This is a genomic window from Lysinibacillus sp. NPDC093692, assembly GCF_050280125.1.
Classification (GTDB): Bacteria; Bacillota; Bacilli; order Bacillales_A; family Planococcaceae; genus Lysinibacillus.
On record NZ_JBNNUW010000012.1, the window covers coordinates 1 to 57,671 of the forward strand.

55 protein-coding genes and 1 tRNA gene (1 of these 56 running past the window's edge) are annotated in these 57,671 nt (G+C 38.5%); 11 read left to right on the forward strand and 45 right to left on the reverse strand.

Annotation, left to right across the window (positions count from 1 at the left end; genetic code table 11):
* Positions 1-566: 566 nt before the first annotated feature.
* From ACQKN4_RS13985 to ACQKN4_RS14005, 5 genes are all read right to left on the reverse strand, one after another.
* On the reverse strand, positions 567-803 hold the full coding sequence (locus tag ACQKN4_RS13985; RefSeq protein ID WP_079563759.1) for a glutaredoxin family protein: 237 nt from the start codon (positions 801-803) through the stop codon (positions 567-569).
* Positions 804-1,011: 208 nt separating this feature from the next.
* The gene (locus ACQKN4_RS13990; protein ID WP_427483976.1) at positions 1,012-3,285 is read right to left on the reverse strand and encodes a prolyl oligopeptidase family serine peptidase; all 2,274 of its coding nucleotides are present in this window, start codon (positions 3,283-3,285) and stop codon (positions 1,012-1,014) included.
* Positions 3,286-3,508: 223 nt separating this feature from the next.
* The gene (locus ACQKN4_RS13995; RefSeq protein WP_427483977.1) at positions 3,509-3,643 is read right to left on the reverse strand and encodes a hypothetical protein; all 135 of its coding nucleotides are present in this window, start codon (positions 3,641-3,643) and stop codon (positions 3,509-3,511) included.
* A 136-nt stretch (positions 3,644-3,779) separates the two neighbouring features.
* The gene (locus ACQKN4_RS14000; protein ID WP_427483978.1) at positions 3,780-4,532 is read right to left on the reverse strand and encodes a TPM domain-containing protein; all 753 of its coding nucleotides are present in this window, start codon (positions 4,530-4,532) and stop codon (positions 3,780-3,782) included.
* Positions 4,532-5,113, reverse strand: coding sequence for a LemA family protein (locus tag ACQKN4_RS14005; protein ID WP_079563762.1), 582 nt, complete (start codon positions 5,111-5,113; stop codon positions 4,532-4,534). The genes ACQKN4_RS14000 and ACQKN4_RS14005 overlap by 1 nt, the downstream gene beginning before the upstream one ends.
* A 212-nt stretch (positions 5,114-5,325) precedes the next feature.
* Here ACQKN4_RS14005 and ACQKN4_RS14010 point away from each other — a divergent pair, with 212 nt between their 5' ends.
* Positions 5,326-5,940, forward strand: a complete 615-nt coding sequence (locus tag ACQKN4_RS14010) for a spore coat protein (protein ID WP_079563763.1) — start codon at positions 5,326-5,328, stop codon at positions 5,938-5,940.
* A 432-nt stretch (positions 5,941-6,372) separates the two neighbouring features.
* Here ACQKN4_RS14010 and ACQKN4_RS14015 read toward each other — a convergent pair.
* Positions 6,373-6,447, reverse strand: a tRNA-Arg gene (locus ACQKN4_RS14015).
* 463 nt (positions 6,448-6,910) lie between these two features.
* On the opposite strand from ACQKN4_RS14015, the gene clpP reads away from it, so the two are divergent.
* A complete protein-coding gene (gene clpP, locus ACQKN4_RS14020; RefSeq protein WP_079563765.1) occupies positions 6,911-7,501 on the forward strand; it encodes an ATP-dependent Clp endopeptidase proteolytic subunit ClpP in 591 nt (196 codons plus the stop codon).
* 228 nt (positions 7,502-7,729) lie between these two features.
* Here the strand turns inward: clpP and ACQKN4_RS14025 are convergent, their stop codons facing one another.
* The 22 genes from ACQKN4_RS14025 to ACQKN4_RS14130 all read right to left on the reverse strand — a co-directional run bounded on the left by ACQKN4_RS14025 (position 7,730) and on the right by ACQKN4_RS14130 (position 28,040).
* Positions 7,730-8,149, reverse strand: a complete 420-nt coding sequence (locus ACQKN4_RS14025) for a hypothetical protein (RefSeq protein WP_427483979.1) — start codon at positions 8,147-8,149, stop codon at positions 7,730-7,732.
* Positions 8,150-8,412: 263 nt separating this feature from the next.
* Entirely contained in the window at positions 8,413-8,670 is a 258-nt protein-coding gene (locus tag ACQKN4_RS14030) for an HPr family phosphocarrier protein (protein WP_053485816.1), read from the reverse strand.
* A 95-nt stretch (positions 8,671-8,765) separates the two neighbouring features.
* The gene (gene whiA / locus ACQKN4_RS14035; protein ID WP_079563766.1) at positions 8,766-9,713 is read right to left on the reverse strand and encodes a DNA-binding protein WhiA; all 948 of its coding nucleotides are present in this window, start codon (positions 9,711-9,713) and stop codon (positions 8,766-8,768) included.
* Positions 9,714-9,787: 74 nt separating this feature from the next.
* Positions 9,788-10,762 (reverse strand): gluconeogenesis factor YvcK family protein, encoded by a 975-nt coding sequence (locus ACQKN4_RS14040; protein ID WP_079563767.1) that lies wholly within the window; start codon positions 10,760-10,762, stop codon positions 9,788-9,790.
* A 4-nt stretch (positions 10,763-10,766) separates the two neighbouring features.
* On the reverse strand, positions 10,767-11,660 hold the full coding sequence (gene rapZ, locus ACQKN4_RS14045) for an RNase adapter RapZ (protein ID WP_079563768.1): 894 nt from the start codon (positions 11,658-11,660) through the stop codon (positions 10,767-10,769).
* A 9-nt stretch (positions 11,661-11,669) separates the two neighbouring features.
* On the reverse strand, positions 11,670-12,137 hold the full coding sequence (locus tag ACQKN4_RS14050; protein ID WP_079563803.1) for an 8-oxo-dGTP diphosphatase: 468 nt from the start codon (positions 12,135-12,137) through the stop codon (positions 11,670-11,672).
* A 520-nt stretch (positions 12,138-12,657) separates the two neighbouring features.
* A complete protein-coding gene (trxB, locus tag ACQKN4_RS14055) occupies positions 12,658-13,602 on the reverse strand; it encodes a thioredoxin-disulfide reductase (RefSeq protein ID WP_427483980.1) in 945 nt (314 codons plus the stop codon).
* 167 nt (positions 13,603-13,769) lie between these two features.
* Entirely contained in the window at positions 13,770-15,293 is a 1,524-nt protein-coding gene (locus ACQKN4_RS14060; RefSeq protein WP_079563770.1) for a tetratricopeptide repeat protein, read from the reverse strand.
* Between the two features lie 90 nt (positions 15,294-15,383).
* Positions 15,384-16,001, reverse strand: a complete 618-nt coding sequence (hisIE, locus tag ACQKN4_RS14065) for a bifunctional phosphoribosyl-AMP cyclohydrolase/phosphoribosyl-ATP diphosphatase HisIE (RefSeq protein WP_079563771.1) — start codon at positions 15,999-16,001, stop codon at positions 15,384-15,386.
* Positions 15,998-16,759: an imidazole glycerol phosphate synthase subunit HisF gene (gene hisF, locus ACQKN4_RS14070; protein WP_427483981.1), complete on the reverse strand. Its 762-nt coding sequence runs from the start codon at positions 16,757-16,759 to the stop codon at positions 15,998-16,000. Before hisF ends, hisIE begins: the two co-directional genes overlap by 4 nt.
* Positions 16,753-17,385 (reverse strand): imidazole glycerol phosphate synthase subunit HisH, encoded by a 633-nt coding sequence (hisH, locus tag ACQKN4_RS14075; protein ID WP_427483982.1) that lies wholly within the window; start codon positions 17,383-17,385, stop codon positions 16,753-16,755. Before hisH ends, hisF begins: the two co-directional genes overlap by 7 nt.
* On the reverse strand, positions 17,382-17,981 hold the full coding sequence (gene hisB, locus ACQKN4_RS14080) for an imidazoleglycerol-phosphate dehydratase HisB (protein ID WP_427483983.1): 600 nt from the start codon (positions 17,979-17,981) through the stop codon (positions 17,382-17,384). Before hisB ends, hisH begins: the two co-directional genes overlap by 4 nt.
* Before the next feature lie 4 nt (positions 17,982-17,985).
* Positions 17,986-19,260 (reverse strand): histidinol dehydrogenase, encoded by a 1,275-nt coding sequence (hisD, locus tag ACQKN4_RS14085; protein WP_427483984.1) that lies wholly within the window; start codon positions 19,258-19,260, stop codon positions 17,986-17,988.
* Positions 19,261-19,322: 62 nt separating this feature from the next.
* The gene (gene hisG / locus ACQKN4_RS14090; protein ID WP_427483985.1) at positions 19,323-19,946 is read right to left on the reverse strand and encodes an ATP phosphoribosyltransferase; all 624 of its coding nucleotides are present in this window, start codon (positions 19,944-19,946) and stop codon (positions 19,323-19,325) included.
* Positions 19,939-21,111, reverse strand: coding sequence for an ATP phosphoribosyltransferase regulatory subunit (locus tag ACQKN4_RS14095; protein WP_427483986.1), 1,173 nt, complete (start codon positions 21,109-21,111; stop codon positions 19,939-19,941). Before ACQKN4_RS14095 ends, hisG begins: the two co-directional genes overlap by 8 nt.
* Positions 21,112-21,680: 569 nt before the next feature.
* Entirely contained in the window at positions 21,681-22,223 is a 543-nt protein-coding gene (locus tag ACQKN4_RS14100; protein ID WP_079563778.1) for an acyltransferase, read from the reverse strand.
* A 4-nt stretch (positions 22,224-22,227) separates the two neighbouring features.
* The gene (gene ppaX / locus ACQKN4_RS14105) at positions 22,228-22,869 is read right to left on the reverse strand and encodes a pyrophosphatase PpaX (RefSeq protein ID WP_079563779.1); all 642 of its coding nucleotides are present in this window, start codon (positions 22,867-22,869) and stop codon (positions 22,228-22,230) included.
* Positions 22,870-22,881: 12 nt separating this feature from the next.
* Complete coding sequence (gene lgt / locus ACQKN4_RS14110) at positions 22,882-23,703, reverse strand: prolipoprotein diacylglyceryl transferase (protein WP_079563780.1); 822 nt, start codon at positions 23,701-23,703, stop codon at positions 22,882-22,884.
* Between the two features lie 52 nt (positions 23,704-23,755).
* The gene (hprK, locus tag ACQKN4_RS14115) at positions 23,756-24,691 is read right to left on the reverse strand and encodes an HPr(Ser) kinase/phosphatase (RefSeq protein ID WP_349661884.1); all 936 of its coding nucleotides are present in this window, start codon (positions 24,689-24,691) and stop codon (positions 23,756-23,758) included.
* Positions 24,692-24,951: 260 nt separating this feature from the next.
* Positions 24,952-25,269 (reverse strand): cytochrome c551, encoded by a 318-nt coding sequence (cccB, locus tag ACQKN4_RS14120; RefSeq protein ID WP_427483987.1) that lies wholly within the window; start codon positions 25,267-25,269, stop codon positions 24,952-24,954.
* A gap of 52 nt (positions 25,270-25,321) precedes the next feature.
* A complete protein-coding gene (locus ACQKN4_RS14125) occupies positions 25,322-26,170 on the reverse strand; it encodes a YitT family protein (RefSeq protein WP_079563783.1) in 849 nt (282 codons plus the stop codon).
* 640 nt (positions 26,171-26,810) lie between these two features.
* Complete coding sequence (locus ACQKN4_RS14130; RefSeq protein WP_079563784.1) at positions 26,811-28,040, reverse strand: EAL and HDOD domain-containing protein; 1,230 nt, start codon at positions 28,038-28,040, stop codon at positions 26,811-26,813.
* Between the two features lie 458 nt (positions 28,041-28,498).
* Between ACQKN4_RS14130 and ACQKN4_RS14135 the strand changes: the two genes are divergently transcribed.
* From ACQKN4_RS14135 to ACQKN4_RS14150, 4 genes are read left to right on the forward strand one after another with little or no spacing between them, the layout of a single operon-like run.
* Positions 28,499-28,873: a GntR family transcriptional regulator gene (locus ACQKN4_RS14135; protein ID WP_079563785.1), complete on the forward strand. Its 375-nt coding sequence runs from the start codon at positions 28,499-28,501 to the stop codon at positions 28,871-28,873.
* Positions 28,870-29,763: an ATP-binding cassette domain-containing protein gene (locus ACQKN4_RS14140; RefSeq protein WP_079563786.1), complete on the forward strand. Its 894-nt coding sequence runs from the start codon at positions 28,870-28,872 to the stop codon at positions 29,761-29,763. The genes ACQKN4_RS14135 and ACQKN4_RS14140 overlap by 4 nt, the downstream gene beginning before the upstream one ends.
* Complete coding sequence (locus ACQKN4_RS14145) at positions 29,747-30,466, forward strand: hypothetical protein (protein WP_427483988.1); 720 nt, start codon at positions 29,747-29,749, stop codon at positions 30,464-30,466. The genes ACQKN4_RS14140 and ACQKN4_RS14145 overlap by 17 nt, the downstream gene beginning before the upstream one ends.
* Positions 30,463-31,167, forward strand: a complete 705-nt coding sequence (locus ACQKN4_RS14150) for a hypothetical protein (protein WP_079563788.1) — start codon at positions 30,463-30,465, stop codon at positions 31,165-31,167. Before ACQKN4_RS14145 ends, ACQKN4_RS14150 begins: the two co-directional genes overlap by 4 nt.
* 241 nt (positions 31,168-31,408) lie before the next feature.
* Here the strand turns inward: ACQKN4_RS14150 and ACQKN4_RS14155 are convergent, their stop codons facing one another.
* The 8 genes from ACQKN4_RS14155 to ACQKN4_RS14190 form a co-directional block, all read right to left on the reverse strand.
* The gene (locus ACQKN4_RS14155) at positions 31,409-32,056 is read right to left on the reverse strand and encodes a VTT domain-containing protein (RefSeq protein ID WP_240518380.1); all 648 of its coding nucleotides are present in this window, start codon (positions 32,054-32,056) and stop codon (positions 31,409-31,411) included.
* A 389-nt stretch (positions 32,057-32,445) separates the two neighbouring features.
* Positions 32,446-33,993 carry a fatty acid--CoA ligase family protein gene (locus ACQKN4_RS14160; protein WP_427483989.1) on the reverse strand — a complete coding sequence of 516 codons (1,548 nt, stop codon included), beginning with the start codon at positions 33,991-33,993 and terminating at the stop codon, positions 32,446-32,448.
* Positions 33,994-34,297: 304 nt separating this feature from the next.
* Positions 34,298-36,232, reverse strand: coding sequence for an FtsX-like permease family protein (locus ACQKN4_RS14165; protein WP_079563791.1), 1,935 nt, complete (start codon positions 36,230-36,232; stop codon positions 34,298-34,300).
* Positions 36,204-36,980, reverse strand: a complete 777-nt coding sequence (locus tag ACQKN4_RS14170) for an ABC transporter ATP-binding protein (RefSeq protein WP_079563792.1) — start codon at positions 36,978-36,980, stop codon at positions 36,204-36,206. Before ACQKN4_RS14170 ends, ACQKN4_RS14165 begins: the two co-directional genes overlap by 29 nt.
* Positions 36,981-36,992: 12 nt before the next feature.
* Positions 36,993-37,427, reverse strand: a complete 435-nt coding sequence (locus ACQKN4_RS14175) for a hypothetical protein (RefSeq protein WP_079563793.1) — start codon at positions 37,425-37,427, stop codon at positions 36,993-36,995.
* A gap of 11 nt (positions 37,428-37,438) precedes the next feature.
* Positions 37,439-38,422, reverse strand: coding sequence for a sensor histidine kinase (locus ACQKN4_RS14180; protein WP_079563794.1), 984 nt, complete (start codon positions 38,420-38,422; stop codon positions 37,439-37,441).
* Positions 38,422-39,126 carry a response regulator transcription factor gene (locus ACQKN4_RS14185; protein WP_079563795.1) on the reverse strand — a complete coding sequence of 235 codons (705 nt, stop codon included), beginning with the start codon at positions 39,124-39,126 and terminating at the stop codon, positions 38,422-38,424. The genes ACQKN4_RS14180 and ACQKN4_RS14185 overlap by 1 nt, the downstream gene beginning before the upstream one ends.
* A gap of 320 nt (positions 39,127-39,446) precedes the next feature.
* Complete coding sequence (locus ACQKN4_RS14190; RefSeq protein ID WP_427483990.1) at positions 39,447-40,439, reverse strand: lipoate--protein ligase; 993 nt, start codon at positions 40,437-40,439, stop codon at positions 39,447-39,449.
* A gap of 144 nt (positions 40,440-40,583) precedes the next feature.
* Here ACQKN4_RS14190 and yhfH point away from each other — a divergent pair, with 144 nt between their 5' ends.
* Complete coding sequence (yhfH, locus tag ACQKN4_RS14195) at positions 40,584-40,709, forward strand: protein YhfH (protein ID WP_012292204.1); 126 nt, start codon at positions 40,584-40,586, stop codon at positions 40,707-40,709.
* Positions 40,710-41,036: 327 nt separating this feature from the next.
* On the opposite strand, the gene ACQKN4_RS14200 is transcribed toward yhfH, so the two are convergent.
* The 6 genes from ACQKN4_RS14200 to ACQKN4_RS14225 all read right to left on the reverse strand — a co-directional run bounded on the left by ACQKN4_RS14200 (position 41,037) and on the right by ACQKN4_RS14225 (position 47,620).
* Entirely contained in the window at positions 41,037-43,226 is a 2,190-nt protein-coding gene (locus ACQKN4_RS14200; RefSeq protein WP_079563797.1) for a YhgE/Pip domain-containing protein, read from the reverse strand.
* Positions 43,227-43,351: 125 nt separating this feature from the next.
* Complete coding sequence (locus ACQKN4_RS14205; RefSeq protein ID WP_079563798.1) at positions 43,352-43,924, reverse strand: TetR/AcrR family transcriptional regulator; 573 nt, start codon at positions 43,922-43,924, stop codon at positions 43,352-43,354.
* A gap of 122 nt (positions 43,925-44,046) precedes the next feature.
* Positions 44,047-44,583, reverse strand: a complete 537-nt coding sequence (locus tag ACQKN4_RS14210) for a FixH family protein (protein ID WP_079563799.1) — start codon at positions 44,581-44,583, stop codon at positions 44,047-44,049.
* 3 nt (positions 44,584-44,586) lie between these two features.
* Complete coding sequence (locus ACQKN4_RS14215; RefSeq protein ID WP_079563800.1) at positions 44,587-45,975, reverse strand: sensor histidine kinase; 1,389 nt, start codon at positions 45,973-45,975, stop codon at positions 44,587-44,589.
* Entirely contained in the window at positions 45,972-46,655 is a 684-nt protein-coding gene (locus ACQKN4_RS14220) for a response regulator transcription factor (protein WP_079563801.1), read from the reverse strand. The genes ACQKN4_RS14215 and ACQKN4_RS14220 overlap by 4 nt, the downstream gene beginning before the upstream one ends.
* Entirely contained in the window at positions 46,652-47,620 is a 969-nt protein-coding gene (locus tag ACQKN4_RS14225; RefSeq protein ID WP_427483992.1) for a YncE family protein, read from the reverse strand. The genes ACQKN4_RS14220 and ACQKN4_RS14225 overlap by 4 nt, the downstream gene beginning before the upstream one ends.
* Before the next feature lie 182 nt (positions 47,621-47,802).
* Here ACQKN4_RS14225 and ACQKN4_RS14230 point away from each other — a divergent pair, with 182 nt between their 5' ends.
* Positions 47,803-48,888, forward strand: a complete 1,086-nt coding sequence (locus tag ACQKN4_RS14230) for a glycosyltransferase family 2 protein (RefSeq protein ID WP_079563802.1) — start codon at positions 47,803-47,805, stop codon at positions 48,886-48,888.
* Positions 48,889-49,033: 145 nt separating this feature from the next.
* Positions 49,034-52,567, forward strand: coding sequence for a beta strand repeat-containing protein (locus tag ACQKN4_RS14235; RefSeq protein WP_427483993.1), 3,534 nt, complete (start codon positions 49,034-49,036; stop codon positions 52,565-52,567).
* A gap of 247 nt (positions 52,568-52,814) precedes the next feature.
* Here the strand turns inward: ACQKN4_RS14235 and hemY are convergent, their stop codons facing one another.
* The 3 genes from hemY to hemE form a co-directional block, all read right to left on the reverse strand.
* A complete protein-coding gene (gene hemY / locus ACQKN4_RS14240) occupies positions 52,815-54,239 on the reverse strand; it encodes a protoporphyrinogen oxidase (RefSeq protein ID WP_079563343.1) in 1,425 nt (474 codons plus the stop codon).
* Between the two features lie 14 nt (positions 54,240-54,253).
* Positions 54,254-55,174 carry a ferrochelatase gene (gene hemH, locus ACQKN4_RS14245; protein WP_427483994.1) on the reverse strand — a complete coding sequence of 307 codons (921 nt, stop codon included), beginning with the start codon at positions 55,172-55,174 and terminating at the stop codon, positions 54,254-54,256.
* Between the two features lie 164 nt (positions 55,175-55,338).
* The gene (gene hemE, locus ACQKN4_RS14250; RefSeq protein WP_427483996.1) at positions 55,339-56,388 is read right to left on the reverse strand and encodes a uroporphyrinogen decarboxylase; all 1,050 of its coding nucleotides are present in this window, start codon (positions 56,386-56,388) and stop codon (positions 55,339-55,341) included.
* Between the two features lie 323 nt (positions 56,389-56,711).
* Between hemE and ACQKN4_RS14255 the strand changes: the two genes are divergently transcribed.
* The gene (locus ACQKN4_RS14255) at positions 56,712-57,230 is read left to right on the forward strand and encodes an antibiotic biosynthesis monooxygenase family protein (protein ID WP_079563340.1); all 519 of its coding nucleotides are present in this window, start codon (positions 56,712-56,714) and stop codon (positions 57,228-57,230) included.
* Between the two features lie 299 nt (positions 57,231-57,529).
* Positions 57,530-57,671, forward strand: partial view of an amidohydrolase gene (locus ACQKN4_RS14260; RefSeq protein ID WP_427483997.1) — the beginning only. The gene runs 1,019 nt beyond the window's last position; the window shows 142 of its 1,161 coding nt (coding positions 1-142); it begins with the start codon at positions 57,530-57,532; its stop codon lies beyond the right edge, outside the window.

The window sequence follows — 57,671 nt, forward strand, 5'->3', positions numbered from 1 at the left end:
TCCATAAAAGAAATTTGATTAGCTCAAATTGTTTTGCTGGCATCATGTTTGATGTCCAAAATTTTGTTTCGTTCACTAACTCAAGGTTAGCTACTGAAAACTTTATTGATTACGTTTTGCTTGTTCAGTTTTCAAGGTTCATGTTTCATGTTTCATTGTCGACTAGCGACAAAAATAATTATATCAAAATATCAATATGTTTGTCAACAACTATTTTGAAGTGTTTTTTCACTGTCAATGTGACAGGACTTTATTCTATCAAAATATCAATATGTTTGTCAAACCTATTTTGAAATGTTTTTTACTGTCGAAGTGACAGGAATAATAATATATCACGATTACTTTTCACCTGTCAACACGTTTAAACAATTTTTCAATACAGTAGATTTAACAACAGCTAAATCATACTATTAAATAGAATCAACCCTTTCAATTAAAGGAACACATCATAAGGGTACTATAATTAGGTCTACATAAATAATTAACCTCTTAGAAGGAAGCGAATTTTTTAAGCATATTCGTTTCCACGCTCTGTGTATGTTGATTTATACAAGGTTCCTCCTTTGTTATTCGCTACATAAATGCTCCATAAGTGTTGGGTAATCCAAATTGCCGTATTGTATTACTTGCCCATCTTTTTCTACTACCGGAATCATGAGCATATACTTTTCATGTATGCTCTCATCTTCTTCAATATCGATAATTTCTAAATCGAAATCTATATCTTCCTGTACAAGCTTTAATGTATGCAGTCCCTCTACACATAGTCCACAATTCGCTCGACTAAAAAATTTCACGTTCAATTACAGCACCTCCCTTATGAGCTATTATAAAACGAAACAGCTATCTATAAACAATTTTTCGGGAAATAGCACCCATTATTAAAATGGTTCTGACTTTTCCTATCCCTAAAATAACAAAATTATCGGATATATGGATTATTCTATTAAGGTTCTAACTATAAAAGACTGTGCAAGGTCATACTTCCTGCACAGTCTTCTTTCATACATATTATTTTTTCAGATGGCTATCTAAGAATTTCAGCATTGCATTGTAGAATTCGATTCTATTTTCTTCATTATGGAAACCATGGCCTTCATTATCCTTCACCATGTATTCTACATCGACGCCTCTTGCACGTAACGCTTCAACAATTTGATCAGATTCAGCTTTGTTTACACGTGGATCATTTGCACCTTGAGCGACGAATAATGGTGTTTTAATTTTATCCACGTGGAAGACAGGTGAAACTGCTGTTAATAGCTCTTTATCCTTCACTGGATGCCCTACTCGCTCATATAACATTTCACGCATTGTTTCCCAGTATGGAGGAATTGTATTTAATAGCGTAAAGATATTCGATACACCCACATAATCAACTGCCGCTGCATATAGATCTGGTGTGAAAGTGATACCTGCTAAAGTTGCATAACCCCCAAAGGATGCACCGTAAATTCCGATTCGTTTTGGATCTGCAATACCTTGGTTGATTGCCCATTGTACACCATCCGTAATATCATCTTGAATTTTGAGACCCCACTGCTTATTACCAGCCTCAAGGAACTTTTTACCGTATCCAGTCGAAGAACGGAAATTCATTTGTAGTACTGCGTAACCGCGATTTGCTAGTAGTTGCACCTCAGGATTAAAGCCCCACATATCACGTCCCCATGGTCCACCATGTGGATTGACGATAAGCGGCAGATTTTTAGCCTCTTTGTTTTTTGGTAATGTTAAATAACCGTTAATTGTTAGACCGTCTCGACTTTTATATGAAATTGGATGCATTTCTGCAAGCTCTTCTTGTTTTAACCAAGGGCTTAATGTTCCCATTTCTGTCATTTTATCTATTGTTGAATCGTAATAATAATATTTTCCGTAAACAGTGTCACTAGAAACACTAACAATAAATTTTGTCATTTCTTTATTGTAATCATTAATACTTAATTCACTTTCATGAACTCCTAATTTGTTTTGAATTTTACGGAATAGTTTTTCAAAGTCCTTGTCAAAGAATTGATAGTGTACTTTATCCGTTATATATCCACCGTATAATAATTTATCTTTCTCAGGACTATATAATACACCTATTACATCCACTTCTGAGTTGGACATAATTACTTCTTCATTACCTTTCAAATCATATTTAACCACTTCTACTTTATCTCTTCCTTTATTAGAAGTTGCAAAAATATGTTTATTGTCTTTAGAGAAAGCAATTGGCATTACTTCATCTCCTGCTTTCATTTCAATAAATGGCTTGAATTCGTCTTTCTCTGAGTCACGGTAAAGGATAGTTCCTTCTACACCATCTGAGGTAACTGCCATACGTACTTTTCCATCATGATCAGCTAACCAACTCGAAATATTACCTGGGTTTTTAGCAACTTGTGTAGTTTTTCCAGTCTTCACATTAAGCTTGTATACATCAAAGACCTTTGCATCTTCTTTATTCATCGTAATAAGGATTTCGTCTTTAACGCCCTGTAAATCACTTAAGAACCTAACTGTTACATTTGGATAAGGAGTTAAATCTTTTTCCTTATTACCATTAAATTTCGTTGAATAAATGTGGAAGTTTTCATCGCCACCTTTATCCTTTAAATATAGTAAATTATTATCTTTCCAGAATGACCCGGCAATATCACGGTCCTTTGAGCTAGATACACGTACTGGCTCACTATCATCATTCATTTTCTTTACGTACACATTTGAACGATTTTTCCACGCAGAGTTATAAGTAATGTAATTTCCGTCTGGTGAAAGTTGATAGCCGACGCTTCCAGGGTTTTTCATGAAATCTTCTACAGAAATTTCTTTCACGCCTTTATTACTGACAGCGTTTTTCACATTTTTAGCATTGTTTAAAATTTTGACCGCATCTTGTTTAGTAATCGTTTCACTATTCGAAAGACCGTTAAATAAACCAAGCTTATTTGCTTTTTCTTGATACTCGGCAAGTGTTGCTTCTTTTTCTTCTTTATTTAAAGCTCTTACTAAAACACGTGCCACTTCATCACGTTTAATATTGACACTTAAATCTTTTAATTCTGCGCCTTTTACCCACGTATCAATGATTTGCTGACGCATTGTTTCAGATCCATGCTGGAACGTAAGAGCTGTTACCGTTAAATCTAAAAACTCCTTAGCTGATAGACGTTCCTCTCTTACTTCTACTTGACTACTAGTTTCATTGGCCGCGCGCACTTCCTGCATAGATACAGGAATGACAGCAGATGTCGTTAAAATAACCGCTAATGATGCTGATAAAAATCTTTTCTTCAAAACGATTCCCTCCTATTATCAGTTCGCGTCATACATTTTTTGTCAATACAACAAATTTAAACCAACTTCTGTATGTTTGTCAATTTTCTGGTTCACTAGATTAAAAGGTATGAAATCAACTGAATACATGAGTAGATAAACAGTCTGTATGTATTCGTCATCAAAGGTGCAAACAACTGATGACTGAACGAACTCCCCATTACTTCTTGTAGCATAAAACTTTTCATAAGGCGTATTCATGTGTTTTTACTTTCAATAATAAAAGGACTGTGCAATAAACTTCCTTCATAGTTACAGGAATAACAGCTGATGTTGTTAAACTAACTGCTAATGATGCTGATAAAAGTCTTTTATTCAAAGTGGTTACTCCATATCAATACACGTTAGATCGTTAGAACTTTTAAACCAGTAAAAAAGTGAACTCATTTGTAGTTCACTTTTTTGAATATAATAATCAATCGCCTCAGCATAATTCGTCTAGATTCGGAAAGAAGTTAAAATTTCCGACTTGCTCCACCACCAGCAGATGAGCCTCCTCCGAATCCACCAAAGCCACTTCCTCCAGAGCCGCCACTGCCAAAGCCGCCACCAAAACCACCTGGATAACCGCCACGTCGACCTGAACGAGGCCCTCCCCCTCTACCATTTGATACAACAATTACTATGATAACGATTAAAATAATTATCCACGTTGGCATTCCTTCACTGTCTGCTGTATTTTCAGGCACCTCTCCATCCCAATCGTACTCTTGCGCGACATTTTGAAATACTTCCGCATACGTTGCTTTAAATGCCTTATCCATATTTTCAGCACCTACATTTGGATAAAACGCATCATCTAAAATGCGCCCCAGTTTGCCATCAGGTAATGCCCCTTCAAGGCCTTGACCCACTGCAATAACAACATCATTATTGCCTTTCCCCTGCCCAAACGTTGCTAAGATTAACACACCATTATTTTTTTTGGCATCACCAATACCCCAAGAGCGAATCATTTTTGTTGCATACATTTTTGGCTCTTGGCCATTAATATTATCTACTGTTACGACCATAATTTCAGCACTTGTACCTTTATCTAGCTGCTCTGAGTAACGATTGAGTTCTTCCTCTACAGAGGCAGATATAACATTAGCAAAATCATGAATATACGTATTTTTCATCGGTGTTGGCATTGTGGCATCTGCTGTTCTAATAGATAAAATAAATAGGAAGCCAACAATAGCAAGTTGGGTCATCAACCGTTTCATTATTGTTTACCTGAACCGCTAAAATCTATAGATGGTGCCTTTTCAGCACCGGCAGCAGCTTTAAAATATTCCTTCTGTTCAAAGCCAAACATCCCCGCGATTAAATTACCTGGGAAACGTTTGACTGTTTTATTAAAAGCCTGCACTTCATTGTTATAATCTTCTCGGGCAACAGCTAAACGGTTTTCTGTCCCCGCTAATTCATCCATTAATTGACGGAAGTTTGCATCTGCCTTTAAATTCGGATAATTTTCTACAACTACTAGCAATCGACTAAGTGCTCCATTCAATGCATCATTGGCAACCGCTTGCTCCTTTGGACTTTGAGCACTTCCCATTTGTGCACGTGCGTCTGTAATGCTAGCGATAACTTCTTTTTCATGGTTGGCATATCCTTTTACAGATTCTACTAAGTTCGGAATCAAATCGTAGCGACGTTGTAGCTGATTTTCAACCTGAGCCCATTTCGAATCTACGCCCTCCTCAGCCGTTACAAGGCTATTGTATTTTGGTATAAATAGTAAGGACAATACAACTAAAATAATAACGATAATTCCGATAGGTCCAAATATTTTTTTCAACTTTAAAACCACCTTCGCTTTCTTTTAGCTATCACTCAAAATCAGAAATACTATTTATTTTGACGATGAGCCATTCTTTTCATTACCACTAATATGCAACAAAAAAACATCACTATTCTACTTATATGCAAACGCATCAATACCGTATGAAATTTGTCTAACGTGCCATACTTAATATGTAACAAAACTATGATATATAGGAGGCGCTTTTTTTGACACAATCGTTTCAAAATGAATCATCAAACCAAACATCATTCAACCAACAACAAAGCCTAAATCATGGTGGACATGAACTAATGGACATGCATGAAACAATTGGCGAAATTATTGCTGGAATGAATCAATCGATCTTTTTACGTCAACATGTTAAGGATCCTGAGTTACTTAGCATTTTGGATCGCCAATATAATTTCACATTAGGTATGTATAACACAATTGTGGAATCATTTAATACAGGGCATGATCCTTCCGTACCTACAGGACGCTATCAAATGGAGACAGGCAATGATTTCAAATACGGATTAAATCCTGGCCAACCTAAAAAGCCTATGCAAAATGCAAGCGAGCTCAACGACGAAGCAATTTCTGGCTTCCTATTAGGTGCTCAAAAAGGAGCAGCAAAATGTATGACTGCTGCCGCAACTGAAACTACAAACCCTGTAGTTCGACGTGTTGTTGCTGATAGTATTCCCAACTGCATTGAAATGGCATACGAATTATCTATTTACCAAAATATGCACGGCTACTATCAAGTACCACAATATTCTCAACAAGATATGAACACGATGCTTAATTCGTTCGGCACTACAACAAATCCCCTACATTAATAATAAAAAAACAAGAGCAGTCCCATATGTGATGCATCATCACAGGGGCTGCTCTTATTTAATGAACTATAAATTTTCCTCGCTCGTTTTGCGGATTACAAAAAGCTTCTCTCTTCGACAAATAGCCAACACAATCTCTAACTCCACAGTCAAAACCCATTGTATATGTTACTTTTTTTGCAAAAAAAAAAGAATCCCCTCAGATAGGATTCTTTTTTTTCGACTAGTATAACTAGTCTTCACGTACAGTATGTTCACTAAAAAATAATTTGGAGTTGTTGCTCTTTTGAAGGTTTGAAAGGAACAGATACGGGAATAATGCCTATTGGGTAATATTCCCATTAATTTCCCTCTCTTTCTCCACTAAGCAGGCTGCTAAACTACTTATTAGGAGAATTCGAGTTATAAAAATATATCAAATAATCAGTAAAATGGCGCCCTCGGAGGGAATCGAACCCCCAGTGCAAGAACCGGAATCTTACGTGTTATCCATTACACCACGAGGGCAATTGAACAAAAAAAAAGTACCCACTAGGCTTTACGAAAAGCATGATGTAGATAATCCTCATTTGAAGCATACCTGACAAAATAGTGTACTGTACTTTAACTTATGACCTTATTCATTATACAAACGTATTGCTCAAAATTCAACTATAGAATGTAAAACATTTAAACTTTTTTTATCTTCATTCAGTAAGTTCAAAATACCTAGTAAATAAAACGCAGCTACAGTGTATGTCACGCATTAGAAAGGAAGTTAATGTACGGGCTTCAGGCGCATTGTTTATCTACGTAAAAGCGAAGCGCCTGCTTCAATTAACACAAGGCGAAATTATTTTAATTTATTTCACTTTAACAGGGTTAATATTTGACCTTCCCTGACTATAATGTGTATGATAAGGTTACAGCTGAATACGATGGAAGTTTTCAGCAAAAGTATTCGAATTTAGTTTTCTAAGGAGGATTTAACATGAATTTAATTCCTACAGTTATTGAACAAACAAGTCGTGGTGAACGTGCGTACGACATCTATTCACGACTACTAAAAGACCGTATTATCCTATTAGGAAGTGCAATTGATGACAACGTTGCTAACTCAATTGTTGCTCAACTTCTATTCCTACAAGCAGAAGATCCAGATAAAGATATCTTTCTTTATATTAACTCACCAGGTGGATCAATCACTGCCGGTATGGCAATTTATGACACAATGCAAATTATCAAGCCACAAGTACAAACAATTTGTATTGGTATGGCAGCATCTATGGGTGCTTTTCTACTTGCAGCTGGTGAACCAGGTAAACGTTTCGCATTACCGAATGCTGAAGTAATGATTCACCAACCACTTGGCGGTGCACAAGGTCAGGCAACTGAAATCGAAATCGCTGCAAAACGCATTTTATTCTTACGTGAAAAATTAAACGGTATTTTATCAGAACGCACAGGTCAACCACTTGAAGTCATTGCAAGAGATACAGACCGCGATAACTTCATGACTGCTGAGCGCGCAAAAGAGTACGGCTTAATCGACCAAATTATGGATCGCAACGACCGTAAATAAAAAAACGAATGACATCTCAGGTTTATTCCTGAGATGTCTTTTTTTGTTTGCTTTGATGGGTCCACCCTTGATTCGGCTCTTCTATCCGTCGCTTTGGATCTTCTATCCACGTTTTTGCCGTTTCTATCCATGTTTTTGGCGTTTCTATCCATGTTTTTGGCGTTTCTATTCGCGTTTTCTGCGTTTCTATCCACGTTTTTGGCGTTTCTATCCGCGACTTCAGTATTTCTATCTGTCGCGGCCTTTTCTTCCGTCGCTTTGGCCTTTCTTTCCATCGCTTCCACTCTTCTTTCCGTCACTCCGCCCTTTCCATCCGTCGCGGCCTTTTCTTTCCGTCGCTTCGCCATTTCCATCCGTCGCAGCCTTTTCTTCCGTCGCTCTACTCTTTCTTTCCGTCGCCTTGCCTCTTCTTTCCGTCGCTTTACTCTTTCTTTCCGTCACTTCGGCATTTCCATCCGTCGCTTTACCCTTTCTTTCCGTCGCTTCGGCCCTTCTTTCCGTCGCAGCCTTTTCTTCCGTCGCTTTGCCTTTTCTTTCCGCCACTCTACTCTTTCCTTCCGTCGCTTTGACTCTTCTTTCCGCCACTCTACTCTTTCCTTCCGTCACTTTACCCTTTCTTTCTGTCACTTTACCCTTTCTTTCCGTCACCTCGGCTTTTCCATCCGTCATCTTAACTTTTCTTTCCGCCACTTCACCCTTTCTCCCATCGCTTCGACTCTGACTCTACTCCCTATCACTTCAATCTTCCTATCCCTCACGTCGACGATCGGTATAGGATAACATTGACCTTCATCTCAAGTTGTACAAATATCCAACAAAAAATAGGACCTGCTTTTTCAATGTGAAAACGCAAAAAAACTGCCCAATATGTAAGTGTGACCTCTTGGACAGTTTCTGCATTATACGTTTTATTAATCTTCTTTTTCGATTAGGGCTGCTAATGCTGTAACCGCTTGCTCAGCATCGTTACCATCACCGCTAAGGACAACTTCTGTTCCTTTTGCAATGGCTAAGCTCATAACACCCATAATGGATTTAGCATTTACTTTTTTCTCGTCTTTCTCAAGAAAGATATCTGCGCTAAAGCGATTTGCTTCTTGTACAAATAGCGCTGCTTGTCTAGCTTGTAGTCCTAATTTTAATTTTACATGGACTCTTCTCTCGGTCATTCTTAAAACTCCCCTTTACTACCGTTCATCTTATTATTTTTATCTTACCTTACTTACTAGCAAAAGAACAACACGTACCTGAAAAGTATGAAAATTTAGCCACCAATTTTTTCGCCACTTCTTAATGCATCAGCAATCTCATCAATTTTACGTAATCGATGATTGACACCTGATTTACTAACCGTTCCACTTGATACCATTTCACCAAGTTCTTTCAGTGTTACATCTTGATATTCTACTCGTAATCGCGCTATTTCACGAAGTTTTTCTGGTAATTGATCGAGACCTATTGAATTTTCAATAAATCGGATATTCTCTACCTGACGTAATGCGGCACCTATTGTTTTATTTAAGTTCGCTGTTTCACAGTTAACAATGCGATTAACACTATTTCTCATATCTCGTAATATGCGGACATCTTCGAACTTCATCATTGCTTGATGAGCTCCAACGATATTAAGGAAATCGGAAATTTTTTCAGCTTCTTTTAAATAAGTTACAAAGCCTTTTTTTCGTTCAATTGTTTTTGCATTTAGCTCAAATTCATTCATCAAATCCATTAAAGCCTCGCCATGTTCTTTATATAATGAATAAATTTCTAAATGGTAGGCTGATGTTTCTGGATTGTTGACAGAGCCTCCAGCTAAAAATGCTCCTCGTAAATATGCTCTTTTTTGGCCACCCTTTTTAATGAGCTCTCGAGAAATAGTATGATTAAATTGAAAGTCGTCTGAGATGATTTCTAAATCAATTAGTAGCTCACGCGCACCTTCTCTAACACGGCAAATGTATACGTTATTTTTTTTCAAACGCATTTTTTTTCTAACAAGCAACTCTACATTATATGGATATAGTTTTTTCATAATCGTATAAAGCCTTCTTGCGATTGCAGCGTTTTCAGTTTGTACGTCTAAGCTTAACTGCTTATTAGCGAAAGATAATGAACCATTCATACGAATTAGGGCAGATACTTCTGCTTTCATACAATGATTGTCCGCTTCTATTTGAGTTAATTCCTTTTTCGTTTCAGAAGCAAAAGACATATCACGCCCTCCTTTCAACCTTTTGTTCTATGTATATGCCATCTTATCATATACAATAAGCGCTTTATAATTCACTAACTTTTTGCCTCATAGATTTTTGCATAATCTACAAGCCATTCCGCAACGTTTGCCGCATTATGACGAACCGTTCCATCAGGACGAATCGTGGCAATATCTCGTTGAATAACCTCTAATCGCATACTTTCGAGCTTGGCAACGTCGAACGTTACTGGCTCAGCACACTCTTCCTTATAAAGTTCTTTTACAGGATGAGGAAGCTTTACATCATTTACTAAAATAGAATCAATGAATGCGTCTCCAACATGGTCATATAAAGCTTTTACATGATCACCAGCTGTATAGGAAATGGTTTCACCTTTTTGAGTCATTAAATTACAAACGTAAATTTTTCTTCCTTTTGCCTTTACAACAGCTTCTCCAATTTCTTTTACAAGAAGGTTTGGAATTATACTCGTATATAAACTTCCCGGACCAATTAAAATATAGTCAGCACGATTGATTGCTCGAATAGCCTCTGGTAGCGGTTGCACGTTTTCAGGTACTAAAAAAACTCGACTAATTCGTTTTTTAGCAAAGGGAATTTTAGATTCACCTTCAATGATAGAACCATCCTCAAGTTCGGCATGTAAATATATCTTTTTATTAGCAGCTGGTATGACGCGGCCATGCACCTTTAAAACCTTTCCCATTTCACTAATAGCATGGTTAAAGTCACCGGTAATATCTGTTAAAGCCGTCAGCATTAAATTACCTAATGAATGACCACGTAAATCTTCCGATGCTAAAAATCGATATTGAAACATTTGCTCTACAAGCGGCTCGACATCAGATAACGCTGCGATAACATTACGGACATCACCAGGTGGTGGGATATCATAGTCATCTCGTAAGCGTCCTGAAGAACCACCATCATCTGCTACTGTAACAATTGCAGTAATATCAAATGGGTGGTGCTTGAGGCCTCGCAGCAGGGTAGAAAGCCCTGTGCCACCACCTATTACAACAAGCTTTGTTCGCTTCTTTCCCATTCACTCAATCCTTTCTACGATTGATGTCACGATGCGCAATAACGGTATTTTCCTTCCCAGCTAAATATGCCCCGAAATATTCCGCTAATGTTACTGAGCGATGCTGTCCTCCAGTACATCCAAAAGCAATGACAAGTTGCGATTTACCCTCTTGTCTATAAAGTGGAATCATAAATTCAAACAAATCCGTCAATTTTTGAATGAGTGTTTGCGTATCCTCAAGTGCCAGCACATAAGAAGATACCTCTGTTTGTAATCCTGTTTTATGACGTAACTCTTCTACATAATATGGATTTTTTAAAAAACGGACATCAAACACTAAGTCGGCATCGATCGGCATACCATGTTTAAATCCAAAAGACATAATATTTACTGAGAATATATTATTGGCATCATTTGCAAATTCTTTTGCAATTTTTTCACGTAGCTCTTTTGGCTTCATATTAGATGTATTATAAACAAATTTAGCGCGCCCTTTTACTTCCGATAAAAGATTACGTTCTCGTTTAATGCCATTTAATAGCAACCCATTTGCAGCCAAAGGATGTGCACGTCTTGTTTCCTTATAACGTCTAACTAGCGTTGCATCATCTGCATCTAAAAATAAAATTCGTGCAACTATATCTCCTTCTTTAAGCATATGGTCGAGGGCGCCAATAAGAGAATCAAAAAAGTCGCCGCCACGCATATCCATGACAGCTGCTATACGTGTAATATTTTTACCCGAATCCCTTAGTAGGGTTAAAAATGTTGTGAGTAACGCTGGTGGTAAATTATCAATACAGTAATACCCTAAATCTTCAAAGCTTTGAATAGCTACTGTTTTCCCAGCTCCAGACATTCCTGTAATAATAACTAATTCATGTTTACCTTTTAGGTCTTCAACCACCACTGTCATGCAGCTCCTTTATTGTTCTATTGATATTTGTATTTTCTCATGAAGTAATTCAAAATCGGTCGTATATTCAAATGTACCGTACTGAACGCCTGATTGTGAGATAGCAAATTGTAAGTTTGTACGATCACCTTCAGCCATTGGCAAATGTTTCAAGTCCTCTACTGGGTGCCATGCGAGTTTGCCTTCTCTAGTTTCTTTAAACGGTATGCCTTCTATATCCTTTGCAACAAACGTATAAAGCATCCATTCGTCCACTACCTCATTGTTTTCTTTAATAATCATCGTATAAACACCCTTTAAATGAGCATTTATAGGTGTGACATTTGTTTCTTCTTTAAATTCACGTACAGCAGCCTCATAAATCGACTCACCGCTCTCCATTTTACCGCCAGGAGCTACGTACCAACCACGTCTCGGCTTCTGAAGTAATAATACTTGATCGTCTTTAATGGCTATTAAATTTGCAATTCTTTGCATAGGCACACCTCTAATCACTTTTACGTTCTTCCTTTTATTATAGCAAGACTAAACAAGGTTTGTCCTCAATTCTAAACTTTAGGGGCATTGCAATTTTAACTTCACCGATACATGTGTGGCTACCTATTTTTAACCTCTATTCAAGCATATGAAACTTCACCATAAAAAAATTCAAAATTTCCGTTTACAACAAAAATAGGTTGCTCCACCTTATTTGGCGGAAACAACCTACTCAACAAAATAAAAGGGGGATTGCTAATTACACTTTTTATCTTACACCTTTTATATGTCATTCAAGTTACAACTATATTAAGACCGTATTAAAATTGTATATTTTTCCTTAAAAACTAATCAAGAGGATCATACCCATAACCTGGGGTTGATTTCCGTTTCAGCTGGGCGCTTTCTGTCCAGCCTCCGCTCCAATCAACTTGTTTATATAGTATACGTTTTAACAAATGTCATCCACACAACTTTTGGTGATGATCCATTCAAAAACAGATTTTAGGAGTGCTCCACTTTAAGCATTAATTTTTTCTAATAATTCTTCCACATAATGCTGTACGGCTTGTGCTGCAATACTTCCGTCACCTGTTGCTGTAACGATTTGACGAAGTGATTTTTCGCGTACATCACCAGCTGCAAAGATACCTGGTACTGTTGTTTCCATATTATCATTTGTCAAAATATAACCGGCATCATTTAATATACCTAGTGATTCAAATGGTTTTGTTAATGGTAGCATTCCAATGTAAATAAATACGCCATTAGTAGCAAAATCTGATTCCGTACCATCTACAGTTGATTGTAATGTTACACTTCCAACTTTACCATCAGCTTCATTGATTTCTTTGACTGTTGCATTCCAAATGAAATCAATTTTTTCGTTAGCAAAGGCACGATCTTGGAGAATTTTTTGTGCGCGTAATTTATCACGACGGTGCACAATTGTTACTTTATCAGCAAAGCGAGTTAAATAAACGCCTTCTTCAACAGCAGAATCTCCGCCACCTACGACAACAAGATTTTTTTGCTTGAAGAATGCACCATCACATACTGCACAATAGCTGACACCACGGCCACCAAGTTCTTTTTCGCCAGGTACGCCCATTTTTTTATACTCCGCACCTGTAGAAATAATAATTGCTCGTGTTTTATATTCTTTAGCACCTGATTTTATTGTTTTATATTCTTCACCATCAATAATTTCAGTTACATCGCCATACGCATATTCTGCACCAAATTTCTTAGCATGGTCGAACATTTTTGTTGATAGCTCAGGCCCTAAAATTGTATCAAATCCAGGATAGTTTTCTACTTCTTCTGTATTTGCCATTTGTCCGCCAGGGATCCCACGTTCAATCATTAAAGTTGAAAGGTTGGCACGTGATGTATAAACAGCCGCAGTCATACCAGCCGGACCTGCACCAATTATTACAACATCATAAATTTTTTCTTCTGACATAAATACTTCCCCCTAAACAAATACTTTTTTACCTTCATTCAGTAGGTGCGCAAACACCTACTGAATGAAGATAATGCCTCGGACGTAACCAAGACTCCATTGATAATAACTTCAGTATGTTCATCGTATGTGAAAGTAAAAAGTTATTCAACTATGTTGCTCACAGTCTAATTATTCGTACTTGGTAAAAACGTTAAAATTTCATCAATATACTTCGATAAAGTTGACACGGATACTCCGTATTGCTGAGCTATTTCTTTTTTTGTCACCTTGAGATTACGAGAAGAGCGGAATAAATAGTCATTTGCTCCTGCAATAGCCGCTGGATTTGTAAAACGATAATTGTTTATCAATGCTTGCTCACAAAGTACAAACCACATTTGGAACATTGGTGCAATTAATGTCGTCAGCTTACCATACTGTTCTAGTAAAATTTCTGACACACTTACTGCTCGTATAAAGCTAGCCTCTACTTTGTTTTTCATATCAAATTGATGTCCTAGTGCATAAGCTAGGAACAGCTTTTCATACGCATTACATTGGTCAACATCTATCCATTTGGGATGAGCGATAATTTCCTGTTTATGTGCTGTACAACTTAGTAAAAATAAACCAAATATGCGTTCACTTGTATAATCGCTCTCCAGCTTCTCCACAATATAATCACGGTCATGCTCTAATGCATCCAGTGAAAACGTGTTTTCTTCTTGGCGCCAAGGTTCAAAGCCTTCTTTTTCAGGATCTAGCTCAAGTAGCTGCTCCCATGCACTCTTTGATATTTCTTCATGTCCTGAGAAATAAGCTGCATGAGATAACCAAAAGTAAAAGCCAGCATCGCCTACATAGCCTCTTTTTTGCATGCTACGCAACCATTTAAATGCTAATTCATATTGTCCAACGAGCGCTAATGTTGCACCTAACTTATAGCGATGTTCCCATAAGTATGGCTGAATTTTCACAAGTACTTCTAAAAGATCTTTTAAATCCTCTTCATTTTTTTCATAGTACGCGATCACCGTTAAATTACATAGTGCATGTAAATTTCCCTTATTTTCACGTAATACATTATTTAGAAGAGCCTTCGCCTGCTCTGCTTCACCAACATAAAAATAGGCAAGAGCTAAGTTATTATAGGCAGACCAAAAATCTGGTCTATCCTCAATTAACTCTTCTAGCATATTAATAGCTTCAGGGAAATCTCCCTTTTCCATACAACGTCTTGCTTGCTCCTGCCGATATAAATCTTCAGCAGAACCTTCAAGCTCTTCAAAGTCATCCTGCTCAATATCAACAAAGTCTAATATTTCAGCAGCTTCATCAGCATAAGCACCCTCTGGCTCTATTTCTAAATATTGCTCTGCAAAGCGTTTAGCATCATGTATAATACCAATGCATCCTGAAACCTCTGCCATGTAAAAAATAATTTCTGGATTTTCTTTATCTATCTGATAGGCACGATGAAGAAGATCATACGCTTCCTCGAAACGTTGACCCTCTAACTCTACTATCGCTAATTGCAATAAAATCATTGGATCATCAGGACTTAAATCAACTGCTCGCTGTAAATATTTATAGGCTTTATTCATTTGTCCGCTATTCATTGCTTGAATTGATTTTTTATAATAATAGTCGCCTGTTGGAATGAACGACACTATATTCGTTTGATTCTCTTTCTGACGTTTCTTTTCCAATACATTTCCTCCGAAACAAGAAATAAGGAACGTATGATACGTTCCTTTACACAGTAACTTCTATTATAACATACAATAAGCAATATGCCGTTATTTCTCCTCATGACGTTTTTCTAACACATGTAACACGTCATAAACACTTACTTTTTGCTCTTGTAGTAAAACGAGTAGATGGTAAATTAAATCGGCAGCTTCCCATTTTACTTCTTCTGTATCACGATTTTTAGCACCTATAACAACCTCAGTCGCTTCTTCTCCAACTTTTTTACAGATTTTATCGATTCCTTTATCGAATAAATATGTAGTATACGCCCCTTCTGGCATTTCTTGCTCACGTTTCGCAATAACATTGGTAAGTTTAGAAAGAATCTCAACAGATCCGACTTTGGCATTTTGCTGAATAATTTCTGTAAAGCAAGAAGTTGTTCCATTATGACAAGCTGGGCCAGCAGGAATTACTTCCACGACTAATGCATCACCGTCACAGTCCGCTTTAATTGATACAACTTTTTGTGTATAGCCACTAGTTGCCCCTTTGTGCCAGAGCTCTTGACGTGAACGTGAGAAGAACCATGTTTCTCCCGATTCAATTGTTTTTTCTAGAGATTCTTTATTCATATAGGCTACAGTTAGTACTTCTTTTGTATTCGCATCTTGTACTACCGCAGTGACAAGACCTTTTTCATCAAATTTAATGCTGTCCATCATCTTACTGCCACTCCTTTTTCACGTAAGTACTCTTTTACTTGTGCTACGCTCGTTTCTTTGTAATGGAAGATGGATGCGGCAAGTGCTGCATCTGCATCGACATCTTCAGCTAATACCTCGTAAAAATGGTCGGCATTCCCTGCACCGCCACTTGCAATAACAGGAACTGTCACAGCTTCTCTCACAGCTTTTGTTAAGGCTAAATCAAAACCTGATTTCTCGCCGTCCTGGTTCATACTCGTTAATAAAAATTCACCAGCACCTAAGCGAACCGCTTCCTTTGCCCACTCAGTTGCCTGCCATGTTGTTTTATTTCGTCCTCCATGCGTATAAACCATCCATGTAGCATCTTCCTCACTAAAGCGAGCATCAATAGCGACAACAATACATTGTGCGCCAAAAAAATCAGAACCTTCTTTAATCAGCTCCGGTCGCTCTAAAGCAGAAGTATTCACGGATACTTTATCAGCACCTGCACGTAAAATGCGTTTCATATCATCTAATGTACGGATTCCACCACCTACTGTGAATGGAATGGCTAATGTAGCTGCAGTTTGTCGGACGACATCAACCATCGTTTCACGGCCTTCATGTGATGCCGAGATATCTAGAAACACAAGCTCATCTGCCCCCTGCTCATCATAAAACTTAGCAAGCTCTACTGGGTCACCCGCATCACGTAATGACACAAACTGTACACCTTTTACAACACGTCCCTCTTTCACATCAAGACATGGAATAATGCGCTTTGTTAACATGATGCTACCCCCTCCAACCACTGCTTTAATAAATACACACCCAGTTCACCTGACTTTTCGGGATGGAACTGCATGCCCGTAATAGAGCCATTTGCAACAATGCCAGGAACTTTAATACCACGGTAATCCGCATAAGCGACAAGCTCCGTTTCATCAATATCGGTCGCATAAAATGAGTGCACAAAATAAACATGCTTTGCTGTTCCTTCACCCTTTAACCATAAAGGTCGCTCTGTTACTACGAGCTCATTCCATCCCATATGCGGTACTCGGTACTTCTGCCCTGCGTTGTCACCACTAAATCGTTTAATGCTTCCTTTAAAAAAGCCCAACCCCTTCGTAGTGGTCACTTCTTCACTTTGCTCAAATAATAGTTGCATGCCTAAGCAAATTCCGAGAAGTGGTCGATTTTCAGCTTTCACCTTCTGTAAATATCGATCTAAATTCGTTTCAGCTAAACGTTTGATAGCATCTGGAAAAGCCCCAACACCAGGAAGCAACAATGCATCTGTTGCATCTAGCTCAGTCTCGTTAGACGTGACTACAACCTCACAGCCAAGTCGTTTTAAGGCTTGTTCAACACTAAATAAATTCCCCATTCCATAATCAATAACACCTATTTTCACGTTAACAGCCCCTTAGTCGATGGTACACCTTTCACACGTGGATCTATTTCCACCGCTGCGTCGATGGCACGTGCTAACGCTTTAAAAATAGCTTCGATAATATGATGTGTATTTTGTCCATAAGGTACGATAACGTGAACATTCATCCTTGCCTCAAGTGCAAACTTCCACAAAAATTCATGTACTAATTCAGTATCAAAACTACCGACCTTTTCCTTCAATGGTGGCACACGATATTCTAAGTGCGGACGATTCGAGCAATCCACAACGACCTGTGCTAGCGCATCATCCATTGGCACAAATGCTGTCCCGTAACGTTTTATTCCTTTTTTATCACCTAGCGCTTCACGAATAGCTTGGCCTAATACAATTCCGAGGTCTTCTGTTGTATGGTGATCGTCTATATAGGTATCACCGTTCGCTTGTATTGTCCCATCAAAAAGCCCATGTTTGATAAATAGATCAAGCATGTGATCCATAAAGCCAACACCCGTTTCAATATCCGCCTTTCCTTCACCATCTAAATCGATGGCAACCGAAATTTGTGTTTCATTGGTTGTACGTTCAACTTTTGCATATCGTTTCTTTTCAGTCATAGTACTACTCCTTTTCCCATCCTCGCGATTCGACTGCACGCGCATGACCCTCTAAACCTTCCATACGTGCCAGACGTGCAATTTTCGGTGCATTTTCTGCCCAAGTTTTTTCACTATAAAAGACGACGCTCGATTTTTTCACAAAATCATCAACGTTTAAACCACTTGCAAAGCGTGCCGTGCTATTCGTTGGTAGAACATGATTTGTCCCTGCAAAGTAATCACCCACTGGTTCTGAGCTATAACGACCGATGAAAATACCACCTGCATGTCGTACTTGCTCCGCTACAGCCTCAGCATTTTTTGTGACAATTTCTAAATGCTCAGGTGCTAGCGAATTAATCGCATCTATGGCATCTGCCATCGTTTCAGCCACATAAATGGCACCAAAGTTTTCTATCGATGCTCGCGCTACCTCTTCACGCGGTAAAGTCGTTAATTGCTTCTTCACCTCATCAGCTACTTTTTTAGCCAATTGCTCAGAAGTCGTTACTAAAATGGCACAAGCCAATTTATCATGCTCCGCCTGTGATAAAAGATCGGCCGCGATTTCATCAGCAAACGCTGTGTCATCCGCTAACACCGCAATTTCACTTGGGCCTGCAATCATATCAATTGCTACCTCACCAAATACTTCACGTTTTGCTAATGCTACAAAAATATTTCCTGGACCTGTAATTTTATCAACGGGAGAAATTGTCTCTGTGCCATACGCAAGAGCCGCAATCGCCTGAGCTCCACCGATTTTGTATATTTCTTCTACCCCTAAAATATGCGCTGCCGCAAGTACACCTGGAGGTAATTTTCCATCGCGACCTGCTGGAGATGTCATCACAATGCGTTTGACACCAGCAACTTGTGCAGGAATAACGTTCATCAATACTGATGATGGATATGCTGCTGTACCACCAGGAACATAAAGACCTACTGCATCGAGAGCAGTAATTCGTTGTCCAAGCCATGAACCATCTGCAAGCTCCATGCGATAACCTGAACGCTTTTGCTGCTCGTGATAAAGGCGAATATTTTGAGTAGCTTCTGTTAAATCAGCATAAAGCCGTTGATCAATTGTATTAGCGCCCTCTTCTAACTCTTCCTTCGTTACGCGTAAATAGTCAGGGGCAAAGCCATCCCATTTTTCTGTATAAAAACGTATGGCTGCGTCACCTTGTGCACGAACATCTTTCAATACTTGGCGCACAACCTTTAACTGTTCCTCATTTCCACCTTCCAGTGGTCGCTTTAAGGAAATACCTTTTTCTAGCTTTAATATTTTCATAGGATTAATCTCCTTTAAATCTAGGAATTCATGTAGGTGCCCCTTCCAACAGGAGGCTTGATTTATTTAACACATTTCTTTAAACGTTTCACGAGATCGATAATACGGTCACTCTTCATGCGGTAGCTTACAGGGTTGGCAATTAATCGTGATGATACGTCTGTAATAAATTCATATTCCACTAAGCCATTTTCTTTCAGCGTACGGCCTGTTGAAACAATATCAACAATTCGATCTGCTAAGCCAATCATGGGCGCCAATTCTATCGAACCATTTAGCTCAATAATTTCAACCTGCTCGCCAATACCCTTATAATATTTCATTGCAATATTAGGATATTTTGTCGCTATTCTTGGTGCAATTTCATTCATTGTCGTATTAGGTAAGCCTGCTGAAGCGATATAACAAGTACTTATTTTCAAATCCAATAACTCATGCACTTCACGTTGCTGTTCTAACAAAACATCCTTCCCAGCAATACCAATATCCGCTACACCATGTTCAACGTACACAGGCACATCCATTGGCTTTGCTAATATGAAACGGATTTTCTCTTCTGGAATTTCAAGCATTAATTTACGGGACATTTCGACTTCTTCTGGTAAATTAAAGCCGGCTTCTATAAGCATCTCGTATGCCTCGTCAAAGATGCGTCCCTTCGGCATAGCAATCGTTAATTCATTCACCGTCAACGTCCTCCTGTCCCACAACCACTACTTCTGTGAAGTGTGCTAAAAATGCTTCTTCTTCAACAAGGCTACTCCTTAACTGCAAGGTTGCCTGTTTACCAGCTGCTCGTAGCGTTTTTACTTTTGCAATCGCCTCTTCAAATTGTTCTTCCTCAAATAACACGACTGTAGCTTCTTGTCGTTCGACAGACTGCCCATCCAATGTTTCTAATAAGCGATCAACGCGAATACTAAATCCTGTAGCGCCTACTTTTGAGCCAAATACCTCCAGCAATCCGTCATAGCGTCCCCCATTGCCTAATGGAAAGCCACTGCCGGTAGCAAACACTTCGAATAACATGCCTGTGTAATAGCTCATATGACTAGAAAGTGTAAAATCAAAGGCTATATAATCCGCTAAGTTTGTAATTTCAAGTAGTTTAGCGAGCTGCTGCATATATTCTAATGCGTCATTTTTCCGCACGTATTTTTCAATATCTTGAATTTCTTTAACATCCATAGCTTCTTCAATAAATTGCAGTAATGCATCGGATTTTGCCTTAGGTAAATCAAATGATTCCACCGCTTCTTCAAATCCTACATAATTACGTTGCACAAGGAGTGCCCGCAGTATATTTTGTTGTTCAACGCTTTCTGTATAATCTTGTAAAATACAATTTAATATACCTGCATGACCGATCGTCATTTTAAAATTTACTAATTCAAAATGCTTTAATAACTCCATAGCTGTCACAATAACTTCAGCATCAGCAAATACAGAATTGTCCCCAATTAACTCGATCCCCATTTGATCAAATTCTGCCGGACGTCCACCTTCCGCTTCCTGTGCTCGAAAGACGCTAGCAAAATAGGCGAGACGTACTGGGATCATCTCTTTTAATAGTTTCGAGGTTGCCACGCGTGCAATCGGTGTTGTCATATCAGGTCGTAATACTAACGTGTTGCCTTGGCTATCTACTAATTTAAATAAATGCGCATCGGCTATTGCAGATGCTTTACCGACTGTATCGAAATACTCTACTGCAGGTGTTTTAATAAATTCATAGCCTCTTCGGCATAAAAAGTCTCGTCCAGTATTTCTAACAGTCTCTACCTTTTCGAATATTTGTGGAAATGTATCGCGCATTCCAAGTGGTTTTTCAAACATTTTAATCGACGACATTTTGACACTTCCTTACGATTCACTTTAACTCACTAGAGTGTTAGAGAATTAGATTATGAAAGAATTCTAACTTATTTCTTCTTTTCCGTCAATGCAATACCACGAAATTATCAAATAATTTCAATACTGATTATTCTGTTAATTATACTTAAAAATAAAAAAATTTAAACTTTAATTAACAGAGTAAGCTTTTTTCTCCTTAAACAAGTAAATCTTTACACAAAAATTGTGCAGAGCAAGGTGTAGGTAAACTGAATAAAGCATGACTATTCGGCAAAACGAGTGGTTGATTTCCGTTCCGACAGGGCGCTTTCCTGGGGGTGTCCAGTCTCCACTACAATCAACCACTTCACATAGCATGTATAGTTTATAACGATAAAACGGACTTCAGCATGTCTGTACAAAAGCAAACCCATAGCAACAGATAGTTCTGCAGCGAAAGAAAACGCCAACTAAAAGTTTATATGCAAAAGCAAAATAGCACGTACCACTCCTGGAAAGCGATTAAACTTCATACGTGACCATACGAAAAAACTGTGCACAGCAAAGCTTGCACAGTTTCGATGTTATTATTTTTTTGGCGTGGACCATTCCACTACTTCATTGCGTTTGCGTTCCGCCATTTGTTCAGCTGAATAAATAATTTGCATAGGATTGCCGCCTGCTAGACAGCCTGCAGGCACATCCTTATGTACAAGGGTTGCAGCTGACACGATCGCACCGTCACCTATCGTTACACCTGGTAGTATCGTTGAATTAGCACCAACCATTACTTCATTGCCAATATGAACATCTCCTAGACGATATTCCTCTATTAAATATTCATGCGCCAAAATAGTCGTATTGAAGCCTATAACGGTATTGTCACCAATGTGAATACGTTCTGGAAACATTGTATCTGGCATAACCATTAAAGCTATGGAAGTTTGTTCACCAATGTCCATTTTTAAAAAAGTTCTATACAACCAGTTTTTCACACGTAAAAATGGTGTGAAGCGTCCAATTTGAATGACAATGAAACACTTCATCACCTTCCAAAAGGACACCGTGTCATAAATATTCCAAAGCGAGTTTGCCCCTTCGACACGATAGCGTTCTGTTTTACGTGCCATTTACTTACCCCGCTTCCACAATTTCAAATAAATCCGTCATATGATGTAACATATATTCCGGCTTGAATTGCTGTAAGTATTCCTCACCTTTAAATGCCCATGCGACACCAGCTGCTCTAACTCCAGCGTTATGTCCTGCCTCAATATCGTGGGAATTGTCACCAATCATAATGGCCTCTTCCTTGTTTACTCCAAGGCGTTCAAGCGCAAGCAATACAGGCTCTGGATTAGGCTTTACATTTTTCACATCATCCGTGCCAATACGGATATCAAATAAATGATTTGCTCCTAGTACAGATAATCCGCGGTCAATCATCCCATTACGCTTTGTAGACACAATCGCTAATTTGATGCCCATATCCTTTAATTGCTCTAAAGTTGAGACCACATCAGGATATTGAGTGACAAGCTCATCGTGATGCGCTTCATTATATTCACGATATTTTGTAATCATTGCTTCCTCTTCACCAGGAGCAATGTCACTAAATGTCTGTTTTAGGGACGGGCCAAGGAATTTCAGGCAATCTTTTGGCGAATATTGCCCGGGAAATCGCTCGTTTAAAACATGCATAAATGTTTGAATGATTAAATCATTTGTATTGAGTAATGTGCCATCAAAATCAAATAGTAATGCTTTTACAGTCACTTTTCAAACCCCCTATTTATTATCTAAATATTTCACTGCGGGTTTTACTTTTATACGACGGTAAATAATCGCACCAAGACCCACTACAATGCCTATGATTGAAACAACCTGAGCTGAACGTAAATCCCCTACTAAATACAGGCTATCTGTACGCATACCTTCTATATAGAATCGACCGATTGAATACCAAATTAAATAGCTGAAGAATATTTCCCCACGATTTAAATTTACTTTGCGTAATACTAGTAAAATAATTAGCCCAATGAAGTTCCAAACGGATTCATATAAAAAAGTAGGATGTACGTAAGTTCCTAATTCTTCAATATACATTTGATTAATAATCCAGTCTGGCAACATTAATTGTTCTAAAAATTCACGTGATACCGGACCACCATAAGCTTCCTGGTTCATAAAATTTCCCCAGCGTCCTATTATCTGTCCAATTAAAATACTCGGTGCCGCAATATCTGCTACTCGTAAAAAGCTTATATTTCTTCTACGAGTGAATATGTAACCTGTCAAAAATGCCCCAATAAGTGCACCGTGAATAGCGATACCACCATTCCAAATTTCAATAATCTTCCCCGGGTTTTCACTATAATAATCCCAACGCATCGTTACATAATAAATACGTGCGCATATTATGGATATAGGAACAGCCCATAGTAATAAATCCGCAAGAAACTCCTCCGGTAGGCCCCTCTTAACAGCCTCTCTTTGTCCAACAAAATAAGCTAAAATAATACCCGATACAATTAGTAACCCATACCAACGAACAGGGATAGGTCCTAAATGGAAAGCAATCGGATTAATATCTAATAATAATAAATCCATCTTAAACTCCTCTCATCTATCATATAGGCTATTGTATCCTATTAACGAACAATTAATCATCTAATTCATCCGCTGATGAAATCACCTCATCTAATCGTCTAGAAAACTCTTCGGCTGCATTAACACCCATTTTTTTCAAACGATAATTCATTGCTGCTACTTCAATAATAACAGACACATTTCGTCCAGGTCTTACAGGAATCGTTAACTTCGTTAATTCAGTATCAATGATTTTCATTTTCTCTTCCTCTAAACCTAGACGATCATATACTTTTTCTGGATCCCATATTTCTAATTCGATCACTAATGTAATACGCTTGTACGGGCGTACCGCACTTGCTCCAAAAAGGGTCATAATATCGATAATACCGATGCCTCGAATTTCGAGTAAATGTTCTAAAAGAGGCGGTGGACTACCAATTAAAAAGTTCTCTGACTCCTGACGGATCTCTACACAATCATCAGCCACTAAACGGTGCCCCTTCTTGACAAGCTCAAGTGCTGTTTCACTTTTCCCCACACCGCTTTTTCCGATAATGAGTACACCGATGCCGTATATATCCACCAAAACTCCATGAGCAGCAGTCATTGGTGCTAAGCGACCTTCTAAATAGTTTGTTAGTCTACTCGAAAATTTCGTTGTTGTCATATGTGTTTTAAATACAGGTACATGTTTTTCATTGGACGCCTGTATAAGTTCCTTCGGTACCTCTAAATCCCGAGAAATAATAATAGCTGGCGTATCCTGCGAACATAGTAGACGCATGCGTTCCAGTTTCACATTTGCAGGTAACATTTCAAAAAATGACAGTTCAGTTTTTCCAAGCAATTGCACTCGATTTGCAGGATAATGCGTAAAATATCCCGCCATTTCAAGCCCTGGTCTTGAAATATCACTCGTAACAATCGTTCTTCCTATTCCTTCCTCACCAGCTAACAATTCTAACTTAAATTTCTCCATAACGTCTCTTGTTAATACTACGACCAATGTTTTGTAACCTCCATTCAAAGGAATTGAATATGTTTTGTCTGTGTTAACAGTCAGTAAAATTTCCGCTATTCGTGGAAATTAACTAGCTGTATACACCTGATTGGTTCAACTAGCAATCAGCTTACTGATTGCAGCTTCACTTTATTTTAGCATGTCTAAGTTTAAAAGAACTATATTTACACTCTGTCTACATGACTAAAAACTTCTACACATAAAAAAACTAGCGGTTCTCCAGCCCCGCTAGTTTCATGATCATTTTATTTTTGAGTTGCCAGCCATTTAGCAACTGCTTTTGCATCTTCGCCTTTAACAATACCAGAAGGCATTGAACCTTTACCATTTTCTATAATATCTAAAAGTTCAGCTTCCGAAAAACGAGAGCCAGCATCATTAATTTTTGGTGCATTTCCTTGGCCTTGTAGTTCACCACCATGGCAAGTAATACAAGATTTCATTGCAATTGTTTCGCCATCTGGTGCAGTAGTTTTTGAACCTTCATTTACCGTTTTACCTCCACCACAAGCAGCTAAGAAGATTGCTGAACCAATAGCTAATGTTAACATTGCCTTTTTCAATAGGGACCCTCCTCAAAGTAAATAAGTATCTTTCCCCGACATTATACCAAAGTTATGCACGTTTGAAACCTTCTCCCAACACCTCATAAGCATTAGAAACTATCACAAACGCTGATGGGTCAACGTTTTTAATGAGTTGTTTCAGCTTTGTGAATTCTGTTTGGTAAACCACAACCATCAAAACTGGTCGAGCTTCCCCTGTATAACCACCTATTGCAGGCAACTTTGTCACTCCTCGATTGATCTCGGCATATATGGCATCACGTACCTCATCTTGTTTCATCGTAATAATGTAAATCATTTTAGACTGACTAAAGCCGAGCTGAATAATATCAATCGTTTTTGTCGTGACATAAAGTCCAATCAGGGCATACAAACCTTTCTCTAAGTCAAAAACAATTGCTGCACTAATTGCGATAATCCCATCAATTAAAAGTACACTTGTACCAAGCGTAATTCCAGTATACTTTGTAATAATTTGCGCTAGTAAATCAGTGCCACCAGTAGAAGCATTCCCCTTAAAAACAAGTCCTATTCCTATACCGACTACAATCCCCCCAAATAGTGCACCGAGTAAAGGATTATCTGTCCAAGGACTCCAACTGTTCGTTAGTAATACAATGAACGGTAATGTCACTGTTCCAATAAACGATTTTATCCCAAACTTCTTTCCAAGTAATAATATACCTGCTATAAATAATGGAATATTAAATGCATATTGTACTAAGCCAGGATTCCAACCAAATAAACCGTTTAAAATTGTACTAATTCCGCTTACTCCGCCAGAAGCTACTTGATTTGGCAGTAAAAATACATTAAAGCCGATAGCAATAATTGCAGCTCCTACTATGACGTACACATACTCCACAATGCTTTCCCTTACATCATGAATTTGATTCATTTCCCCCACGTCCACTTCAGCTTTCAGAATTTTTCAAAGACGAGATGATTATAGCAAATAGTTTTCGCATTGAGAACTTCGTCTTGATGAAGGAACATGTATTTTTATAATTTGCATTATGTATGACACTTATGACAATTAGATTCATCATCATAACGTGTGGTTGATTTCCGTTCCGACTGGGCGCTTTGTTGCTGCCGCTTCGCTTTCGCACAGATAAAACATTTGCTGCCGCTACGCTTTCGCACAGTTAAAACATTTGCCGCTGATGCTTCGCTTTCGCGCAGAGCAGAGCTTCCTGGGAGCGTCCGATGAGCCTCTTCACTCGAGAGGCTCGCTGCAGAGTCTCGGGCCAACAAATGTCTTTTGCGCGAAAGCGTGAGTGCAACGTAGCGGCAGCAGCAGGATGTTGGTCACGAAGGCGTTATCACAGGACGTGATGCTCTTAGCCTTCGTTCCTCTAAATCGCTAATCCCCAAAGAGTCGCCCAGTCTCCACTCCAACAACTAATGGCAAGCTTTATAAACATAAAAACAAGCTACCTTAAAAATATTTTAAGATAGCTTATTTTTGACTTTTCACTAAAATATATACTTAACGGCTTATTCCACTAAACAAAAACTATGATTGATTCTTATTTTTATAAAGACTTTTCTGCCCACTCCATGGCTTCATTGTATAAAAGATCAATAGTTGAAAAATCAATAGTAAGCTGAGGAGCTAATCTTTCTAATGTAGACCAATCTAACTTGCCTAACGCAGAACTGAATTCCAAATAAGGTGTCATTTCAGTTTGATTACCTAAAAGCGTTGCTGTAATGTCTTCTGAAAAAGGGAGCTGCTGTAAAATAACATTCAGCGGTCTTTGCAACATAGTGTCTATTAATGAAAACATCCCAACTAAAAAATATTCAGAGAAATTTTTCTTATAGGAAAGCTTGGCTAATTTCTCACATACTTTTGCTCTAAATAAAGATGTACGCATAACTTCTTTAAACAGATCATTATCAGTATTCCTGTCAATTTCTCGCATCGCCAATAAATAAATCCACTTTCGTAAATTTGGAACCCCGAGTAATATAATCGCTTGTTTTATCGAACGAACCTTGGATTTAGAACGCAACTCTGAATTATTAACCATATGCAATAATTTATATGTTAATGAAATGTCACGCTCAATACTTTCCGCCAATAACTGTATATTAGGCTCCTCTTCTTTTAATAGCGTAATAATATATAAATATTGAATCGTATTCGCAGGTATATCGGTTGCTGTAATTATTTGAGGTTGTTCAAAAAAATAGCCTTGAAACAATTCATAGCCAGAATGCTTCGCCACTTCAAATTGCTTACGTGTCTCTACTTTTTCAGCGAGCAATTTTATGTGAGGAAAATTTTCTTTCACTTTATTTTCTATTTCCATTCGCTCAAGTAGTGGTGACGATAAAAAGTCAACTTTTATATAATCGATATAAGTAAATAACTCATCATAAACTTGTACTTGATCATCCAAAATAAAATCATCTAATGCTATTTTAAACCCATATGATTTGAGCTCAATAACTCTCTCGACTAACTGAGCTGTAATAGGGACATCCTCTAAAATCTCAATAACAACTTGCGATGGATTTATGTATTCATTTAAAGGACTCATAAGCAAGTTTTCTGTAAAATTAACAAAACTAGGTTTTCCTTTTGTTACCTCTTCAATGCCAATTAAAAGAAATGAGTTTACTAATACATCAATTGTGGCAGCATCTGAATCGACCATTGGAAAAGCATTCACGTTTTTGCTGCGATATAATAATTCATATGCAACGATTTGTTCCTGAAGGTTAAAAATTGGCTGTCTGCCGATAAATACTTCCATTTCGTCGCCCCCCATTTCTCTAGTTATTAGTAACATTATTATAGCATTTTTCAGTACTCTCTGCTTATCGTTCAAGTAACTGTCTAAAAATTGACTAACAATAATTAACATTATATACAATAAAATAAATCACCCAAATAGCATAGTGATTTTCGTTCCAGTTGGTGGCGTACGATGAGCCACTATGATGCTATCCCTAAGGAGTCTCCTAGTCTCTAATCCACATCTCATTATGTGTCATCCTCAACTCTCGTCGATGAGTTTCAAAAAATCGTTACCCAAAACTCCAATTTACTCACAATAAAATATTATTCATTTTTCCGATCTACCTTTTTTAAATTCACTCTTATAGATTTGTAAAATATTATCTTTTCATGTAGACATTTACCAAATTTCGGTGTACAGTACATTACAACACTAATGCACTATATATTGTAGCAACGAAAGGGGGTTTTTCGATGCACGTTCATCTAGATGGTACAACACCGATTTATATCCAAATTGCTGAATGGCTACAGCACGAAATCATTGCCGATCGATTACAGGCAGACCAGAAAGTCTATTCACAATACCAACTAGCTGAGTTATTCAATATAAATCCTGCCACAGCTGGTAAAGGATTGACAATTTTACTAGAAGAGCAACTTTTATATAAAAAACGGGGGTTAGGAATGTTTGTCACTATGGATGCAAAGGAACGCATTTTGTTGAAACGTCGAAACGAAATATTGACCAAAATGGCACAAGAGATCGTATTAGAGGCAAAACGATTACTTGTATCTGATGAAGAATTGCTAGTACTTATTCGAAAAACACAGGAGGGATTGGAATGAATATTATTCAATGTGTGGAGTTATCTAAAAGCTTTGGACGTCGTCAAGCACTGCAACGTGTAACCTGCGCTATTGATGCAGAAAAAATTATCGGCATTATTGGTCTCAACGGTGCAGGTAAGTCGACATTACTAAATATTTTTGCAGGCTATCTAAAGCCTACGACTGGTTCATGTAAAGTGTTTAATGAAAATCCCTTTAATAATATTCAAACAGCTGCCAATATGATTTTTATCGATGATCAATTAAGCTTCTCAGAATACTTGTCGCTCGAAGATATTCTTAAGATGGGCGCTGATTTTTATCCTAATTGGCAAAATGAATTAGCATATCGCATGCTCGATTATGCGGGTATCGATCTTACAGCAAAACACCAGCAACTATCTAAAGGTCAATTGGCAACCTTTAATCTTGTTTACGGATTAGTAAGTCGCTGTGCACTAACCATTTTAGATGAGCCGATGAATGGTATGGACGAAGTGATTCGTACAGATTTTTACAGAGCAATTTTAAAGGAATACCTAGCATTTCCACGGACATTTTTAATTACTAGTCACCATTTACAAGAGATGGAATCTATCTTAGAAGAAATTTTATTAATAGATGAAGGCTCTGTCATTGCCCACGCGCCATTGGATGAATTTAAGGAACAGCTCATATCACTTAGCGGACCAAGTGATGAACTTGCGGATCTGCTCTCTGAGACGGAAGTTTACGCTCAAAAGATTGTGGCTGGGATGACCTCAGCTGTAGTAGGTGCTAGTAAACTATTCGTCTCAGAAGAAATACTTCGAACAAAAGGCATCAAAGTATCAACCCTTACTGCAAGTGAAGTTTGCATGTATTTAACAAATAAAAAAGGACGTGATATTGATGCAATCTTTGACTAATATTTCACTTAAAACAATTGTCAAAAAACAAGTGAAATGGAAAGCAAAATTAAATATTTCTGCCCTTAGCTCCTTAGTTATTGTACAAATCATTTTTGGCGTTTTAACATCTAGCTCTGGAAGTGCCTCTTCTGGTCATGGGCATGGAAATTTAGATGTTCGATTTTCTATTTATTCACTCGATACGTTTCTTATTGTTTCAGCCATTTGGGCATTTATCGTAGCGCTTCTTTTTACCACAAAAGCGTATCGAGTTGATGATTTATCCGTTATTTCTAGTCGGACATCAAGCACCATCGCAAATATATTTGTCATGATCATGTACAGTTTTATTGCAGTCATCATTATGATTTCGACTTACTATTTACAAGTATTAGGGATTTTGTTAGTGGAAAAGAAATCTTTTGTAACAGAAGGTCTATTTATTTCACCATCAACATTCATATTATGCTTCAGTAGCATTTGTTTATTTGGTGCACTCGGCTTACTATTTGGCACCAGCTTCAAAGGGCCCGTAGTGATAAAAATATTTCTATCTACTTTTATGGTGTTTAGCTTTATTTACATTTTTATGACACCAAACATTATTCCTCTAATGATGCTACCAAATCTTATGATTAGTGTTCTTTGTTTACTTGTGGCTACACTATGCTTTTGCCTCACTATTTGGATTGCAAATAAATCGGAGGTGTCTCGTAAATGATAGTAACTACAATATTCTTTTTTACTTCAATACTACTCGTAATTGCTATTTTTCAAATACTAAGTAAATTAGGTAAAAAAACTAAAAGAATTTGGACACCAAAGCGTATTATGATTGGCATTACTAGTTATATCATTCTTGGACTTACTGCTTTCATTTATATTAGCTTTTTTTCAGATTCAAAAATACCAGTACTTTCTTCTTCTGATATTAAACAAGTTGAGAAAAAATTTGATCAAATCCCAAAGTATGATCAAGAATTCAATTCTTCGTATTTAACTTCAGACTACAAAAAGAAAACATGGGAAATTAACTTTGATGGAGATACATTACCTGTTGTAATAAATAATGATGACAATAATTTAAGCTTGAATATTCGACAACGTTATAATGACAATATTGAATCGGGGAAAGCTCTTATTACCTATTATCAATTTCCTTTCATAGTAAATGGTGTCGATCTTTCTGACGAAGTACCACTGCCTGATGTATATGTGGCACAAAACCAGTTATTTATTGAATCTTTTTCTAAACAACAAGTAAATTATAATCGTTTAAAAGCAACAATAGGTTTCTTAGATTTTAATCGAGGAGCAGAACGATACGAAATGGATAATTCCTATTCAAATTTTATAGTTATCGACATACCACGCGGTACAGAAATAGAAGATTCTCAAGGTCTTATCTATTATTTAGAATAGTAAAAAATAGATCATCCCCAATAAATAGCGTTAAAGCGCAAATGACACTCGCTTGAGAATCAGCGTTCCAGACGATAGCCTAAAACGCAAACGAATAGGGCAAGAAGGCTGAGTATCAAGTCCCGTGATAACATCTGTCGCTATGTTAACACTAGCTTTCGTACAGAAAAGAACTTTCATAATAATGATGAATAAAAAAGGACAGTCCTAAGTGATCTTCTATCACTTTTGGACCGTCCTTTTATTTTCCACTTACTTTTGATTTAATAACACCAATTACGGCTGGTATTACTGAAATTAAGATAATTAATATTAAAACTGTTGAGAAGTTGTCTTTAATAATAGGTATATTACCAAAGAAATAACCTAGTAATGTACAGCTGAACACCCATAACACTGCACCTACAACATTATACAATATGAAGTAGCCATACTTCATTTTACTAGCCCCTGCAACAAATGGGATGAATGTACGGATGAAAGGCATAAAACGTGCGATGACAATCGTTTTTCCACCATGCTTATTAAAGAACTTTTCTGCTGCCTCCATACGTTCTTTTTTAACGACTCTACCAAGGAAGCTCTTTGGTGGAATGGATGTCCCAACTTTATGACCAATATGATAATTCATCGTATCCCCTAAAATTGCAGCTGCTAAAAACACAGGAATTAATATCCACATGTTAAACGCGCCCATTGCTGCTGCCAATGTACCACTAGCAAAAAGCAATGAATCACCTGGCAGGAATGGGAAAATTACGACACCAGTTTCAACAAAAACAATTGCAAATAAGACGAAATAACTCAAATTACCAAACTCACGAATGATTTCTTCTAAATGCACATCAATATGCATAATAAAACTAATTAACTCTTTGATGAGTTCTATCATTTTTCCATATGCTCTCTTTCAATTTAATTTTCTAAAGGCTTTGACGTAGCTAGACACCAAAGGGTTCCATTCTTCTTGACAGGCTGTGGTGTTACTTCTTCAACACTATATGACAAGCCTTTAAAAAGTATGTAGATTTCATAAGTTTGATTTTATCACTTACAGTCATATACACTCAACTATTTAAATAAATGGTCATACTTTTTTACATTGCTGTAATATTGGATCATCACAAAAATGTGTGGTTGATTTCCGTTCCGACTGGGCGCTTTGTTGCTGACGCTTCGCTTTCGCACAGGCTTCTCTTGAATCTTGAAATGTGAATCTAACTGTTCATTTATGCGAGATAAAAAAAGCTACTATTTTTCAATAGTAGCTACAGTTTCTTATACTTTTTCTTTTAATGAACGGCGTAAAATTTTGCCTGTCGTATTTTTCGGTAATTCATCTATAATCTCAATTACTTTAGGAACCTTGTATTTCACCATATGTTTTGCACAGTATGCGAGAAGGTCTTCTGTTGAAGTTGCAGCTTCATCTTTTAAGACAACATATGCATGAACTGCCTCACCTAAGTTAGGATCTGGGAAACCTACAACTGCCGCTTCAACGATATTATTATGTGCAAAGAGTACTTCTTCAACCTCTCTTGGATATACGTTAAATCCGCCTACAATAATCATATCTTTTTTACGGTCAACGATGTAAAAGTACCCTTCTTCGTCAACTTTAGCTAAATCCCCTGTGTATAACCAGCCATCTCGTATAGCCATAGCCGTTTCTTCAGGCAATTTATAATAGCCCTTCATAACGTTAGGCCCTCGTACAATTAGCTCTCCTACTTCGCCAACGGGCACTTCTTGTCCATTAACATCGACCACTTTATTTTCAACATTGGATATGGATGCCCCAATAGAACCTGCCTTACGTTCACGATTCAATGGGTTAAAGCATGTTACTGGTGAAGCTTCTGATAAGCCATACCCCTCTGAAACACGCACATTAAATTTCTTCTCGAAATTATGTAAGAGTGCTACAGGTAAAGATGAACCTCCTGAAATTGCTAAGCGAACTGTTGAGAAATCTTCAGGATTGCCTTCAGGTAATTGATACAAGAAATTATACATAGTTGGCACACCGGCGAAGACTGTTGCCTTTTGTTCCTTCGTAAGTTTAAAGATTTCTGTTGGACTGAAGCGTGGTACAAGTAAAACTGTTGCTCCACTCAATAAAGGTGCATTGACGACGACCGTTAACGCAAATACATGGAACACTGGTAAAGTTGCAATAATACGGTCATTCGCTCTATAGCCTAGATAATGCGCAACATCTCGTGCATTCGAATAGACATTGCCATGCGTCAGCATTGCCCCCTTCGGAGTACCTGTCGTTCCTGAAGTATATAAAATAATTGCATTATCTTCGTCAGCTACTTCTACTGGTTGGCAAGATTCTGATACACTAGCAATCACTTGTGAAAATAAATGAATTTTTGATTTTGCCTCATCGGATAAAGTAGTTACTTTTTCAGTAACATCTGCTGTTGTTTCACAAACAACAAATGTTTTTACATTTGGAAAAGCATGTACACCCATTTCTACTAATGGAAGAAGCGCATCAAGTGCAATAACAGCTTTTACATCCCCATTATGCAAAATATACGAAATTTCATCCGGTGTATAGATTGGATTAATCGGAATTGCTGTTGCCCCAATACTCATTGTTGCATATAACGAAATTAAATAATGTGGTGTATTGCCGAGTAAAAACGCCACATGGTCCCCTTTTTCTACCCCTAATTGTTGTAATCCCTTTGCAAAACGACCAACTGTGTGTTCAAACTCACCGTAAGTCGTATCTTTCCCCATAAAATGATACGCAATTTTATCCGGTTGCTCTAATGCTTGCTGACGAACACTTGAAACTAAATTCAATTACACCATCCCCTTATCGTATCAATTTCGCCTTGGCGCATTGACGCTGACGCTTCGCTTTCGCGCAGATAAACAATCCGTGACATCCGCCGGAGGCTTATCTTCATTCAGTAGATGTTTGGACTTCCTTTGAAAAGGAAACACACCCCATCCATCTCATCACCTAAATCTACTAAATAAAGACAAAATGAATCATCATTCAGTAACATTATATAAGAAATATATTAAAAAAACAACGAAACTTTTTATCTCATGTCATAATTTACGTCAAATAACTCATTTTTTTCTCTTTTGTACGTTTTTTCTACGAACGTATATGCGAGATGTAACGCCAACGAATCAAGTAAAAATAGACTACTTGTATTAACACAAAAAAGCTAAAAGATAAGACAACTTCTTTTGCAATGGAAATATTAGCAATATCCTTCAAAACACCTTGAACCATAAGAAAAGCAAAGAGGCTGTGCATCATTGCAACACCCCATGGTAAGAAAAATTGCGGGAATAAATGACGATTCACAAGCTTTTTGAGCTCCGTATCTGTTAAGCCCATTCGCTTTAAGACATCGAATTTACGCTTTTCTCTTTCAAGAGAAGTATGCAGTTTAAAGTAAACGAAGCTACCTGCTGCTAATAAAAATACCGTTGCTACTAAAACCCCTACTAATGTGAATAAAGAATAAGTAGCTAATATATAAGAATAATTTAATCCTGCATTTTCAAAGTAAAATGGGCTAAATTTATTTTTCTTTGAAAAATATAGAGACGCTTGTAACTCATTTATTTCCTTACCAATATTTTTTGTTTGCATCCACTGAGGAATATAGAAGGTAAATAAATGATAGGTTGGCTGCGCAACGTTTTTATTGGCAATCGGCTTTATGAGCTTTACAAAATCCTCATCGCTGATCACGATAGAATTAACACTAACAATAGACCCTGGGAATACTATTTTAGGATATACACTATCGATGGTGATCGGGATAGAATTTTCCTCTAAAACTGTATGCACAACTTTATTTTTTAGTTTCTTTAGAGACTCTTCCGAATATGGAATAAACACTGCCTCTCCTTTAGCCATATCAAGTAATGGATAACTATAGGAAGAAAGCAATACATTCATATCTGATTCCCTAAACACCTCAACCTCATTGTGAGTATAGGAAGAGGTTTGCTTGATAACAACAAAGCGAGATAAATGATAGGACAAGCCCTTTTCCTCTAATTCCATACGTAAAGAGGCGATATGATTTCGCTCATATGGATTGTCGCCATCTCCCTTATAGACAAGCCCTAGTGGATTTATACGATCATATTGTATTGTATATGATGACATTGTTGCTAAAACACCAATCGATAAAAAGGCCATAGTTGACACCATCGTTACTACAAAAAACATTTTCACATTGTCCATCATAATATGTGTTTGCTCAGCTAACGAAAGAAGACGATAGCGTTGCCAATGAAATTTCCTTTTTCCCCGTGCTTTATCTAAAAAGCAAGGTAAAGAATCTCTGAAAAAATAATATGTTCCAAAGGTTGCTAAAAACGGGATTACTATTGTTAAACCAATCAAAGTTGTTTTTGCTACGATAATTGATAATACGTATGACGATAAAATAAGGGTAATACCAATTAAAGCACGAATTTTTGAATAGGTTGAAACACTATTTAAATAGTCATTTCCCTTAAGGAGATCGCGCAATTTTCTTTCACGTGTAAAATATACACTAATAAAAGAAATGACCACAAAAGCACTTGTGAAAACACCTATCGTTAGTAAAAAAGGCTGCCATGAAACATATAAGGGTAAACTATCTAAATGTAAAATTTCCCGCACAATCATGAAAAAGAATTTCGAAAACGAAAAACCAAATACAATCCCAACAAAAATAGAACCCGATCCAATAATCATTGTCTCCAAAAAGACAAGCTTATTCATCTGGCGTTTTTCCATTCCTAAATGTAGTAAAATTGCAAACTCATGTGATCTCGCCTCTAAAAAAGCACTCATCGAATAATATAAAAAGAATAATGTAAAAAGGACGAGTACGACTTCCGCACCAACCATCCCAATTAACGATGCCTCTCCTAAAATTCCACTTTCAATATCCGGATGAAACATGAGCATTGAATAGATAAAAAACACAGCCACAGAAAAAAAGCTTGCCATGAAAAAGGCGCCGTATATACGGCTGTTCCGTACGACATTACGGTAAGCGAATTGTCGAAAGGTCACCTACTTGTCCTCCTCCTAGTAAGCTCAACACATTTAATATTCGCTGGAAAAACATTTGACGACGATCATCTTTGTAAATTTCATTAAAGAATTCTCCATCTTTAATAAATAACACGCGGTCACAGTAGCTAGCTGCAATTGGATCATGTGTTACCATGACAATCGTTGTTCGTCTTTCCTGATTGATTTTTGTTAAAAGCTCAAGTACATCACGCGAAGAATTCGAATCCAAATTCCCGGTCGGCTCATCTGCTAAAATGAGACTCGGGTTATGAATAAGTGCCCGACCAATAGCTGTTCTTTGCGCTTGTCCACCTGATATTTCATTTGGGCGTTTATGCAAGAATGAAGTTAAATCGAGCTTTTCCACAATACTTGCAAGACGCTCCTCCATTACTTCTAATGGTTGTTGGTCTAAAGTCAGTGGCAGCACAATATTCTCTTCCACTGTGAGCATATGCAAAAGATTAAAATCCTGAAAAACAAAACCAAGCTGCCTTCTTCTAAAGTAGGCTAGCTCAGTTGCTTTCAGCATATGAGGATTCATGTCATCTAAAATGATTTCTCCGCTCGTTGGTTCATCAATCGTAGAAATGAGATTTAATAATGTTGTTTTTCCACTTCCTGATGGACCCATGACTGCTAAAAACTCGCCTTCCTCCACCTCAAAGCTTAGTTGACTTAGCGCACGATGGGTTACTTTACCTTCATACACCTTTGTCACGTCTTTTATTTGTAAAATAGGCATATCTTGTTCACCTTATTTCTTCATTAATTCCATAGATTCTGGTAAAAGCCACTGCAATACTACTTCAAAGCCAATTTGAAAATACGGCTCCGTTAAACATTCAGCTGGCGTATTACCATCCTCCTCCACTAGACTAAAGCAATGCGAACCAACAATTACATCCCAGGCATCTATTTCACCTTCAATTACTTCTCCACAAATCATATAATGTCCACTGTACATCACTTGTTCACCTTCTACAGGAAAAGCGTTAAGTAAAGTTGGTTTATATAAGTCTAGCCCAAGCTTATTCGAAAAATGCATGACTTCTTCATTAAGCAAAAGACTAGCCTTACGAAAATTTTTGCAGGATAAACACTCACAAACTTCGTTAAGTGATTCGTATAATGCTTCTGTTTTCTCTGTCTCTACATGTAAAACCCATTCAGCCAAACATACCTCTGTCATTTCCGATCCCCCTAATTCGTAAATGTCACTGTAACAACTGTTCCTTTCGCTACCTCTGATGTAATGTTTAATTCGTGACCGAGTTTTTCACAGATTTCTTTCGCTAAATATAAGCCCATCCCTGTGGATTCCCCAGTTTTACGCCCGTTCTCACCAGTAAAGAAAGCTTTAGTGACACGAGAAAGATCGGAAGCAGGAATACCAATACCTTCATCACAAATGGCTAATTGTACGTGGCCATCCTTTTTAACGGCAGTAATCACTATTTTTTTATTCGCCTCAAACGTATATTTAACCGCATTTGTGACGAATTGCCCGATAATAAAGTGAAGCCATTTTGAATCACTTGCTACGATAATATCGTCCTCAATATGAATTTCTGGGAAGACACGCTTCGTAATAAATAAACGTTTATTTTCATTTACAGTTGCCGTAACAATCGTTTTTAAGGCAATCTGTTCTACTTGCATATCTTCTTCAAAATTTTCTAATCGAGCGTTCACTAACACCATATCCAAGCCTCTACGCAGGCGGTCAATTTCCTCCTGTACATTCTTTTTATCAAGAGGACGCTCATCCTGTAATAAGAGCTCAATAACAGAAATTGGTGTTTTCATCTGATGCACCCATTGATTCATAAACTGATCATGTCGTTTTTGTCCAGCATATAACGATTGAAGCTCGTGCTTATATAGTCGATATAGTTCATGCATATATTTTTCAGCTTGTATCGCCTCAGGTGTTTTAGCATTTTTTTGCAATACGTCCTCCATCGTTTTAGGTAGCTGCGATATTTTGATCAAATAACGTTGACGCATTAAATAACGGATAATTAAAAACGATGCTAATAACACTAAACTAATACAGAAGGAGTATATAGCAGTATCAACATTTCGAAAGCCGTCCAACCAATATAAAACCATAATAAAACCGACTAGTAAGAACTGGAATACAATGAACGATGCGTAATCACGCAAAAATAATTTCCAGCCCACTATAACTCACCTGCACTTAAATTAAAGCGATAACCTGCTCCGCGCACCGTTTCTATAGAAGACATAATTTGATAATCAGCTAGCTTTTTGCGCACTCGTGTCATATTGACGTTCAATGTATTTTCATCGACAAATGCCTGATCATCCCAAAGCTCTTCTAACAGTTGCTCACGCGCCACTACTTTTGGAGCATTTCCCATTAACAGTTCTAAAATGATGCATTCTTTTTTCTGAAGTGGGATCTCTAAATCATTTTTATGAAGCTCCATTCTTTCTAAATGAAGAACGAGCTGTCCTTGTTTAATTGTCCGTTCTTCTTGTCTTGTTGCATATTCGCCATATGTACGACGCAAGTGACTACGGATTTTAGCTAGCACAATCTCATAATTAAATGGCTTCGTAATGAAATCGTCGCCCCCATTTTCTAGCGCAAAAATTTGATCCATTTCCCCAGAACGAGCGGAAATAAAAATAATTGGACAAGTTGTATGTTGACGTAGTTGGCGACACCAATAGTAGCCATCGTACGAAGGTAAATTTATATCAAGCAACACCATGTGTGGATTAAATGCTGTGAATTCTTCAACGAGATGATCAAATTCTTTGATCGTTTCAACTTCGTATTGATATTTTCTAAGCGTTTCTGCGAGCAATGATGCAATCTTTACATCATCTTCGACAATAAATATTCGATGCTTCTCCATACCAACACTCCTTTCTATCTTATATTGTATCAAAAAAAGGCCCACTGACATAACTGTCAGCGAACCTTTTGTAGCAAAAGTTAACATGTATCGTTAGCTACAGATTTTTATGTCCAAATGCCCCTGCTTTAAATAAGGGGCATCTCATAACGTGAGGGTGATTTCCGTTCCGACTAGGCGCTATAGCAAAGCTTCCAAGGGGCGTCCAGCCTTCGCTCCAATCAGCATCTAAACATCGCATATGTTTAACAAATGTCATCCTCTTCTTTTGATATTGAACCTTTAATAAGGACTCTTGCCATTTTCTTCATAAGCTTCTCTTAATAAATTAATTGTAAAAACTCTTCTGTCGTAATTCCACCAAAGTATGTTGGAATATCAATATCCGCTAACGCAGTAGCAACTGCAGTTCGGTCATAGTTTGTCCCAGCTAAACGTTGTTCAACATCTGTCATGTCGCCTACACCGAAGAAATCTCCAAAAATATATGCTTCTTCAATAATTCCTTTATTCACCTCTAAGCGAATATCAATGCCTCCTGTTGGGAAGCGATGTGTTTTTTGAATATTAAAGCGTGGCGATTTCCCATAGTTCCATTCCCATGTTTGATAACGCTCTTCAGATAGTTTATGGATATTTGCCCAGTCTTCCTCTGTTAGCTCATAATAGCGAATATTTTCTTCACCACCGAAAATGGATTTTAAAATTTCCAGCCTGAATTCTTCGACTGTCATCTTATCCTTTAAGAACTCAGAAATATTAGCTACTCTTGAACGAATCGATTTAATACCCTTTGATTCTATTTTATCTTTCTTCACCTTTAATGCAGATACTACAGCATCAATTTCTGTAGCAAACAGTAATGTGCCGTGGCTAAACATACGGCCCTTTGTAGAAAACTGCGCGTTCCCGGAAACTTTACGTCCTTCCGCTAAAATGTCGTTGCGGCCTGAAAGCTCCGCATGAACGCCCATTTTTGCAAGTGCATCTACAACAGGCTGCGTGAATTTTTTATAATTCATAAAGCTGTCGCCATCGTCTTTAGTAATAAAACTATAGTTGAGGTTCCCTAAATCATGATACACTGCGCCTCCACCAGAAAGGCGTCGTACAACGATTATGCCATTATCCTCTACGTAATCTGTATTAATCTCTTCGATAGTATTTTGATTTTTACCGATGATGATTGAAGGCTGATTTATGTAAAAAAGTAGCACTGGCTCCTTTTCAACATCCATCGTTTTCAATAAATACTCTTCAATGGCAAGGTTAATGCGTGGATCATGAATCCCTTTATTATCAACGAATATCATAATTTACGTTTCCTCCTTCACAATATATCCATATTTATTTTAACGTAAATTAGGCATTTTGTGTTGACGAAAAGCTTCTGTTATAATACACTAGAAAATATCAAAACAGTAATAGTACAGATGAACTTAAAGGAGGAGTCCACAATGTTAGAAAATGTAGTTGAATTTTTCAAGAACCTACCTGCAAAGCAATGTACAGAATGCGGTGAAAAGATTGAAGAACAAAGTGAATGCTACAGCAACACTTGTGAAAAATGTAACCACCTATAAGCATTTGCCTATTCTGTAATAGTCATATACGTGCCCCACACGTACTAAAAATGACACCTCTCATCATATTAATTGATGAACCCTTAATTAAATCTCTTACACTTAAAAACAGCAGCCGATACGCTCATATCAGCTGCTGTTTTTTGTATGACTCTTTTGCATATGAGCTGTTTTCTGCTGAAGACGAACAGTTCTTCCCTGTACCTGATCAGTTCTCGAAGCAACCCGGGAGGTTCTCCTGCTAACGAGTAACTCTTCCTTTGTCAGTCAATTATTCAACCATAAAAAAAACACCCACCAATATCGGTGGGTGTAAAAAATTCCTTTTTAGTTTTCTTCGGCTACTTTTGAGTAACGTTTTGTGTGTAGTAACATGAAATAACCGAAAGTAATAGCTAAGAATGCTACTAGGAAACCTGCTAGAATTCCATAGTTTTGCATTAAGAATGATGTATCACCAGTTGAGATACTTGCTTTAAATGCTGAAACAGTATATGTCATTGGTAATAATTTATTAAATACTTGTAATGGTGATGGGATTAACTCAAGTGGGAATGTACCCGCACTTGTTGTAAGTTGTAAAATTAATACAACAATCGCCATGAAGCGTCCTGGATCACCGAAAATAGATACTAACATTTGAATTAAAGCTAAGAAAACATAACTTGTTAATAATGCTGTTAGGCAGAAGTATCCGAAATTGTTTACTTCAAGGCCTAAGCCCCATTTTACAATAACCACTGTTAATATAGTTTGAATTAAGCCGACTATTGCTAAAACTGAAGCTTTACTTGTAAACCAAGCTGCTCCATTTTTTGGACGAATCGCTGGTTCCACAAGTGGGAAAACGATAGAGATTAATAACGCACCAACGAATAAACCAAGAGAAATAAAGTATGGTGAGAAACCTGTTCCATAGTTAGGTACATGGTTAACAGATTCTTTATCAACCTCAACTGGGCTACCTACCATATCATATGTGTCTTTGCTTGCATGAACTTCTTTTGCTTTTTCACTTGCTTCACCTAATTTGCCAGATAAAGTTGATTGACCATCTGCAAGTTCACTTGAACCATCAACAATCTTTGTAGAACCCTCTGCTACTTCACCTGATTTAGATGCAAGTGTTGATTGACCATTTGCAAGTTTATTTGAACCACTTACTAGCTCATTTAAGCCTGAAGCCAACGCGTTAGAACCTGCTCCGACTTTCTGTGCACCTGCATTTAATTCACCTAATTTTTGAGCAAGTGTTGCATTACCAGCTTGAAGAGTTTGTGCACCTTGATTTAATTTACCGCTTTTTGATACTAACTCATTTGCACCTGCTAACACTTGTGATTGACCTGCCGCAATTTGCGATGCACCTGAACTTAATTCGTTAGCACCAGCTTGTAATTGTCCTGTACCAGCAGTTAAAGCACCTAAACCATCATGCACGCTTGCACTTCCTGCTTGTAGCTTAGTTAATGTTTGTTTTAATACGGCTGCTTGCTCTTCAGGCAATGAGCCCATCATGCCTTCTAATTGTTTAGATAACTCATTGATACCAGCTGATACTTGAGCAGAACCATCTTTTAATTGGCCTGCTGCACCATTTAATTGACCTGCACTATCTGCAATTTTCGCTGCGCCTGCAGTGATTTGTGGTTGATTATTACTAACCTTAGCTATACCTGCTTGAAGTTGTGCTACACCCTGTGTATATTGTGACACACCGCCCGAAAGTTCTGTTGCCCCCGATGCTGCTTTCTGTGCACCTGGGTATAACTGTCCAGTAGCGTTTTGTATGCTTCCTATAGCAGTATTTAATTCATTTGCACCTTTTGAAGCGTCTCCAATACCTTTAGCAATTTTGTCTGCACCATTCGATAATTCAACCGAACTTGATGCTATTTTCTCTAAATAACCTTTTAAATCTTTTGTACCATTCGCTAAAGTTTTTGCACCCTCACCTAGCTTATTCGAGCCATCAGCAGCCTCTGTAAAGCCATCTCCAAGAGTTGTAATAGAATCAAATAATTTTTCAGCATAAGTTGCTGAAACTTGTTCATTCACTTCCGCACGTATTAGTTCCATTGCTGATTCACCAATTTGTGCACTAAGGAAGTTTAATCCTTCATTTGGAATATAATTCATGACTAATTTAGAAGGTTTGTCATCTAATAACGTAGTCGCATGCTCAGAGAAATTTGTTGGAATTTCTAGAGTCATATAATAATCTCGACCATTTAGACCTTTTTCAGCATCTTCTTTGGATACTTCAACAAACTTAAACTCGTTACTCTCGACAAGCTTATCAACTAATTCGTTCCCTAAATCTAATTTAACTCCTTCCATTTCAGCGCCCTTATCTTCATTGACAACAGCTACTGGCAAATTCGGAAGGCCTTTATATGGATCCCAGAATGCCCATAAAAACATACCTGCGTACATCACTGGAATAAATAATACAGCGATTATTGAAACAAGCATTTTTCTTGTTTTTAAGATTTTCAGCCACTCAGCTTTAATCATACGTTTTCTTCACTCCTATAATATTGACCGAAAACGTCAGTCGGTCATTTTTATTCAAAAAAAAAATTTTTTCAAGTGGGTAAAAACTCTAGATTGTCATTGCTTCTCTTTTTATCTCGGCCAAATCAAGTTAAAATTAGTCCACGGAAGATTGTTTCCTTGAAAAGATTTAGTATCTTTTCTTCTGGAATAATTTCACCATGTAGCTCATGCCAATCAACGACAAATGCTAGATACGCCTTTAGCAACAGAAAGCTTACTAATTCTGCATCACAGTCTCTAATTTCTCCTTTTACGATACGTCTTTGAATTAATTCAGTAACGTAGGATAAAATTTCATTCTCAATGCGAACTAGAGCTTGTTTAACTGCTGGCGTTCGTAGTTCCTTTTCCTCCTCTAATAGCTTCGCAAATAAAAGATGTTTTTCACGGAAATGTAGCATTCTCATTAAAGCATTGTGCGCATTGTCCATAAAGCTAGCTGATGCATCCAGCACTGCATCCGCTTCTGCTTGCATCTCTCGTACAAGTGACATAGCTATCTCTTGAAATAAAATTTCTTTATTTGCAAAGAATGTGTAAATCGTCCCTTTACCGACATTCGCAATTTTAGCTACTTGCTCCATTGTTGTCGCCTTGTACCCAAACAATGTAAAGGATTTTGTAGCTGCTTCAAGAATTTCCTGCCTACGATCCATTAGTAACATCCTTTCCTGTTCTATTATGTACATGCCTTTGTACACGAAAATGTTAATGACCAGAAAACCGTTTCGGTCATCTGGTCATTATCATATTCCTATTTTAAAAATAATGCAAGCATTTAATTGTGATTTTTTTCACTTTTTTCGTGATCACTATGCTCAGCACCCTCTGATTTATCATTACCGTGATCCATCATGTTATGATCCATGCTGTTGTTATTTGCTTTTTCATCTTCAGGTAAAACTTTCGTCATATCTGGGCTTCCAGCAGTAATTTGTTGCTTCGGCATATTATGAACACCATTTGCCGTCGTATGAGCATACATATAATATACTCCATCGTGGTCAAACTTAGTCTCCGCTTTGTAAACGCCATCTTTCTCTAATTTACCGTCAATCATTTGCCCTTCATCACGTTTACCAGATTCCCATACCTCAAATTTTACAACTGCATCATCAACTTTTTTGCCACCTTGTTCAACTTGCGCAGCAAGTTCAATCGTTTCATTGATTGCTACTTCTTTTGGTGTTAAAATTTCAACCTCTGGAATTTGAGGCACTTCTGGCTCTTTCAAAGTTGTTTGCTCTTTCTTTTCTCCACATCCAACCAATAATACAGGTACTGCTACTATTAATGCCAATAACCATTTTCTCACGTTTTATTCCTCCATTAACGGCAATGTAATTTTTACAATTGTGCCCTTTTCAACTTCACTTTCAATCTCTATCTTGCCCTGTAACTGCTTCAGCAATTGTTCAACAATCGACAAGCCTAGTCCACTGCCACCATCTGCCCGGCTCCGTGCTTTGTTAACACGATAAAAGCGCTCCGTTACATGCGATAAATCCTCTTGTGGAATACCAATTCCATAATCCTTTATCGTAATTTGTGCACTTCCATTATCCTCAAAAGCAGTAATTTCAACCTTTGACTGCTCATAAGAGTAATTAATAGCATTTTCAATTATATTAATAAAAACTTGTTTCAGCTTTACTTCATCAGCTTTGATAATCAATGCATCATCAGCATCCAAATGGAGTGCAATCGTCTTCTTCTCGGCTTGATGAGTTAATATTTTTTGAACCTCGCGTAATGTTTCAGCAAGCGGAATTGGATATAAAGTAATTTCCGCCTGTTCATTTTCCATACGAGCAAGTAGAAGTAATTCATTCGTTAAACGTTCCATCCGATTTGCCTCACGTACAATTAGCTGGATCGTTTCCTCTTTTTGACTTTCCGGAATGATACCCTTTTGCATCGCTTCACTATATCCTTTTACATAGCTAATAGGTGTCCTTAGCTCATGTGAAACTGTAGCTAAAAATGTTTTTTGAGCCTCATCCTCTTGTTGAATCGACTCTGCCATTTTATTAAAGGTGCTAGATAATCTTCCTATTTCATCTTTGGAATGAACTGTCACACGTGTTCCATAGTTTCCGTCTGACATTTGCTCAACAGCTCTTTGCAAATTACTTAGTGGTCGCATAATATGACGGATTCCTTTATAAATTAAATAGCTGATGACAATTAAAAATATAAAGGCACTGACAAATAAGGAAATGACTTCATTATTCGCTAACTCACTAATTTTTGCTAAAGGGAAATAAATATATATAATTCCTTCAAGCCTATTTTGATCTACTAGCGGAAGTACTACAGAAATTAACTGTCTATCAAACCGAGGCTCATACCCAATTTTCTGTACATATTCACCAGCCAGTAATTGCTGTCGCTCTTCTGGACCAATCAATGTTTCGAAGTCAATATCAAACGGCACACAAGCGCTTAGTTCACGCGGATTTCTTACTGCAAAAATATTTAAATTAGAATAATTAGTATACTGTTCAATATTTGCAATAAATTCATCCGTTACTTTACTACCAGTATACATCGTTTGTAGCTTTGACCCTACCTCTACCATCATCTCTTCCGTGTCTTCTACATAAAGCCGTTCATATAAATAATCAGTCAGGACATACATGAAGACAACCGTAATAATTAAAAATGCAAAGATTAATAGCCAAATACGTGTTGAAATCTTTTTCATTCGCCAGGATCAAAGCGGTAGCCCACTCCCCAAACGGTCTGAATATGCCCCGCTGCTTCCTTTCCAAGCTTTATACGTAAGGTTTTTATATGCGTGTCAACAGTTCTTGTACCCCCTACATAATCAATATCCCAAATGCGTTCTAGTAATTGCTCCCTTGTATAAGCATTCCCAGGATTGTTCATAAACAAATGTAATAGTTCAAACTCCTTTAAAGTAAGCGGAACACTCTTTCCATCCACAGATACTTTGCGTGCAGTCTCATCTATTTTAATAGGTCCAAGCATCACATATTTTTGCTGTAATTCTTCAATATTAGCACCACTTCTTCTTAACACAGCATGAATTCGTGCAACCAGCTCATCGTTTGTAAACGGTTTTACAATATAATCATCTCCGCCAATTGTTAAGCCTTTAACTTTATCCTCATTTGCATCGCGTGCTGTCAGGAAAATAATTGGTATATTCGACATCGCACGTATACTTTGACAAACTGCAAAGCCGTCTTCATGTGGCATCATCACATCTAGTAGAACTAAATCAATTTTTTCTCGTACAATAATATCATAGGCTTCTGTACCACTTGCTGCTGTTAAAGTCTCAATTTTAGAATTATTGAGCATCATTTCTATTAAATTACGCATATCTTTCTCATCATCAACAATTAATACAGTTGTCACATTTTTTCCTCCCTCACTAACAGTTGAAAAGCACCTTTCCCCACATCAACTGTTTTTTTCACCTGACCTTCTTTTATGAAATATAAAGTATGGTCATCATAGCCAGCGACAACAATATTATCTTTAAACTGATTTACGGCAAATGGATTAGCGCCTACCACTTGCTCCCATTTCACATTTCCATCAAAGTCAGCAACATATAATTCATTATGACCATGACTAACAACGAGGATAGCATCCTTTGTTTTGGTTAATCCAACAGGCATTAAAGGCATTTTTATCTCCCCTTTTTTGACTCCTGTCGTAAGATCATATTTTTTAACAGAACTATTCGGTTTGCTTCCTTCTCCATGACCACCTATCCATAGTTCATTTGTCTCTTCGAGAATAGCTATTCCATGTGATGATTTTTGAATCGGCCACTCTTGCTCAACCTTTAGATTTTCAATATTTAACACCGATAATTTCGTATCTTTATAATTAATCACATATAGCTTATCTTTATAGGCTGCCATTGACATAGGGTAGTTACCTAGCTTCTGTGTTGCCAGTTCATTGCCCTTCTCATCAAAGCTTGTCACTGTATTTGTTTTGCTATTCGCAATAAAAAACTGTTTTTTATTTTCAGCATAATACACATTGGTTGTACCAAGCTTTACTTTTTTGGAATAGAGCTTCTTTCCAGTTGATAATGTATAGACGTCTATTTCATTTAATTGATGACCGTACAATAATACACGATCATTTTCAAGCAGAATTGCCCCCGAGTAAGCTTTGTCAAATAACCACGTTGCCATCACATTCCCTTGCCCATCTATAAAATCTAGCGAAGGCTCCTGTATATTTAAGGATGCAATAAAATCCTGGTCGCGTTCTATAGGATCAAACGATTTCCCCGTACACCCTGCTAGCCATATAAGCTGTACTAAAGAAAAAATGAAGAATACCCATTTTTTCAACATCATCACCTCTGTTTCTTAACTATACTTCACAATTGTGAAATTCGCGTGAAACTTGAATGGTAAATTTATGACAAAGAAAACAAGTGAATTTTCACTATTAATATTACATCTACGAGCATTTATCCAAACCCAAAAATATAGTAGCTCATATACTACATAGATTACGGTAAGGAGGAATCCACTTTATGGTGTCCATTAGCTTATGTATGATAGTGAAAAATGAAGAAGATGTCATCGGTAGATGTCTAGCATCTGTAAAAGGGTTAGTTGACGAGATTAATATCATCGATACAGGCTCGACCGACAATACAAAGCAAATCGTTAAACAATTCACAGATCGTATTTATGATTTCGAATGGATTCAGCATTTTGCAGCAGCAAGAAATTTTTCCTTTCAGCAAGCAACAAAGGAGTACATTTTATGGCTTGATGCAGACGACGTATTATTAGAAGAGGATCAGGTAAAATTCAAAGCACTAAAAGAATCCTTAAGTCTTGATATAGATGCCGTTTCGATGAATTATAATTTAAGCTTTGATCATGAGGGAAATGTAAGTTCACTATTAAGAAGATATCGTTTAGTAAGAAGAGATAAACAATTCCAATGGATAGGAGCTGTCCATGAATATTTAGAAGTCGGCGGGAAGCTTTTGGATAGCGATATCGCTGTCAGCCATTTACCACTTAGTCATGATCATAATCGGAATATTAACATCTATAAGCAATTAGTTGAATCAGGAGAACCTCTCTCTCCACGAGATACATTTTATTATGCAAATGAATTACTAGATCATGAACAATTTGAGGACGCACTATTTTACTATGAAACGTTTTTAGTTTCTAAATTGGGCTGGGTAGAAGATAATATCCGAGCCTGTTTTAAATTAGCAGATTGTTACTCCCATTTAAATGATAAAGAAAATAATTTGAGTTCCATTTTAAGAAGCTTTGAATATGATATTCCACGCCCGGAAGCGTGTTGTAGACTCGGCTTTCATTTTTTGGAACAAGCCAAAAATTATGAAGCAATATTTTGGTATGAACAAGCGCTTGTCATCAAGCAAAAACCTAACACTCCTTTTCAAAATAAAACCTTTACGACCTGGTTACCCCACTTACAACTTTGTGTCCTCTTCGATCGATTACAACAATATGAACTAGCCAACGCACATAATGAATTAGCAAGAGCCTATTTACCAAATGATGAAAAAATACTGCACAATAAAAAATATTTTGATCGCATTTTAAATAAGGAAAATGAAACATCTTAAATATTTTCTATATAAATAAGTTGTTAGTGAACAGTGTTTAGAAAATACTTTTATCGCTATTGATATTTTTGATAAACCAAGTAGTTAACTGTCTATTTCATCTTTTCTCTCTATGAATACGATATTTGAGAGAGGAGGTGAAACAATGCATTTTGGACAATTTAAAAATAGAATCTGCAGCAAATGTAATACATTCCCGTGTTGTTGTAATCCTTGTGCTCCAAGCTGTCCTGTTATTCCTATTAAACGTGGAATAACTGGTCCTACTGGGGCTACTGGGGCTACTGGGGCTACTGGGGTCACTGGACCTACTGGTGTGACTGGTTCTACTGGCGCTACCGGGATTACTGGCTCTACTGGCGTTACTGGTACGACTGGTTCTACCGGGGCTACCGGCCCTACTGGCTCTACGGGAGTGACTGGCTCTACTGGTGTTACTGGAGCTACTGGTACGACTGGTTCTACCGGGGTTAATGGCTCTACTGGCTCTACTGGTTCTACTGGCGTGACCGGCTCTACTGGAGCTACTGGTTCTACGGGAGTGACTGGCTCTACTGGGGCTACTGGTGTTACTGGTGTTACTGGTACGACTGGTTCCACTGGCGTTACTGGCGTGACCGGTTTTACTGGGGTCACTGGCTCTACTGGAGCTACTGGTTCTACGGGAGTGACTGGCTCTACTGGTGTTACTGGTGTTACTGGCGTGACCGGTTCTACTGGGGTCACTGGGGCTACCGGTGTGACTGGCTCTACTGGTGACACTGGATCTACTGGGGCTACTGGATCTACTGGGGCTACTGGGGCTACTGGGGCTACTGGTGTTACTGGTGTTACTGGTGTTACTGGCGCTACTGGTACGACTGGTTCCACTGGCGTTACTGGCGTGACCGGTTCTACGGGAGCTACTGGTTCTACGGGAGTGACTGGCTCTACTGGCTCTACTGGGGCTACTGGTGTTACTGGTGTTACTGGCGCTACTGGTACGACTGGTTCCACTGGCGTGACCGGTTCTACTGGAGCTACTGGTTCTACGGGAGTGACTGGCTCTACTGGTGACACTGGATCTACTGGCTCTACTGGGGCTACTGGGGCTACTGGTGTTACTGGTGTTACTGGTGTTACTGGTGTTACTGGTGTTACTGGCGCTACTGGGGTCACTGGCACTACCGGAGCTACTGGTGTTACTGGTGTTACTGGAGCTACTGGCGTGACCGGTTCTACTGGGGTCACTGGGGCTACCGGTGTGACTGGCTCTACTGGCGTGACCGGTTCTACTGGGGTCACTGGGGCTACTGGTGTTACTGGCTCTACCGGCGTTACTGGGGCTACTGGCGTTACCGGCTCTACTGGACCTACTGGGGCTACTGGCGTTACCGGTTCTACTGGGGTCACTGGGGCTACCGGTGTGACTGGCTCTACTGGCATGACCGGCTCTACTGGAGCTACTGGTTCTACGGGAGTGACTGGCTCTACTGGGGCTACTGGGGCTACTGGGGCTACTGGGGCTACTGGTGTTACTGGCGTTACTGGTACGACTGGTTCCACTGGCGTTACTGGCGTGACCGGTTCTACTGGGGTCACTGGGGCTACCGGTGTGACTGGCTCTACTGGCATGACCGGCTCTACTGGACCTACTGGTTCTACGGGAGTGACTGGCTCTACTGGGGCTACTGGTGTTACTGGCGCTACTGGCGTTACTGGTACGACTGGTTCCACTGGCGTTACTGGCGTGACCGGTTCTACTGGGGTCACTGGCACTACTGGAGCTACTGGGGTCACTGGAGCTACCGGTGTGACTGGCTCTACTGGCGTGACCGGTTCTACTGGAGCTACTGGTTCTACGGGAGTGACTGGCTCTACTGGTGACACTGGATCTACTGGGGCTACTGGTGTTACTGGTGTTACTGGTGTTACTGGTGTTACTGGCGTGACCGGCTCTACTGGACCTACTGGTTCTACAGGAGTGACTGGCTCTACTGGTGACACTGGATCTACTGGATCTACTGGGGCTACTGGTGTTACTGGCGCTACTGGCGTGACCGGTTCTACTGGGGTCACTGGGGCTACCGGTGTGACTGGGGCTACCGGTGTGACTGGGGCTACTGGGGCTACTGGGGCTACTGGTTCCACTGGCGTTACTGGCGTGACCGGTTCTACTGGGGTCACTGGCACTACCGGAGCTACTGGTGTTACTGGCGCTACTGGGGTCACTGGAGCTACTGGCGTGACCGGCTCTACTGGCGTGACCGGTTCTACTGGGGTCACTGGGGCTACCGGTGTGACTGGCTCTACTGGCGTGACCGGCTCTACTGGACCTACTGGGGCTACTGGCGTGACCGGCTCTACTGGACCTACTGGGGCTACTGGTGTTACTGGCACTACCGGAGCTACTGGTGTTACTGGCGCTACTGGGGTCACTGGAGCTACTGGCGTTACCGGCTCTACTGGCGTGACCGGTTCTACTGGGGTCACTGGAGCTACCGGTGTGACTGGCTCTACTGGCGTTACCGGTTCTACTGGGGTCACTGGGGCTACTGGTGTAACTGGCTCTACCGGCGTTACTGGGGTTACTGGGGCTACTGGCGTTACCGGCTCTACTGGACCTACTGGGGCTACTGGCGTGACCGGCTCTACTGGACCTACTGGGGCTACTGGTGTGACTGGCTCTACTGGACCTACTGGGGCTACTGGTGAACGTGGCATTACTGGGGCTACTGGGGCTACTGGGGCTACTGGCTCTACTGGCGTGACCGGCTCTACTGGTGGCACTGGACCTACTGGTGAACGTGGCATTACTGGGGCTACTGGCTCTACCGGTGTGACTGGCGTGACCGGCTCTACTGGACCTACTGGTGTGACTGGCTCTACTGGTGGCACTGGACCTACTGGCGCTACTGGTGAACGTGGCATTACTGGGGCTACTGGCGCTACCGGCTCGACTGGCTTTACTGGCGCTACTGGCGCTACCGGCTCGACTGGCTTTACTGGCGCTACTGGCGCTACCGGCTCGACTGGCTTTACTGGGGCTACTGGCGCTACCGGCTCGACTGGCGTTACTGGGGCTACTGGCGCTACCGGCTCGACTGGCGTTACTGGGGCTACTGGCGCTACCGGCTCGACTGGCGTTACTGGGGCTACTGGCGCTACTGGACCTACTGGACCTACTGGCGCTACTGGTTTGACTGGCTTTACTGGACCAGCATTTACAGAAGGTTTCTCAGCATTTAATAATGCTGTATCAGTAAGTGCTTCTAGTACAATCGCCAACTGGAGTGTTGCATCGCCATATTTCACAACACCAGCATTCAATCCAGTGACCGGAATTTTCACTGTTCCAACAACCGGAAGATATGCTTTTGAAGCAACAATCAACTACTCAACTACTGCAGTAATTACCGTTGGCTTAGGGGCTGGCATCAATCCATCATTTGCAATTCGCAGAAACGCAGCAGCAAGTTTAATAAGCGGATTATTCCCTTTATTAAATGTAAATATTATAGCCGTATTGAATTTACGCACTATCCTTGGTAATGGGACAGTAACATTGGCTGGAGAAGTCGAGTTAGATGCAGGTGATACCATTGATTTATTCTACAACGCTAACGGTTTAACGATCGGACTTACTCTTGGAGGAGCGAACTCTGGCGGTATTGTATGGTCATGTCATCGAATTTCATAGCATTAAAGAACAAAAATTTTTACTGGTTTGAACAACTAACATTCTAACATTCTCTATAAGATCTTTACTGGGAAAGTAGAAGCTTACTTTCCCAGTTTTCTATTTCGATGTATCTAACTTGTGCAATTTTTACTTTTAAACGCTCCTATTTCATACTTTACAAATAATTTATCGCGGAGGAATCTCTTAAAAGCAATAAAAAAGTAGTACAAACATTTTTCAAGTTTGTACTACTTCTAATAACTATTTAATCCACAAACATTTCCGTTAGTACTTCGTCAGCAACATTTTTACCTTGCTCAACGCACTCAGGTATTGATATTCCTTCGAAAGAACTCCCCGAGAGCTTTACAGCGGGAAAATGTTCACGTAATTCTTGTTTTACTCGCTCTACCTTCGCTTCATGTCCTACGGTATATTGTGGCATGGCATTTTTCCAGCGGGTAACTACAGTCATCAACGGTTCTCCATCTACACCAATTGTTTTCATTAAATCCTGCAAAACGGTCTTTTCAATTTCAGTATCGGATAACGCTACAATTGCCTCATCGCCCACTCGGCCAATATAACTACGTAAAAGCACGTAATCATCCGGTGTTGTTCCAGGCCACTTTCGATTAATCCAAGTACAAGAAGTTATTGAAAAATCACTATTTCGAGAAACAAAAAATGATAACGCATCTAGATCACCTAACTGGTCTTTTTTAAATGCCATTGTCACAGTAGCAATAGTTGCCGCCTTCATCGTACTCAATTCATTTAATAACTGATGTTTGCTGAACATTTTTCTTGCTACATTAAAAGGTGTTGCAATAATAACAGCATCTGCTTTTAATTGTGTAAAATTGTTTAACACAACTTGGACAGTACCATCCTTACCATGCTCAATTTCTTCGACTTTAACACCCTTCATAACTGTACCAGGTAGTAGTGATTCTTCAAGTTTTTCGATAAGTGTCTCAAGACCATTATTAAATGATTGAAAAATACCCTTATCTTTCGTAGTAAGATCGTTACTTAAAAAATTTGTACCAGACTTTTTCATTCCAATAAGTAAGCTACGATATTTTTGCTCTAATCCATAGAGCTGCGGAAATGTTGAACGCATACTTAACTGCTCAATATCACCAGCAAACGTTCCAGCAAGTAATGGCTCTACTAAATTTTCTACAATTTCAGCACCGAATCTTCTTCTAAAAAATTGCCCTAATGGTTGGTCATCATCCTGTGCAGAGCGCGGGATGAAAAAATCCCCCGCTGCACGAACTTTCCCGCTAAGTGAAAACAAACCTGATGTAATAAATGACGAAACATGTGGTGTTGCCCCAGACAAAAGATTACTAGGGATTGGATACAATTGACTACCAGCAGCAATATAAGTCGGCCCTGTATTGCTTGTAATCATTTCCTGTTCAATGCCTAAATCCTTTGCCAAAGCATATACATAGTTCTCACGATCAAAAAAAGATTCTGGCCCGCGCTCGATAATACAGCCATCTTTTCTCAGTGTTTGTATTTTTCCGCCAAGACGTAATGACGACTCGACAAGTACGATATCTAACGGCAAATCTTTTGCGCTTGCTTCTTTTTGCAAATAGAACGCAGCTGTGAGGCCAGTAATGCCACCGCCTACAACAACTACCTTTCGTCTTTTCTGAGTCACCAACATCATCACTTTCTTTTCGCTTAGCTTAATTTTTTATGAATGGCATCAACCATTGCATCAATAAATAATGGGTGTGTATTTGGCATGGCTGGACGATAATATTTCGCGCCAAGTTCATCACAAACAACTTTACATTCATAATCGTTGTCATATAAAACTTCTAAATGTTCTGTTACAAAGCCAACTGGCGTATAAACGAATGAACGGAAGCCCTTTTGCTCATAAAGTTCACGTGTTAAGTCCTGAACATCTGGACCGATCCACGGCTCAGGTGTTTGTCCTGCTGATTGCCAGCCAACTTCTACATTATTGACACCCGTTGCTTCTTTAATTAGTCGAGCCGTCTCAATTAATTGATCTTCATATGGATCGCCCAACTCTTTAATTTTCTCTGGAAGTGAATGTGCTGAAACGATTAGACATGCTTTTTCACGTTCTTCATCAGACATTGCATTAAATGTTTCATTCACTTTGTTTTTCCAATACTCAATGAACTTTGGTTCATCATACCAAGATTCTACAGAAGTAATTGTTAATCGATCTCCAGCTGTTTCTGTTGCACGACCATTATATGACTTAATAGAGAACGTTGAGAAGTGAGGAGCTAATACGATAGAAACCGCTTCTTTAATACCTTCTGCTACCATTCCTTCTACCGCATCTTCAATGAATGGGTGGATATGCTTTAAACCAATAAATAATTTATATTCCACTTCATCTTGCACTTCATTTAAACGTGCGCATAAAGCTTCAGCCTGCGCCTTAGTAGCAGCAGCAAGTGGTGATAAACCACCGATAGCCTCATAACGACCGCGTAAATCCTCTAAATGCTCTTCTGATGGTTTGCGACCGTGGCGAATATGCGTATAGTAAGGTTCGATGTCTTCTTCTTTATAGGGTGTTCCGTATGCCATAACTAATAAGCCTTTAACTTCTTTCATTACCTTTTCACCTCTAAATAATAGTTAAGTATATCTTTATCGTACAGTATGTGACAAAAAGAAGCTGTCCAATTCATTAGGTTGGACAGCACTCTTTCTATGATGAAATCGAGATATCATTCATAGAAAAGAATATGAAAGTTAATATCTTGTCCACATCTATATTAAGAGCGTGCTTGAATTTGTTGAGCACTATACTCATGAATAAGCGCCGTTAAACGTTTTAACACTTCTGGATCTACCTCTGGGAATACACCATGACCTAAGTTAAAGATGTGCCCTGGCATTTCTAAGCCTTGATCGATAATATCTTTCGTGCGCTTTTCAATAATTGACCAATCAGCAAGTAATAGTGATGGATCTAAATTCCCTTGTACTGGCTTAGTTATACCGTTAGCACGAGCTTCTCTAATTGGTAAACGCCAATCTAAGCCAACAACATCTATCGGTAAATCATTCCACTCTTTCGCTAAATGACTTGCACCAACACCAAACTGAATAAGTGGCACATTTTCTTTTTGAAGCTCTGCAAAAATACGTGTCATAATTGGTTTAATGAACACACGATAGTCTTCAACATTTAAAGCACCAACCCATGAGTCAAAAATTTGGATAGCTTTTGCTCCCGCTTCGACTTGGGCTGAAACATCAGAAATAATCATGTCAGCTAATTTATCCATTAATGCAAACCAAGCTTGAGGCTCTGATACCATAAATGACTTTGTTTTATTATAGTTTCTTGAAGGACCCCCTTCAATCATATAGCTTGCCAGAGTAAATGGCGCACCTGCAAAGCAGATTAAAGGTACATTCAGTTGTTCTTCTGTTAACATTTTTATCGTTTCTAAAACGAATGGTGTATGTTCTTTCGCATTGAATTCACCTAGTTTTTCTATATCAGCGACTGAGCGAATAGGATTTGAAATTACAGGACCTACGCCTGCTTTGATTTTTACATCTACTCCAATACCAGGGAGTGGTGTTACTATGTCTTTGTATAAAATCGCTGCATCAACATTGTAATTTTCTACTGGTAATCGCGTTACATATGCACAAAGCTCAGGTTGAAGTGTAATTTCCTCTAAAGAATACTTTTCTTTAATCGCACGATATTCTGGCTGAGATCGTCCTGCTTGTCGCATATACCACACTGGTGTATGTTCCGTTTTTTCTCCCCGTGCAGCACGTAGAAGAGTATCATTAAAAGTTGTCATGAATAGTTCCTTCCCCTCAATAAAATTCATATAGTAAAATTCTCTGATTTAATTCGTTATTATTGATATCCGTTTTCAATAGTAAACGCTTCCTCTGTTATTGTATAGTTTTCATAGGGAAATGTCATAAAATTGTTCTTTCTATAGGATTTCTTTTTTGACAAAGCTATATACTTCCATTTAAATGGAGATAATCACGCTATATTATCATTTCCGCCTAAGCGTACTAGTTGCTTTCGCGTAGATAACAGTGGGTCTAAGTAGTGCTACAAGCACAATTCATTCCTTTTAAAAGATGAACATTCATAAGGAGGACAATAGTTATGTATATTTATTTAACTTCTGGTACAGGTGATTTTTTAGAGCAGTTAAAGAATAAACATCCAAACGAGGCGTTGACTTTAATACACGGAGAAGGTAACTCTGTGCTTATACATGAAACCAATGGAAAATCTATATTTGCCACACCTCGTAAGTTTGAAGTGCTAGATTCTGTAAATGCTCTAGAAGAACGAGGCTTCTTTGTTTTCAACAATATTCCTGTGACAGATGAAGGTCGACCAGTTTTTGAACATCGCTTTTTAAATCGAGCACGTGCTATAGAAGATGAACCAGGCTTTGTAGCATTTCGACTACTTCGTCCATTAAATAGTGAAACATACATTGTCATGACACAATGGAATGGTCCTCATTCATTCGAAGCATGGAAAAGCTCAAAGGCCTTTGCATCAGCACATGCTGAACGCAAAGAATCAACAGGCGTGAATCAACAAAACATTTTCTCAGCAGCTTCCTATGTCACAACCTATAGTGCCGCTCCAAAAGAAGACAACGAAGATTAGTTGAGGTGCGCGAGTGTGTGCTGCTCTTCCGCGGTTATTTCACCCGGAAGCACGGGTATTCTCTGTTCTTCCGCGGGTATTTCACCCGGAAGCGCGGGTATTCTCTTCTCTTCCGCGGGTATTTCACCCGGAAGCGCGGGTATTCTCTTCTCTTCCGCGGGTATTTGCCTGGGCGCGGGAATTCATTACTTTTCCCAAGGATATTCTTTATGAGAAACGTTTACCCTCTATTTATCCAGTTTGTAAAACTATTATGTTATTAATAAAAATCTAGGATAATCCGTTTAAGGAGGTTTACTATGAACCAACATCTACTTGAAAGAATTGATGCTCATTTTGATGAAATGGTGGCGATTCGCCGTCATCTGCATATGCACCCGGAGTTAAGCTTTCAGGAGCAAGAAACTGCTAATTATATTATTCAATATTATAAGAAACTCG

Coding starts and splice junctions, on each gene's coding strand:
- ACQKN4_RS14000 (WP_427483978.1), bottom strand. CDS start 4,532: ATGAAACGGTTGATGACCCAACTTGCTATTGTTGGCTTCCTATTTATT.
- clpP (WP_079563765.1), top strand. CDS start 6,911: ATGAATTTAATTCCTACAGTTATTGAACAAACAAGTCGTGGTGAACGT.
- ACQKN4_RS14030 (WP_053485816.1), bottom strand. CDS start 8,670: ATGACCGAGAGAAGAGTCCATGTAAAATTAAAATTAGGACTACAAGCT.
- whiA (WP_079563766.1), bottom strand. CDS start 9,713: ATGTCTTTTGCTTCTGAAACGAAAAAGGAATTAACTCAAATAGAAGCG.
- ACQKN4_RS14040 (WP_079563767.1), bottom strand. CDS start 10,762: ATGGGAAAGAAGCGAACAAAGCTTGTTGTAATAGGTGGTGGCACAGGG.
- rapZ (WP_079563768.1), bottom strand. CDS start 11,660: ATGACAGTGGTGGTTGAAGACCTAAAAGGTAAACATGAATTAGTTATT.
- ACQKN4_RS14050 (WP_079563803.1), bottom strand. CDS start 12,137: ATGCAAAGAATTGCAAATTTAATAGCCATTAAAGACGATCAAGTATTA.
- trxB (WP_427483980.1), bottom strand. CDS start 13,602: ATGTCAGAAGAAAAAATTTATGATGTTGTAATAATTGGTGCAGGTCCG.
- hisIE (WP_079563771.1), bottom strand. CDS start 16,001: ATGATGGACAGCATTAAATTTGATGAAAAAGGTCTTGTCACTGCGGTA.
- hisF (WP_427483981.1), bottom strand. CDS start 16,759: ATGTTAACAAAGCGCATTATTCCATGTCTTGATGTGAAAGAGGGACGT.
- hisB (WP_427483983.1), bottom strand. CDS start 17,981: ATGACTGAAAAGAAACGATATGCAAAAGTTGAACGTACAACCAATGAA.
- hisD (WP_427483984.1), bottom strand. CDS start 19,260: ATGAAAATATTAAAGCTAGAAAAAGGTATTTCCTTAAAGCGACCACTG.
- ACQKN4_RS14095 (WP_427483986.1), bottom strand. CDS start 21,111: ATGTCGTCGATTAAAATGTTTGAAAAACCACTTGGAATGCGCGATACA.
- ACQKN4_RS14100 (WP_079563778.1), bottom strand. CDS start 22,223: ATGGCACGTAAAACAGAACGCTATCGTGTCGAAGGGGCAAACTCGCTT.
- lgt (WP_079563780.1), bottom strand. CDS start 23,703: ATGGATTTATTATTATTAGATATTAATCCGATTGCTTTCCATTTAGGA.
- ACQKN4_RS14125 (WP_079563783.1), bottom strand. CDS start 26,170: ATGAATCAAATTCATGATGTAAGGGAAAGCATTGTGGAGTATGTGTAC.
- ACQKN4_RS14130 (WP_079563784.1), bottom strand. CDS start 28,040: ATGGAAGTATTTATCGGCAGACAGCCAATTTTTAACCTTCAGGAACAA.
- ACQKN4_RS14135 (WP_079563785.1), top strand. CDS start 28,499: ATGCACGTTCATCTAGATGGTACAACACCGATTTATATCCAAATTGCT.
- ACQKN4_RS14140 (WP_079563786.1), top strand. CDS start 28,870: ATGAATATTATTCAATGTGTGGAGTTATCTAAAAGCTTTGGACGTCGT.
- ACQKN4_RS14145 (WP_427483988.1), top strand. CDS start 29,747: ATGCAATCTTTGACTAATATTTCACTTAAAACAATTGTCAAAAAACAA.
- ACQKN4_RS14150 (WP_079563788.1), top strand. CDS start 30,463: ATGATAGTAACTACAATATTCTTTTTTACTTCAATACTACTCGTAATT.
- ACQKN4_RS14170 (WP_079563792.1), bottom strand. CDS start 36,980: ATGCCTATTTTACAAATAAAAGACGTGACAAAGGTGTATGAAGGTAAA.
- ACQKN4_RS14175 (WP_079563793.1), bottom strand. CDS start 37,427: ATGACAGAGGTATGTTTGGCTGAATGGGTTTTACATGTAGAGACAGAG.
- ACQKN4_RS14185 (WP_079563795.1), bottom strand. CDS start 39,126: ATGGAGAAGCATCGAATATTTATTGTCGAAGATGATGTAAAGATTGCA.
- ACQKN4_RS14190 (WP_427483990.1), bottom strand. CDS start 40,439: ATGATATTCGTTGATAATAAAGGGATTCATGATCCACGCATTAACCTT.
- yhfH (WP_012292204.1), top strand. CDS start 40,584: ATGTTAGAAAATGTAGTTGAATTTTTCAAGAACCTACCTGCAAAGCAA.
- ACQKN4_RS14200 (WP_079563797.1), bottom strand. CDS start 43,226: ATGATTAAAGCTGAGTGGCTGAAAATCTTAAAAACAAGAAAAATGCTT.
- ACQKN4_RS14205 (WP_079563798.1), bottom strand. CDS start 43,924: ATGGATCGTAGGCAGGAAATTCTTGAAGCAGCTACAAAATCCTTTACA.
- ACQKN4_RS14215 (WP_079563800.1), bottom strand. CDS start 45,975: ATGAAAAAGATTTCAACACGTATTTGGCTATTAATCTTTGCATTTTTA.
- ACQKN4_RS14225 (WP_427483992.1), bottom strand. CDS start 47,620: ATGATGTTGAAAAAATGGGTATTCTTCATTTTTTCTTTAGTACAGCTT.
- ACQKN4_RS14230 (WP_079563802.1), top strand. CDS start 47,803: ATGGTGTCCATTAGCTTATGTATGATAGTGAAAAATGAAGAAGATGTC.
- ACQKN4_RS14235 (WP_427483993.1), top strand. CDS start 49,034: ATGCATTTTGGACAATTTAAAAATAGAATCTGCAGCAAATGTAATACA.
- hemY (WP_079563343.1), bottom strand. CDS start 54,239: ATGATGTTGGTGACTCAGAAAAGACGAAAGGTAGTTGTTGTAGGCGGT.
- hemH (WP_427483994.1), bottom strand. CDS start 55,174: ATGAAAGAAGTTAAAGGCTTATTAGTTATGGCATACGGAACACCCTAT.
- hemE (WP_427483996.1), bottom strand. CDS start 56,388: ATGACAACTTTTAATGATACTCTTCTACGTGCTGCACGGGGAGAAAAA.
- ACQKN4_RS14255 (WP_079563340.1), top strand. CDS start 56,712: ATGTATATTTATTTAACTTCTGGTACAGGTGATTTTTTAGAGCAGTTA.